This is a genomic window from [Haemophilus] ducreyi (assembly GCF_900109315.1).
Classification (GTDB): Bacteria; Pseudomonadota; Gammaproteobacteria; order Enterobacterales; family Pasteurellaceae; genus Haemophilus_B; species Haemophilus_B ducreyi.
In genome coordinates this window covers 1-54,891 of record NZ_FOJC01000008.1, presented here as the reverse complement: position 1 = coordinate 54,891, position 54,891 = coordinate 1, and the positions used below count along the sequence as shown (strand labels likewise).

At 38.3% G+C, this 54,891-nt stretch carries 70 protein-coding genes, 1 tRNA gene and 1 pseudogene (1 of these 72 only partly in view); 50 read left to right on the top strand and 22 right to left on the bottom strand.

All coding sequences use genetic code 11. The annotated features are described in order from the left end of the window. The 4 genes in view from selA to trkA are tightly spaced (at most 49 nt apart) and all read left to right on the top strand, a layout consistent with a single transcriptional unit that may run on beyond the window. Nucleotides 1-1,011 carry the 3' portion of an L-seryl-tRNA(Sec) selenium transferase gene (gene selA / locus BMX01_RS06510; protein WP_064082466.1) on the top strand. The gene continues 372 nt to the left of window position 1, outside the view, so only the last 1,011 of its 1,383 coding nucleotides appear in the window; its start codon lies beyond the left edge, outside the window; the stop codon is at nt 1,009-1,011. Next, nucleotides 1,008-2,876, top strand: a complete 1,869-nt coding sequence (gene selB / locus BMX01_RS06505) for a selenocysteine-specific translation elongation factor (RefSeq protein WP_074647990.1) — start codon at nt 1,008-1,010, stop codon at nt 2,874-2,876. The genes selA and selB overlap by 4 nt, the downstream gene beginning before the upstream one ends. Nucleotides 2,877-2,925: 49 nt before the next feature. Continuing rightward, entirely contained in the window at nt 2,926-4,233 is a 1,308-nt protein-coding gene (rsmB, locus tag BMX01_RS06500; protein ID WP_064082468.1) for a 16S rRNA (cytosine(967)-C(5))-methyltransferase RsmB, read from the top strand. Further along, on the top strand, nt 4,233-5,609 hold the full coding sequence (gene trkA, locus BMX01_RS06495; RefSeq protein WP_064082469.1) for a Trk system potassium transporter TrkA: 1,377 nt from the start codon (nt 4,233-4,235) through the stop codon (nt 5,607-5,609). The genes rsmB and trkA overlap by 1 nt, the downstream gene beginning before the upstream one ends. Before the next feature lie 56 nt (nt 5,610-5,665). Here trkA and rpsT read toward each other — a convergent pair whose 3' ends face one another. Continuing rightward, nucleotides 5,666-5,929, bottom strand: coding sequence for a 30S ribosomal protein S20 (rpsT, locus tag BMX01_RS06490; RefSeq protein ID WP_010945727.1), 264 nt, complete (start codon nt 5,927-5,929; stop codon nt 5,666-5,668). A gap of 360 nt (nt 5,930-6,289) precedes the next feature. Here rpsT and murJ point away from each other — a divergent pair, with 360 nt between their 5' ends. Continuing rightward, nucleotides 6,290-7,858 (top strand): murein biosynthesis integral membrane protein MurJ, encoded by a 1,569-nt coding sequence (gene murJ / locus BMX01_RS06485; RefSeq protein ID WP_064082470.1) that lies wholly within the window; start codon nt 6,290-6,292, stop codon nt 7,856-7,858. Nucleotides 7,859-7,971: 113 nt separating this feature from the next. Here the strand turns inward: murJ and fumC are convergent, their stop codons facing one another. From fumC to BMX01_RS07965, 3 genes are all read right to left on the bottom strand, one after another. Continuing rightward, on the bottom strand, nt 7,972-9,366 hold the full coding sequence (gene fumC, locus BMX01_RS06480; RefSeq protein ID WP_064082471.1) for a class II fumarate hydratase: 1,395 nt from the start codon (nt 9,364-9,366) through the stop codon (nt 7,972-7,974). A gap of 153 nt (nt 9,367-9,519) precedes the next feature. Continuing rightward, a complete protein-coding gene (locus tag BMX01_RS07970) occupies nt 9,520-9,762 on the bottom strand; it encodes a TfoX/Sxy family DNA transformation protein (protein WP_231087427.1) in 243 nt (80 codons plus the stop codon). Next, nucleotides 9,725-10,075 carry a TfoX/Sxy family protein gene (locus tag BMX01_RS07965; protein ID WP_232008222.1) on the bottom strand — a complete coding sequence of 117 codons (351 nt, stop codon included), beginning with the start codon at nt 10,073-10,075 and terminating at the stop codon, nt 9,725-9,727. The genes BMX01_RS07970 and BMX01_RS07965 overlap by 38 nt, the downstream gene beginning before the upstream one ends. Before the next feature lie 517 nt (nt 10,076-10,592). On the opposite strand from BMX01_RS07965, the gene rpsJ reads away from it, so the two are divergent. The 32 genes from rpsJ to rplS all read left to right on the top strand — a co-directional run bounded on the left by rpsJ (nt 10,593) and on the right by rplS (nt 26,565). Then, entirely contained in the window at nt 10,593-10,904 is a 312-nt protein-coding gene (gene rpsJ, locus BMX01_RS06470) for a 30S ribosomal protein S10 (RefSeq protein ID WP_064082472.1), read from the top strand. A gap of 25 nt (nt 10,905-10,929) precedes the next feature. Beyond that, nucleotides 10,930-11,556 (top strand): 50S ribosomal protein L3, encoded by a 627-nt coding sequence (gene rplC, locus BMX01_RS06465; RefSeq protein ID WP_010945721.1) that lies wholly within the window; start codon nt 10,930-10,932, stop codon nt 11,554-11,556. Nucleotides 11,557-11,571: 15 nt separating this feature from the next. Further along, nucleotides 11,572-12,174: a 50S ribosomal protein L4 gene (rplD, locus tag BMX01_RS06460; protein WP_010945720.1), complete on the top strand. Its 603-nt coding sequence runs from the start codon at nt 11,572-11,574 to the stop codon at nt 12,172-12,174. Continuing rightward, nucleotides 12,171-12,476, top strand: a complete 306-nt coding sequence (rplW, locus tag BMX01_RS06455) for a 50S ribosomal protein L23 (RefSeq protein WP_010945719.1) — start codon at nt 12,171-12,173, stop codon at nt 12,474-12,476. The genes rplD and rplW overlap by 4 nt, the downstream gene beginning before the upstream one ends. Before the next feature lie 20 nt (nt 12,477-12,496). Continuing rightward, a complete protein-coding gene (gene rplB / locus BMX01_RS06450) occupies nt 12,497-13,318 on the top strand; it encodes a 50S ribosomal protein L2 (protein WP_064082473.1) in 822 nt (273 codons plus the stop codon). A 29-nt stretch (nt 13,319-13,347) separates the two neighbouring features. Then, nucleotides 13,348-13,623 carry a 30S ribosomal protein S19 gene (rpsS, locus tag BMX01_RS06445; RefSeq protein WP_005539416.1) on the top strand — a complete coding sequence of 92 codons (276 nt, stop codon included), beginning with the start codon at nt 13,348-13,350 and terminating at the stop codon, nt 13,621-13,623. A 10-nt stretch (nt 13,624-13,633) separates the two neighbouring features. Next, nucleotides 13,634-13,966, top strand: coding sequence for a 50S ribosomal protein L22 (rplV, locus tag BMX01_RS06440; protein ID WP_064082474.1), 333 nt, complete (start codon nt 13,634-13,636; stop codon nt 13,964-13,966). Between the two features lie 17 nt (nt 13,967-13,983). Beyond that, on the top strand, nt 13,984-14,688 hold the full coding sequence (gene rpsC, locus BMX01_RS06435) for a 30S ribosomal protein S3 (protein ID WP_064082475.1): 705 nt from the start codon (nt 13,984-13,986) through the stop codon (nt 14,686-14,688). 13 nt (nt 14,689-14,701) lie between these two features. Continuing rightward, nucleotides 14,702-15,112, top strand: coding sequence for a 50S ribosomal protein L16 (gene rplP, locus BMX01_RS06430; protein WP_064082476.1), 411 nt, complete (start codon nt 14,702-14,704; stop codon nt 15,110-15,112). Next, nucleotides 15,112-15,303 carry a 50S ribosomal protein L29 gene (gene rpmC / locus BMX01_RS06425; protein WP_064082477.1) on the top strand — a complete coding sequence of 64 codons (192 nt, stop codon included), beginning with the start codon at nt 15,112-15,114 and terminating at the stop codon, nt 15,301-15,303. Before rplP ends, rpmC begins: the two co-directional genes overlap by 1 nt. Next, nucleotides 15,303-15,557 (top strand): 30S ribosomal protein S17, encoded by a 255-nt coding sequence (gene rpsQ, locus BMX01_RS06420; RefSeq protein WP_010945713.1) that lies wholly within the window; start codon nt 15,303-15,305, stop codon nt 15,555-15,557. Before rpmC ends, rpsQ begins: the two co-directional genes overlap by 1 nt. Before the next feature lie 225 nt (nt 15,558-15,782). Beyond that, the gene (gene rplN / locus BMX01_RS06415; RefSeq protein WP_005619403.1) at nt 15,783-16,154 is read left to right on the top strand and encodes a 50S ribosomal protein L14; all 372 of its coding nucleotides are present in this window, start codon (nt 15,783-15,785) and stop codon (nt 16,152-16,154) included. Nucleotides 16,155-16,164: 10 nt separating this feature from the next. Continuing rightward, complete coding sequence (gene rplX, locus BMX01_RS06410; RefSeq protein ID WP_010945711.1) at nt 16,165-16,476, top strand: 50S ribosomal protein L24; 312 nt, start codon at nt 16,165-16,167, stop codon at nt 16,474-16,476. Nucleotides 16,477-16,493: 17 nt separating this feature from the next. Beyond that, nucleotides 16,494-17,033, top strand: coding sequence for a 50S ribosomal protein L5 (gene rplE / locus BMX01_RS06405; protein WP_064082478.1), 540 nt, complete (start codon nt 16,494-16,496; stop codon nt 17,031-17,033). 11 nt (nt 17,034-17,044) lie between these two features. Beyond that, on the top strand, nt 17,045-17,350 hold the full coding sequence (rpsN, locus tag BMX01_RS06400; protein WP_064082479.1) for a 30S ribosomal protein S14: 306 nt from the start codon (nt 17,045-17,047) through the stop codon (nt 17,348-17,350). Nucleotides 17,351-17,381: 31 nt separating this feature from the next. Then, nucleotides 17,382-17,774, top strand: coding sequence for a 30S ribosomal protein S8 (gene rpsH / locus BMX01_RS06395; RefSeq protein ID WP_064082480.1), 393 nt, complete (start codon nt 17,382-17,384; stop codon nt 17,772-17,774). A 15-nt stretch (nt 17,775-17,789) separates the two neighbouring features. Next, nucleotides 17,790-18,323: a 50S ribosomal protein L6 gene (gene rplF, locus BMX01_RS06390; protein ID WP_064082481.1), complete on the top strand. Its 534-nt coding sequence runs from the start codon at nt 17,790-17,792 to the stop codon at nt 18,321-18,323. Between the two features lie 14 nt (nt 18,324-18,337). Then, on the top strand, nt 18,338-18,691 hold the full coding sequence (gene rplR, locus BMX01_RS06385; protein WP_010945706.1) for a 50S ribosomal protein L18: 354 nt from the start codon (nt 18,338-18,340) through the stop codon (nt 18,689-18,691). A gap of 14 nt (nt 18,692-18,705) precedes the next feature. Then, the gene (rpsE, locus tag BMX01_RS06380; protein WP_064082482.1) at nt 18,706-19,206 is read left to right on the top strand and encodes a 30S ribosomal protein S5; all 501 of its coding nucleotides are present in this window, start codon (nt 18,706-18,708) and stop codon (nt 19,204-19,206) included. A 6-nt stretch (nt 19,207-19,212) separates the two neighbouring features. Then, nucleotides 19,213-19,392: a 50S ribosomal protein L30 gene (gene rpmD, locus BMX01_RS06375; protein WP_064082483.1), complete on the top strand. Its 180-nt coding sequence runs from the start codon at nt 19,213-19,215 to the stop codon at nt 19,390-19,392. 4 nt (nt 19,393-19,396) lie between these two features. Next, nucleotides 19,397-19,831, top strand: a complete 435-nt coding sequence (gene rplO, locus BMX01_RS06370; RefSeq protein WP_010945703.1) for a 50S ribosomal protein L15 — start codon at nt 19,397-19,399, stop codon at nt 19,829-19,831. Between the two features lies 1 nt (nt 19,832). Beyond that, nucleotides 19,833-21,152 carry a preprotein translocase subunit SecY gene (gene secY, locus BMX01_RS06365; RefSeq protein ID WP_064082484.1) on the top strand — a complete coding sequence of 440 codons (1,320 nt, stop codon included), beginning with the start codon at nt 19,833-19,835 and terminating at the stop codon, nt 21,150-21,152. 31 nt (nt 21,153-21,183) lie between these two features. Beyond that, the gene (gene rpmJ, locus BMX01_RS06360; RefSeq protein WP_010945701.1) at nt 21,184-21,297 is read left to right on the top strand and encodes a 50S ribosomal protein L36; all 114 of its coding nucleotides are present in this window, start codon (nt 21,184-21,186) and stop codon (nt 21,295-21,297) included. 136 nt (nt 21,298-21,433) lie between these two features. Continuing rightward, on the top strand, nt 21,434-21,790 hold the full coding sequence (gene rpsM / locus BMX01_RS06355; RefSeq protein ID WP_074647988.1) for a 30S ribosomal protein S13: 357 nt from the start codon (nt 21,434-21,436) through the stop codon (nt 21,788-21,790). 16 nt (nt 21,791-21,806) lie between these two features. Then, nucleotides 21,807-22,196: a 30S ribosomal protein S11 gene (rpsK, locus tag BMX01_RS06350; protein WP_005599323.1), complete on the top strand. Its 390-nt coding sequence runs from the start codon at nt 21,807-21,809 to the stop codon at nt 22,194-22,196. 28 nt (nt 22,197-22,224) lie between these two features. Further along, on the top strand, nt 22,225-22,851 hold the full coding sequence (gene rpsD / locus BMX01_RS06345; protein WP_074647985.1) for a 30S ribosomal protein S4: 627 nt from the start codon (nt 22,225-22,227) through the stop codon (nt 22,849-22,851). A 65-nt stretch (nt 22,852-22,916) separates the two neighbouring features. Then, nucleotides 22,917-23,906: a DNA-directed RNA polymerase subunit alpha gene (locus tag BMX01_RS06340; protein ID WP_064082485.1), complete on the top strand. Its 990-nt coding sequence runs from the start codon at nt 22,917-22,919 to the stop codon at nt 23,904-23,906. Between the two features lie 36 nt (nt 23,907-23,942). Then, nucleotides 23,943-24,326: a 50S ribosomal protein L17 gene (gene rplQ, locus BMX01_RS06335; RefSeq protein WP_010945697.1), complete on the top strand. Its 384-nt coding sequence runs from the start codon at nt 23,943-23,945 to the stop codon at nt 24,324-24,326. Between the two features lie 242 nt (nt 24,327-24,568). Then, nucleotides 24,569-24,817 (top strand): 30S ribosomal protein S16, encoded by a 249-nt coding sequence (rpsP, locus tag BMX01_RS06330; protein ID WP_010945696.1) that lies wholly within the window; start codon nt 24,569-24,571, stop codon nt 24,815-24,817. A gap of 32 nt (nt 24,818-24,849) precedes the next feature. Then, nucleotides 24,850-25,377 carry a ribosome maturation factor RimM gene (gene rimM / locus BMX01_RS06325; RefSeq protein WP_064082486.1) on the top strand — a complete coding sequence of 176 codons (528 nt, stop codon included), beginning with the start codon at nt 24,850-24,852 and terminating at the stop codon, nt 25,375-25,377. A 57-nt stretch (nt 25,378-25,434) separates the two neighbouring features. After that, nucleotides 25,435-26,190, top strand: coding sequence for a tRNA (guanosine(37)-N1)-methyltransferase TrmD (trmD, locus tag BMX01_RS06320; protein WP_064082487.1), 756 nt, complete (start codon nt 25,435-25,437; stop codon nt 26,188-26,190). 24 nt (nt 26,191-26,214) lie between these two features. After that, nucleotides 26,215-26,565 carry a 50S ribosomal protein L19 gene (gene rplS / locus BMX01_RS06315; protein ID WP_064082488.1) on the top strand — a complete coding sequence of 117 codons (351 nt, stop codon included), beginning with the start codon at nt 26,215-26,217 and terminating at the stop codon, nt 26,563-26,565. Between the two features lie 91 nt (nt 26,566-26,656). Here rplS and BMX01_RS06310 read toward each other — a convergent pair whose 3' ends face one another. Continuing rightward, the gene (locus tag BMX01_RS06310; protein WP_064082489.1) at nt 26,657-27,850 is read right to left on the bottom strand and encodes a ribosomal protein uL16 3-hydroxylase; all 1,194 of its coding nucleotides are present in this window, start codon (nt 27,848-27,850) and stop codon (nt 26,657-26,659) included. A 197-nt stretch (nt 27,851-28,047) separates the two neighbouring features. Here BMX01_RS06310 and glyQ point away from each other — a divergent pair, with 197 nt between their 5' ends. From glyQ to xerC, 4 genes are all read left to right on the top strand, one after another. Further along, complete coding sequence (glyQ, locus tag BMX01_RS06305) at nt 28,048-28,956, top strand: glycine--tRNA ligase subunit alpha (protein ID WP_064082490.1); 909 nt, start codon at nt 28,048-28,050, stop codon at nt 28,954-28,956. A 39-nt stretch (nt 28,957-28,995) separates the two neighbouring features. After that, a complete protein-coding gene (gene glyS / locus BMX01_RS06300; protein WP_074647983.1) occupies nt 28,996-31,062 on the top strand; it encodes a glycine--tRNA ligase subunit beta in 2,067 nt (688 codons plus the stop codon). A 78-nt stretch (nt 31,063-31,140) separates the two neighbouring features. Continuing rightward, nucleotides 31,141-31,446, top strand: coding sequence for a DUF5377 family protein (locus tag BMX01_RS06295; RefSeq protein ID WP_064082492.1), 306 nt, complete (start codon nt 31,141-31,143; stop codon nt 31,444-31,446). A 17-nt stretch (nt 31,447-31,463) separates the two neighbouring features. Continuing rightward, a complete protein-coding gene (gene xerC, locus BMX01_RS06290; protein WP_064082493.1) occupies nt 31,464-32,378 on the top strand; it encodes a tyrosine recombinase XerC in 915 nt (304 codons plus the stop codon). On the opposite strand, the gene BMX01_RS06285 is transcribed toward xerC, so the two are convergent. The 10 genes from BMX01_RS06285 to rpe all read right to left on the bottom strand — a co-directional run bounded on the left by BMX01_RS06285 (nt 32,375) and on the right by rpe (nt 39,370). Next, a complete protein-coding gene (locus BMX01_RS06285; RefSeq protein ID WP_010945686.1) occupies nt 32,375-32,767 on the bottom strand; it encodes a YbaN family protein in 393 nt (130 codons plus the stop codon). The genes xerC and BMX01_RS06285 overlap by 4 nt on opposite strands. A 158-nt stretch (nt 32,768-32,925) precedes the next feature. Beyond that, nucleotides 32,926-33,630, bottom strand: a complete 705-nt coding sequence (gene lpxH / locus BMX01_RS06280; protein ID WP_172592908.1) for a UDP-2,3-diacylglucosamine diphosphatase — start codon at nt 33,628-33,630, stop codon at nt 32,926-32,928. A gap of 69 nt (nt 33,631-33,699) precedes the next feature. Continuing rightward, entirely contained in the window at nt 33,700-34,239 is a 540-nt protein-coding gene (locus BMX01_RS06275) for a DUF1523 family protein (protein WP_064082495.1), read from the bottom strand. A 55-nt stretch (nt 34,240-34,294) separates the two neighbouring features. After that, nucleotides 34,295-35,083 carry a TatD family hydrolase gene (locus tag BMX01_RS06270; protein WP_064082496.1) on the bottom strand — a complete coding sequence of 263 codons (789 nt, stop codon included), beginning with the start codon at nt 35,081-35,083 and terminating at the stop codon, nt 34,295-34,297. Nucleotides 35,084-35,121: 38 nt separating this feature from the next. Next, nucleotides 35,122-36,108: a DNA polymerase III subunit delta' gene (locus BMX01_RS06265; protein WP_074647979.1), complete on the bottom strand. Its 987-nt coding sequence runs from the start codon at nt 36,106-36,108 to the stop codon at nt 35,122-35,124. Between the two features lie 12 nt (nt 36,109-36,120). Continuing rightward, entirely contained in the window at nt 36,121-36,750 is a 630-nt protein-coding gene (gene tmk / locus BMX01_RS06260) for a dTMP kinase (RefSeq protein ID WP_064082498.1), read from the bottom strand. A gap of 1 nt (nt 36,751) precedes the next feature. Continuing rightward, complete coding sequence (gene mltG / locus BMX01_RS06255; RefSeq protein WP_064082499.1) at nt 36,752-37,786, bottom strand: endolytic transglycosylase MltG; 1,035 nt, start codon at nt 37,784-37,786, stop codon at nt 36,752-36,754. A 115-nt stretch (nt 37,787-37,901) separates the two neighbouring features. After that, nucleotides 37,902-37,977: transfer RNA gene (locus BMX01_RS06250), tRNA-Lys, on the bottom strand. Between the two features lie 204 nt (nt 37,978-38,181). Next, nucleotides 38,182-38,415, bottom strand: a complete 234-nt coding sequence (gene acpP / locus BMX01_RS06245) for an acyl carrier protein (RefSeq protein WP_010945679.1) — start codon at nt 38,413-38,415, stop codon at nt 38,182-38,184. Between the two features lie 280 nt (nt 38,416-38,695). Next, entirely contained in the window at nt 38,696-39,370 is a 675-nt protein-coding gene (gene rpe / locus BMX01_RS06240; RefSeq protein ID WP_064082501.1) for a ribulose-phosphate 3-epimerase, read from the bottom strand. A gap of 223 nt (nt 39,371-39,593) precedes the next feature. Between rpe and BMX01_RS06235 the strand changes: the two genes are divergently transcribed. Then, on the top strand, nt 39,594-39,863 hold the full coding sequence (locus BMX01_RS06235) for a type B 50S ribosomal protein L31 (protein WP_064082502.1): 270 nt from the start codon (nt 39,594-39,596) through the stop codon (nt 39,861-39,863). Nucleotides 39,864-39,874: 11 nt separating this feature from the next. Next, on the top strand, nt 39,875-40,000 hold the full coding sequence (ykgO, locus tag BMX01_RS06230; RefSeq protein ID WP_006249481.1) for a type B 50S ribosomal protein L36: 126 nt from the start codon (nt 39,875-39,877) through the stop codon (nt 39,998-40,000). Nucleotides 40,001-40,169: 169 nt separating this feature from the next. Here ykgO and menB read toward each other — a convergent pair whose 3' ends face one another. The 4 genes from menB to recG all read right to left on the bottom strand — a co-directional run bounded on the left by menB (nt 40,170) and on the right by recG (nt 45,485). After that, nucleotides 40,170-41,027, bottom strand: a complete 858-nt coding sequence (gene menB / locus BMX01_RS06225) for a 1,4-dihydroxy-2-naphthoyl-CoA synthase (protein ID WP_064082503.1) — start codon at nt 41,025-41,027, stop codon at nt 40,170-40,172. A gap of 118 nt (nt 41,028-41,145) precedes the next feature. Beyond that, the gene (locus tag BMX01_RS06220) at nt 41,146-42,852 is read right to left on the bottom strand and encodes a RelA/SpoT family protein (protein WP_064082504.1); all 1,707 of its coding nucleotides are present in this window, start codon (nt 42,850-42,852) and stop codon (nt 41,146-41,148) included. A gap of 139 nt (nt 42,853-42,991) precedes the next feature. After that, complete coding sequence (gene rpoZ, locus BMX01_RS06215; RefSeq protein WP_064082505.1) at nt 42,992-43,273, bottom strand: DNA-directed RNA polymerase subunit omega; 282 nt, start codon at nt 43,271-43,273, stop codon at nt 42,992-42,994. Nucleotides 43,274-43,391: 118 nt separating this feature from the next. After that, nucleotides 43,392-45,485, bottom strand: a complete 2,094-nt coding sequence (gene recG / locus BMX01_RS06210) for an ATP-dependent DNA helicase RecG (protein ID WP_064082506.1) — start codon at nt 45,483-45,485, stop codon at nt 43,392-43,394. A gap of 291 nt (nt 45,486-45,776) precedes the next feature. Here recG and BMX01_RS06205 point away from each other — a divergent pair, with 291 nt between their 5' ends. Together BMX01_RS06205 and proS are read left to right on the top strand one after the other, a co-directional pair. Continuing rightward, nucleotides 45,777-46,487: a hypothetical protein gene (locus BMX01_RS06205; RefSeq protein WP_064082507.1), complete on the top strand. Its 711-nt coding sequence runs from the start codon at nt 45,777-45,779 to the stop codon at nt 46,485-46,487. Nucleotides 46,488-46,620: 133 nt separating this feature from the next. Then, a complete protein-coding gene (gene proS / locus BMX01_RS06200; RefSeq protein ID WP_064082508.1) occupies nt 46,621-48,336 on the top strand; it encodes a proline--tRNA ligase in 1,716 nt (571 codons plus the stop codon). A gap of 102 nt (nt 48,337-48,438) precedes the next feature. Here the strand turns inward: proS and BMX01_RS06195 are convergent, their stop codons facing one another. Then, a complete protein-coding gene (locus BMX01_RS06195; protein WP_064082509.1) occupies nt 48,439-48,633 on the bottom strand; it encodes a hypothetical protein in 195 nt (64 codons plus the stop codon). Continuing rightward, nucleotides 48,633-49,217 (bottom strand): sigma-70 family RNA polymerase sigma factor, encoded by a 585-nt coding sequence (locus tag BMX01_RS06190; RefSeq protein ID WP_064082510.1) that lies wholly within the window; start codon nt 49,215-49,217, stop codon nt 48,633-48,635. Before BMX01_RS06190 ends, BMX01_RS06195 begins: the two co-directional genes overlap by 1 nt. 88 nt (nt 49,218-49,305) lie before the next feature. Here BMX01_RS06190 and msrP point away from each other — a divergent pair, with 88 nt between their 5' ends. After that, complete coding sequence (gene msrP, locus BMX01_RS06185; protein ID WP_064082511.1) at nt 49,306-50,262, top strand: protein-methionine-sulfoxide reductase catalytic subunit MsrP; 957 nt, start codon at nt 49,306-49,308, stop codon at nt 50,260-50,262. Next, nucleotides 50,262-50,855: a protein-methionine-sulfoxide reductase heme-binding subunit MsrQ gene (locus BMX01_RS06180; RefSeq protein WP_010945666.1), complete on the top strand. Its 594-nt coding sequence runs from the start codon at nt 50,262-50,264 to the stop codon at nt 50,853-50,855. The genes msrP and BMX01_RS06180 overlap by 1 nt, the downstream gene beginning before the upstream one ends. 103 nt (nt 50,856-50,958) lie before the next feature. Here the strand turns inward: BMX01_RS06180 and asnA are convergent, their stop codons facing one another. Then, on the bottom strand, nt 50,959-51,951 hold the full coding sequence (asnA, locus tag BMX01_RS06175; protein ID WP_064082512.1) for an aspartate--ammonia ligase: 993 nt from the start codon (nt 51,949-51,951) through the stop codon (nt 50,959-50,961). 187 nt (nt 51,952-52,138) lie between these two features. On the opposite strand from asnA, the pseudogene asnC reads away from it, so the two are divergent. The 3 genes and pseudogenes from asnC (at nt 52,139) to murI (ending at nt 54,469) form a co-directional block, all read left to right on the top strand. Continuing rightward, nucleotides 52,139-52,605, top strand: a pseudogene (gene asnC, locus BMX01_RS06170) (transcriptional regulator AsnC). 131 nt (nt 52,606-52,736) lie between these two features. Beyond that, entirely contained in the window at nt 52,737-53,501 is a 765-nt protein-coding gene (gene udp / locus BMX01_RS06165; protein ID WP_074647977.1) for a uridine phosphorylase, read from the top strand. Nucleotides 53,502-53,671: 170 nt separating this feature from the next. Then, nucleotides 53,672-54,469, top strand: coding sequence for a glutamate racemase (murI, locus tag BMX01_RS06160; RefSeq protein WP_064082515.1), 798 nt, complete (start codon nt 53,672-53,674; stop codon nt 54,467-54,469). Nucleotides 54,470-54,891: the final 422 nt, after the last annotated feature.

The window sequence follows — 54,891 nt, the reverse complement described above, 5'->3', positions numbered from 1 at the left end:
CGTGCTCATCGTGATAATACGATTTCTCAATTACTCTGTGAGATCACGGGCGCTGAAGCGGCTTGTGTTGTGAATAATAATGCAGCGGCTGTTTTATTAATGTTAGCGACCTTTGCAAAAGGTAAAGAAGTGATTGTTTCACGAGGTGAGTTAGTTGAAATTGGCGGGGCTTTTCGTATTCCGGACATTATGCAACAAGCGGGCTGTAAGCTAGTTGAAGTGGGCACCACTAATCGAACCCATTTAAAAGATTATCGAGCCGCTATTAATGAAAACACGGCGTTGTTAATGAAAGTACATACGAGTAATTACCAAATTCAAGGTTTTACCCATTCAGTATCAGAACAACAATTAGTTGAATTAGGTCAAGAAGTTGGTTTACCCGTGATGAGTGATCTGGGGAGCGGTTCATTAATTGATATGGCGACCTTTGGTTTACCCGCGGATCCATTAGTACAACAGAAAGTAGCCAGCGGTGTAGCGTTAGTTACTTTTTCTGCAGATAAACTGTTGGGCGGGCCACAAGCGGGTATTATTGTTGGCAAAAAAGCTGATATTGAGGCATTGCAAGCACATCCACTGAAGCGAGTATTACGTTGTGATAAAGTCATTTTAGCTGGGTTAGAAGCAACGTTAAGGCATTATTTATTGCCTGATCAACTCACTACACATTTACCAACGTTATCTTTATTAACGCAATCAATTGATCATTTACGTGTTAAAGCAACACGTTTACAAAATAGCTTAAGTAAGCGGTTAGATGCGCGTTATTATTTACAGATTGAACAAAGCCTGGCTCAGATTGGTAGTGGAGCATTGCCCACGGAAAGGTTGGCTTCATTAGCGGTTACTATTACGGCCCCCACGCAACGGGATTTATTACAACTTGAACAACAATTTAAAATGCTGAAATATCCGATTATTGGTCGTTTTGCTGAACAAAAATTATGGCTTGACCTTCGTTCAGTGGCACAATTTGATCAGCTGATTGAGATGTTGGAGGAAAAATGATTTTTGTTACTGCCGGCCACGTTAATCACGGTAAAACCTCATTATTACAAGCGTTAACTGGTATGAATACAGCCCATTTACCGGAAGAGAAAAAACGTGGATTGACCATTGATTTAGGTTATGCATATTTAGCGATTGAAGATGAAATGGCAAAAGTTGAACGGCTAGGTTTTATTGATGTGCCGGGTCACCAAAAGTTTATGTCAAATATGTTAGCGGGCTTAGGTGGCATTCAGCATGCATTGTTAGTTGTCTCTGCAGAAGAAGGGATTAAACCTCAAACAGAAGAGCATATAGAAATTTTGCGGTTACTTAAGTTTGAGCAGATTGCTGTGATTGTGACTAAATCTGATCGGGCAAATATGTCGCAAATGTTAGCATTAATTGAACAATTACGAACGCGTTACCCTTTTCTACACACATCACCTTGTTTTTATACCTCAACCGTGACGGGTGCTGGCATTGATGAATTAAAACAGTATTTAATCAATTGTGCTACACAAAATAGCCAAACAGCTAAACCTTTCCGCTATGCAATTGATCGCATTTTTAACATTAAAGGCGCAGGACTAGTGGTTACAGGCACTGCTATTGCAGGCCAAGTAAAAGTGGGAGATGAACTTTATCTTTCTAATGGCGAATCGGTGCGTGTAAAAGCCATTCACGCTCAAAATTGTATTGCTGAGAGGGGATCTGCGGGGCAACGTTTAGCTTTAAATTTAGCTAATGTCGAAAAAGAACAATTGCAACGCGGTAATTGGTTGAGTGCTTTAGATCCTAAATTTGCCACTGATCGTATTAGTATTCAGTTAACGGCTAGTACGGATTTGAAAGAGAATCAAGTGGTGCATTTCTATCATTTTGCTTCGTATACTATGGGTAAATTAAACTTACTTGATGCTAAAAAAGCGGTTAGAAATGAGCAGAGATTAGCAGAAATTATTTTGGGTCAGCCATTGCATATCGCATTCAATGATAAATTAATGATACGTAGTGGTGATGATCGCCAGACGCTAGCCGGGGCGAGGGTATTGGAGATTAATGCGCCTAAGAGATATAAACGGACTACCGAGCGGTTAATTTATTTAAATCAATTAGCCAATACTTATGAATGTGCGGAACGAATTGCACTTTATTCACAGTTTAAAGCAGTTGCTGTAGATCGTTTATTATGGCTAGAGCAGTTATGTTTGTCTGATCTAGCTGAAATGGGCTTTGACACAGATAAAAAATGGATCGTGAGCGACGCGTATAAGACCAAGATTCAACAGGCAATTGTCACTAAGTTAACCGATTATCATCAACAGCATAATGATCAATTAGGAGTTGCTAAAGCTCGGCTTTATCGAATGGCAGCATTAGCTGAACCTGAGCAATTAGTGCTAGCATTAATTGATGAATTAATTGAAACAAAACAATTGGCACAAACACGTGGTTGGGTACATTTGCCGGATCATCGTATTGAATTTAGTGCGCAAGAATTACACGTTTGGCAGCAAATTAAACCGCTTTTTGAAGCTAAAAGAGAAGCATTATGGGTCAGAGATGTAGCGAATACATTATTGATAGATGAAACCGTTATGCGTGATTTGTTGTATAAAGCGGGTAAATTAGGCTATTTAATGCCAATTGTAAAAGATCGATTTTTTTTACATGAGCACATAGTAGAATTTGCACAGATTATCAAACAATTTATCGCGAATCACGGCGCGATTTCGGTTAATCAATTACGAGATCAGTTGGGATTTGGGCGTAAAATGACAGTACAACTAATAGAATATTTTGATCGTTGTGGTTTTTTACGCCGTAAAAGTAACCTACACTTATTACGTGATGAAGATATTTTCTCGTCATCAACCCATTAATAATGCGCTAAATGGCAGTATATTCATCCAACTAGCATAGAATTAAATAATGAAACATAAAAAAATATCTTCACGAGCGATAGCAGCACAAATTATGTTACAGGTGTTGGATCATGGCAAATCATTATCAACCTTAATTCCCGCCGCTCAACAACAACTTGATGCAAAAGATATACCTCTGGTACAGGAAATAACGTTTGGTGTTTGTCGAGTTTTATCTCGCTTAGAGGCAATTATTAAACAGTTAGTCACTAAACCATTAAAAGGCAAAAGCCGTTTAGTGCATTGTTTATTGTTGGTTGGGTTATATCAATTGTTATATATGCGAATACCGGTACACGCCGCAGTTGATGAAGTTGTGAATGCAACAAAGTTGGTTAAATTAGATAGTTTTAGAGTATTAACTAATGGCGTATTGCGTCGTTTTTTACGTGAGCAACAAACGATTTTGGCTAAAGTCGATAAGCATTGGCAAACGTTACATCCTGAATGGTTGGTTAATATGCTTAAACAAGTTTATCCAAATTGGCGGGAAATTATGGATGCAAATAATCAGCGCCCCCCCATGTGGATTCGTGTCAATACCCAACATTGCACGCCTCAAGATTATGCGGCGTTATTAGGTGATTTAGCAGTAAAAACAACAAATTCGTCCGCTTGCTTGCCATCTTCAGCCATTCAGTTAGTAAATCCTCTTTCTGTAGATAAATTACCTTATTTTTCGCAAGGTTGGGCGACAGTGCAAGATTGTCACGCGCAATGGTCTGCAACACTCTTAGCCGCTAAAAATGGTGAAATGATCTTAGATGCTTGTGCAGCACCAGGTGGTAAAACTACACATATTCTAGAACAAGCACCAAAAGCAAAGGTGATCGCTTTAGATATTGAAGAAAGCCGTTTAGTGCGAGTGCGAGAAAATTTAGCCCGTTTGGGTTTGATGGCAGATGTTCGTTGTGGTGATGCGACAACCCCAACTAAATGGTTGGCAGATGATGTGATGTTTGACCGCATTTTGCTTGATGCTCCTTGTTCAGCAACTGGTGTTATTCGTCGGCATCCAGATATAAAATGGCTACGACAAGCGGGCGATATTAGTGAATTAGTTGAATTACAAGCCAAGATTTTGAGTGCTTTATGGCATAGACTAAAACCCAATGGTACGCTGGTTTATGCGACATGTTCTATTTTACCGGCAGAAAATAGTGAACAAATCACCCAATTTATTACCGCTAATCCAGATGCAGAATTGATTGAAATGGATTTCAATGGTGAAAAAGCAATAATGAAACAGTTTTTACCCCAACAAAATGGCGGTGATGGATTCTTTTATGCAAAACTTCGGAAATTAGATAAATAATGAAAATTCTTATTTTAGGTGCAGGGCAAGTCGGCTCAACATTAGCAGAGAATTTAGTCAGTGAAGATAATGATATTACCTTAATCGATGCTGATCAAAGCTGTTTAAATTTATTGCAAGATAAGCACGACTTACAAGTTGTAAATGGTAATGGTGCTTCACCACAAATATTACGCGATGCAGGTGCAAGTGATGCAGACTTGATTGTTGCCGTGACGGAAAGTGATGAAACTAATATGATTGCTTGTCAAATTGCACATACACTGTTTCATATACCAACTAAAATCGCACGTATTCGTAATAGTGATTATGTCCGTGAAAAAGAACAACTATTTAATGACAATGCTTTGCCCATTGATCATATCATTGTGCCTGAAGTGTTAGTGAAAGAGGAGATTTTACGCTTAATAAATTACCCCGGTGCGTTACAAGTCGCACATTTTACTCATGAACTAGTCAGCCTAATCAGTGTAAGAGCTTATTATGGTGGCCCATTAGTAGGTTATCCTATTTCAGCGCTACGTGATCACTTACCTTACATTGAAGTTCGAGTAGTCTCTATTTTCAGACAAGAGCGCGCAATTATTCCTCAAGGATCAACCATTATTGAAGCCGGTGATGAAGTCTTCTTTATTTGTGAAACACATAATATCAAAGCCGTTATGAGTGAATTACAACGTTTAGAACGCCCTCATAAACGCGTAATGATTATGGGCGGGGGAAGTATTGGGCTAGGATTGGCGAAAGATCTCGAACATCAATGCAGTGTAAAAATGATTGAACGTGATCAAAATAAAGCAGAGAAATTGGCAGAAAAGTTAGAAAAAACATTAGTATTATGCGGAGATGCTTCTGATCAAGAACTATTGTTTGAAGAGCATATTGAAAATATTGATTTATTTTTAGCATTAAGCGGTGACGATGAAGCCAATATTATGTTAGCATTACTCGCAAAACGTTTAGGGGCTAAGAAAGCCATTGTTTTAGTACAGCGAATGGCATATTTACATTTAATACAAGGTGGAACCATTGATATCGCACTCTCACCAAAACAAGCCACCATTTCTGCTTTATCAAGCCATGTCCGCAAAGGTGATATTGTACAAGTGGCTTCATTAAAACAAGGGCAAGCAGAGTGTTTGGAAGTTATTGTACATGGCGATGAAAGCTCATCAAAAGTCGTGGGGAAAACCGTACGTGATCTGAAGTTACCTCAAGGAGTAATTATTGGGGCAATTGTTCGTGAACAACAAGTTATTATCGCGCATAAATCAACGATTATTTTGGAAAATGATCGCATAATTGTGTTTGTGAATGATAAAAAACAAGTTAGTGAGCTTGAGAAATTATTCCAAATCACCACATTTTTTCTATAGAATCCAAGTTATAAAAAAACCGACCTTTATAGGTCGGTTTTTTATGCAAAAAGGGATTATGCTAATTTTTTAATTTGAGCTACTAATTTTGCTTTGTGGTTAGCTGCTTTATTGGCATGGATTAACCCTTTAGATGCCATACGATCCACTACTTTTTGCATTTCAACGAAAGCTGTTTGTGATGCTGCTTTATCACCAGTTGCTATTGCTGCATATACTTTTTTAATGAAAGTACGCATCATTGAGCGTTGGCTTGCGTTGTGTTGGCGGCGTTTTTCAGATTGAACCGCACGTTTTTTTGCTGACTTGATATTAGCCAAGGTCAAACTCCTAAAATATCTGTGTAAAAATTAAAAAACATAAACGTAAGTTTATGTTGAGCTATCGATAGTTTAAATTCATTTTCAACGAGACACGTGCTTGAAAAGAACACCGTTTTTCTAATAGAAAACGATAAGGTGGCATTTTATCAGTTTTTTTCTTATTTTCCTATAACAAACGTATAAATTAGCTTTGATTTTCTATTGCGATCTTGGGAAAGCGGTAAGATCTTGTGCAAATTGGCTAGATGATCGCGGTTATTGATTATTATATTAATTATAAATCGCGCTATAACTTATTCCCTGTTACAGGCAAATATTTGTTACACTTTGCCTCTATTTTTCTGTTAGTCATAAATTATGAGTAAGAAACTTTTAAAATCCAGCATAGTTGTCAGCACTATGACGCTTATCTCACGTATATTAGGGTTAGTACGTGATGTTGTTATTGCGAGCTTATTAGGTGCGGGGGCAATGTCTGATGTTTTTCTATTTGCTAATCGGATTCCTAATTTCCTGCGGCGATTATTTGCTGAAGGTGCTTTTTCAAAAGCATTTGTGCCAGTGTTAGCAGAATATAATGCTGATAATGATTTAGATAAGACTCGAGAATTTATTGCGAAAGTTTCAGGAACCTTAGGGCTTTTAGTAACGGTGGTTACTTTAGTTGCCATGTTGATTTCACCAATAATTGCTGCGTTATTTGGGACCGGTTGGTTTATTGATTGGTTTAATGATGGCCCAGATGCACAAAAATTTACGCAAGCGTCATTGCTACTTAAGATTACTTTTCCTTATTTGTGGTTTATCACTTTCGTTGCCCTTTCAGGAGCCGTGTTAAATACAATAGGGAAGTTTGGTGTAATGGCATTTTCACCAGTATTACTCAATGTGGCTATGATCAGCATGGCATTATTTGGCGCAGATTATTTTGAACAGCCAGATATTGCATTAGCTTGGGGAATTTTTCTAGGCGGTTTATTGCAATTTTTATTTCAAATTCCGTTTATGATAAAAGAAAGGTTATTGGTTAAACCCAAGTGGGCTTGGAAAGATGAAGGTGTGACAAAAGTACGCCGTTTGATGATTCCCGCATTGTTTGGTGTATCCGTCACTCAGATTAACTTACTATTAAACCAAGTGATCGCCAGTTTCTTAGTGACCGGATCAATTACTTGGCTTTATTATTCTGATCGTCTAATTGAATTTCCATTAGGATTATTTGGGATTGCCATTTCGACTGTCGTATTGCCTAATCTTTCACGTATTACGAAGAAAAAAGCGTTAAATGAAGAACAACGTGCAATAGCATTTAAGCAAACATTAGATTGGGGCGTCCGTATGGTTGTGGCGTTAGGTATTCCAGCGATGGTAGGAATGGCCATTTTAGCACAACCATTAATTATGACGATTTTTATGCGGGGCAAATTTGTTTTAGCAGACGTGATTGCTACCTCACACGCACTTTGGATTATGTGCTTAGGCTTAAATAGTTATATGTTAATTAGCGTTTTAGCAAATGGCTTCTATGCAAGACAAAATACTAAAACACCGGTTAAAATTGGTATTATTGCAACAATTGCTAATATCTGTTTTGGTGTATTAGCCATCCCATTTGGCTATTTAGGGTTAGCGATGGCATCAGCCCTCTCTGCTGCCGTAAATGGAAGCTTGCTGTATTATAATTTAGTGAAAGAGCAAGCGTATTGTTTAAGCAAAAAAACCGTAATTTTTATATTGAAAGTCGCTATTTCAGCTTGTGCGATGGGCGTATTAGTTTCTTATTTTTCACCTACATTAACGGATTGGTATGCAATGACAATGTGGCTTAAAGTACATTGGTTAGTGTGGTTAATCAGCTTAGCGGCAATCAGTTACTTCGCCGTATTAATGGTTTTAGGTATTCGTAAACAAGATTTCAGAGCTTAATTTTTAGTATAGCGGTGCTTTTTTACTGAATTTTTGCAAATTTTTTAAAAATTCAACCGCTTAAAATAAAAGGGCTATAGTAATAGCCCTTTCTTATTTGAGTGCAGTGTTATTTATTTTAAACTACCGACCATATTTTGAGGGCGTACCCATTGATCAAACTGTTCAGCAGTGACTAGACCTAAGTTAATTGCTTCTTCTTTGAGTGTTGTTCCATTTTTGTGCGCAGTTTTAGCAATTTTAGCCGCATTTTCATAACCAATATGGGTATTTAAAGCGGTCACTAACATTAAAGAGTTTTCTAATTGTTGTTGAATTCTTGGATAATTAGGCTCAATACCGCTTGCACAATGCTCATCAAATGAAATACATACATCAGCCAGTAATTGTGCCGATTGTAAGAAATTTGCTGCCATAACAGGTTTGAAAACATTTAACTGAAAATGGCCTTGGCTACCCGCAAATGAAATCGTAGTATCATTTCCCAACACTTGCGCTGCAACCATAGTCATTGCCTCACATTGAGTAGGATTGACTTTACCGGGCATAATTGACGAGCCGGGTTCATTTTCAGGAATTAGAATTTCGCCAATACCAGAGCGAGGACCTGATGCTAATAAACGAATATCATTGGCAATTTTGAATAATGACATAGCAATTTGTTTGAGCGCACCGTGTGTTTCAATAATTGCATCGTGAGTGGCTAATGCTTCAAATTTATTTTCCGCAGTAATAAAAGGAAGTTGAGTAAATTGTGCGATATATTCTGCTACTTTAACATCATAACCTTTAGGCGTATTTAAGCCTGTGCCAACAGCTGTGCCACCTAATGCTAACTGCGCCAAATGGGGCAAGGTATTTTTAAGGGCTAACAAACCAAATTGTAATTGTGCCGCATAGGCAGAGAATTCTTGGCCTAATGTAAGCGGGGTGGCATCCATTAAATGAGTTCGGCCAATTTTAACCACATCTTTAAATGCTTCAGATTTTATGGCAAATGTTTTTTGTAAGCGTTCTATTGCTGGAATGGTTACTTCAACGACTTTTTTATAGGCAGCAATATGCATAGCCGTTGGATAGGTATCGTTTGAAGATTGCGATTTATTGACATCATCATTTGGATGAATAATCGATTTTTCACCTAATGCCCCCCCTTGTAATACGTGGGCACGGTTGGCAATCACTTCATTAAGATTCATATTTGATTGTGTACCAGAACCTGTTTGCCAAATCACTAACGGAAATTCGTCCGCTAATTTATTTGCTAAGATTTCATCACAAACCATCGCAATTAAGTCACGTTTTTCAGTGGTGAGTGCACCTAGTTCAGCATTAGCAAATGCAGCGGCTTTTTTTAAATAAGCAAATGCTTCAATAATTTCGACCGGCATAGAAGCTTCAGGACCAATCTTGAAATTATTACGCGAACGTTCTGTTTGTGCTGCCCAATAGCGATCAGCCGGTACTTTCACTTCGCCCATAGTATCTTTTTCGATACGGTATTCCATGTCTATTCTCCTATAGGATGATATAATTTTTTAGATAATTTATAGGTATAAATGGTAGCACCGCCAATACAAGAAAGGAATCATTATGAAAAGTTGCCTTCAGTTTTCTTTGTGTTTTGTGACTTGGAGCATAATGCACTTGCGATTTACTTCTTAGACCGTAAATCTTTTTCTAAGCCCCGCGTCATAGAGTGCAGAGTCTGCTTGCTCCAGTAACCTTTTTTTCTCTTCTAATGAAAGCATATAAATATATTTATGCTGTAATGCACCATATAATTTAAATAAAAGTAATTGATTGACTTCAAATCCTTGTTGGATAAGCCTAACAAACGCCTTTGTTTCCCCAACCTGTTTAAATTCATCGACGGTAGACGGTATTAATATTAACTCGAGCAAGTAACCTTTCAATATTAATATTCATATTCAGTAAAATTCGGATTTTAGTTTGATGTTCAGTGCGGATTTTTGAGAGTAAACGTTGGTATTCAGAGATTGAGGACGTAATCCAGTGGGAATAGGAAGAAATGTTTTCAATAATGTGTTGAGGAACTAGATAAAATATTTTTGATTGGCGGCTAATTTTATGATCAGATAAAAAATGAATGGGGATAGTATCTTTTATTTCCTGCAAATATTGATCTGACTTACGTAAATATAAACATTTTTCCTTATATAGCCCGAACATAGTATCATCTTTAAATAAGCCCATATAGGAAAAATAAGGTTTAAACTTAATAAGTCCTATAGAACGGAAAATCGTTCGTAAGTTTTATAATTCTTTTAATTCTTTTTCTATATTTTTCATTATGATATCTCCTCAGTAAGTGATTGAATGTTACTAACTTAATATGTAAGAAGAAAGCTATTTTAGCTCACCATATAATGTAAAAAAGGTCAAGGTATGTCAACTTAAATTTTTAAAGCCATATTTCCCAGCAGTTAACATGATAAAGTAGATACAGTAAAAATTCACATTACGCTTGCTTTCAGTACGAATCTATAGTAGATTATAAGGGCTTTTGATTATTCGTATTTTATTACAACTTTGATAAAGTCGCTTGATGTAATCATTTATCAAGTGGTGTTACAAATCTTGTTCTTGTAGCACATAGTAAATGTTTTCGATTTGAAAACTATAACAGGTGTAACTGTGCTCCCTTAATTTATTTGAATTAAGTGGTAGCTCGGTTTTTTATTAGCTAAATTTTAATTGGAGCTCTGGTCTAATGCAAAACCAAAGAATCCGTATCCGCTTAAAAGCATTTGATCATCGTTTAATTGATCAATCTACAGTGGAGATCGTAGAAACAGCTAAACGTACTGGTGCACAAGTTCGTGGACCAATTCCTTTACCAACTCGTAAAGAACGTTTCACTGTATTGATTTCTCCACACGTAAATAAAGATGCGCGTGATCAATATGAAATCCGTACTCATAAACGTTTAGTTGATATTGTTGAACCAACAGAAAAAACTGTTGATGCATTAATGCGTTTAGATCTAGCTGCTGGCGTTGATGTTCAGATTAGTCTAGGTTAATTGGGAATTTTAAGAGGTTATTACAATGATTGGTTTAATCGGTCGTAAAGTTGGTATGACTCGCGTTTTCAATGAAGATGGCGTGTCAATTCCAGTTACCGTTATCGAAATTGAAGCCAACCGTGTTACTCAAGTTAAGACCCTTGAAAACGATGGCTATTCTGCAATTCAAGTTACTACTGGTACTAAAAAAGCTAGTCGTGTAACTAAGCCAGAAGCAGGCCATTTCGTGAAAGCAGGTGTTGAAGCTGGTCGCGGTTTATGGGAATTTCGTACTGAAGGTGAAGAATTCACTTTAGGTCAAGAAATCAATGTTGACATTTTTGCAGATGTTAAAAAAGTAGATGTTACAGGTACTTCTAAAGGTAAAGGTTTTGCTGGCGGTGTTAAACGCTGGAACTTCCGTACTCAAGATGCTACACATGGTAACTCTTTATCACATCGTGTACTTGGTTCTATTGGTCAAAACCAAACGCCAGGTCGTGTGTTTAAAGGTAAAAAAATGGCAGGACATTTAGGTGCTGAGCGTGTAACCGTTCAATCACTTGAAGTTGTTCGTGTAGATGCTGAACGTAAATTGTTATTAGTTAAAGGGGCAGTTCCTGGTGCAACTAATAGTAATGTTATTGTTAAACCAGCAGTTAAAGCATAAGTCTAGGGGATAGAGATGGAATTACAAGTTGTAGGTGCAAATGCACTAACTGTTTCTGAAACTACCTTCGGACGTGAGTTTAATGAAGCGTTAATCCATCAAGTAGTTGTTGCATATGCAGCAGGTGCTCGTCAAGGTTCTCGTGCTCAAAAAACTCGTGCTGAAGTGTCTGGTTCAGGTAAAAAACCTTGGCGTCAAAAAGGTACTGGTCGCGCTCGTTCAGGTGATATTAAATCTCCAATTTGGCGTTCAGGTGGTACAACTTTTGCTGCGAAACCTCAAGATCACAGTCAAAAAGTAAATAAAAAAATGTACCGTGGTGCAATCAAAAGTATTCTTTCAGAACTAGTTCGTCAAGAACGTTTAGTTGTTGTTGAGAAATTTGAAGTTGAAGCACCAAAAACTAAATTCTTAGTTCAAAAATTAAAAGATTTAGCGCTGAATGATGCTTTAATCATTACTGCAAGTTTAGATGAAAACCTATTCTTAGCAGCACGTAATTTATACAAAGTAGATGTGCGTGATGTTCAAGGTATTGATCCAGTAAGTTTAATTGCTTTCGATAAAGTAGTTATTACTACTGATGCAGTAAAACAAATTGAGGAGATGTTGGCATGATTCAACAAGAACGTTTGCTAAAAGTGCTTAAAGCACCGCATATCTCTGAAAAAGCGACGAAAAATGCTGAAAAAGGCAACACTATCGTTTTCAAAGTAGCATTAGATGCTAATAAAGTTGAAGTTGCTAATGCAGTTCAAGAATTATTTGAAGTGAAAGTGGATTCTGTTCGTACTGTTGTTGTTAAAGGTAAAACTAAACGTCATGGTGCTAGAATGGGTCGTCGTAGTGACTGGAAAAAAGCGTATGTTACTCTTCAAGAAGGTCAATCGCTTGACTTTGTTGAAGGTGCAGCAGAGTAATTACGGAGGAAAATTTATAAATGGCTATCGTTAAATGTAAGCCGACCTCCGCTGGTCGTCGTCACGTAGTTAAAGTTGTAAATGCAGAATTACATAAAGGTAAACCTTACGCACCTTTATTAGATACTAAATCTAAAACGGGTGGACGTAATAATTTAGGTCGTATTACAACTCGCCATATTGGTGGTGGTCATAAACAACACTATCGTTTAATTGATTTCAAACGTAATAAGTTTGATATTCCAGCGGTAGTTGAGCGTTTAGAATATGATCCAAATCGTTCTGCAAATATTGCATTAGTACTTTATAAAGATGGTGAGCGTCGCTATATCTTAGCACCAAAAGGGTTATCTGTTGGTGATATGATTCAAGCGGGTGCATCAGCACATATTAAAGTAGGTAATGCGCTACCAATGCGTAATATTCCTGTAGGTACTACAGTTCATAACGTTGAATTAAAACCTGGTAAAGGTGGTCAAATTGCACGTTCTGCTGGTGCTTATGTACAAATTATCGCTCGTGAAGGTAATTATGTAACTTTGCGTCTTCGTTCAGGCGAAATGCGTAAAGTATTAGCTGAGTGTATCGCCACTATCGGTGAAGTCGGTAACTCAGAACATATGCTTCGCGTACTTGGTAAAGCAGGTGCTAATCGTTGGAGAGGTATTCGTCCAACAGTTCGTGGTACTGCAATGAACCCAGTAGACCACCCACATGGTGGTGGTGAAGGTCGTAACTTTGGTAAACATCCAGTTACTCCTTGGGGCGTTCAAACCAAAGGTAAGAAAACTCGTCACAACAAACGTACAGATAAATATATTGTACGTCGTCGTGGAAAATAATTATATTTACTAAATAATAGGATAATCCAATGCCACGTTCCCTCAAGAAAGGTCCTTTCCTTGACCTACACTTGTTGAAGAAGGTAGAGAAGGCGGTGGAAAGCGGGGATAAAAAACCAATTAAAACTTGGTCTCGTCGTTCAATGATCATTCCATCAATGATTGGTTTGACCATCGCAGTCCATAATGGTCGTCAGCATGTACCTGTTTATGTATCAGATGAAATGATTGGTCATAAATTAGGTGAATTTGCACCGACTCGTACATACCGCGGTCATGCCGCAGATAAGAAAGCTAAAAAATAAGAGGTAAAAGATGGAAACTATTGCTAAACATCGTTACGCTCGTACCTCTGCACAAAAAGCTCGCTTAGTTGCTGATTTAATTCGCGGTAAAAAAGTTGCGCAAGCATTAGAAATTTTAACCTTTACTAACAAAAAAGCCTCTGCTTTAGTTAAAAAAGTATTAGAATCTGCTATTGCTAACGCAGAGCATAATGATGGTGCAGATGTAGATGATCTTAAAGTTGCTAAAATCTTCGTTAATGAAGGTCCAAGCATGAAACGTGTTATGCCACGTGCAAAAGGTCGAGCAGATCGTATCTTAAAACGTACAAGCCACATCACTGTGGTTGTGTCAGATCATTAATCGTAGAGGAATAACAAATGGGTCAGAAAGTACATCCTAATGGTATTCGCCTTGGTATTGTTAAACCTTGGAACTCTACTTGGTTCGCGAATACACAAGATTTCGCCGATAATTTAGATAGCGATTTCAAAGTACGTAAATTTTTAAATAAAGAGTTAGCGAATGCTTCAGTGTCGCGTATCATTATTGAACGTCCTGCAAAAAGTATTCGTGTCACTATTCACACAGCGCGCCCAGGTATCGTTATTGGTAAAAAAGGCGAAGATGTTGAAAAACTACGTAACGCAGTATCACAAATTGCTGGCGTTCCTGCGCAAATCAACATTGCTGAAGTGAAAAAACCAGAATTAGATGCTAAATTAGTAGCTGATAGTATTGCTTCTCAACTTGAACGTCGTGTAATGTTCCGTCGTGCAATGAAACGTGCTGTACAAAATGCAATGCGTTTAGGTGCTAAAGGCATTAAAGTTGAAGTTAGTGGTCGTTTAGGTGGTGCAGAAATTGCTCGCTCAGAGTGGTATCGTGAAGGTCGAGTACCATTGCATACGCTTAGAGCAGATATCGATTATAATACTGCAGAAGCTCATACAACTTATGGCGTAATAGGCGTAAAAGTTTGGATCTTCAAAGGTGAAATTCTCGGTGGTATGGCTGCAGTGACTGAGTCAGAACAACAACCAGCGGCACAGCCTAAAAAGCAAGCTCGCAAAGGTCGTAAATAAGGAGAATCACTGAATGTTACAACCAAAACGCACAAAATTCCGTAAAGTACACAAAGGTCGCAACCGTGGTATTGCGGTTGGTACAGAAGTGAGCTTCGGTACATTTGGTTTAAAGGCAATTGGTCGTGGACGTTTGACTGCTCGTCAAATTGAAGCTGCTCGTCGAGCAATGACTCGTGCGGTGAAACGTCAAGGTAAAATCTGGATTCGTGTATTCCCAGATAAACCAATTACTGAAAAACCATTAGAAGTCCGTATGGGTAAAGGTAAAGGTAACGTTGAGTACTGGGTAGCTTTAATCCAACCGGGTAAAGTTTTATATGAAATGGATGGTGTTTCTGAGGAGATTGCTCGTCACGCATTTGCGTTAGCCGCTGCTAAATTACCAATGAAAACCACTTTTATAACCAAGACGGTGATGTAATGAAAGCTCAAGAACTACGTACAAAAAATGTTGAAGAGCTGAAAGCTGAATTAATTAATCTTTTAGGTGAACAATTCAAATTGCGTATGCAAGCAGCCACCGGTCAGCTTCAACAAACCCACCAGTTAAAACAAGTGCGTTGTAGCATTGCACAAGTTAAAACTGTATTAAATCAAAAGGCGGGTGAGTAATGACTGATAAAATTCGTACAGTACAAGGTAAAGTAGTAAGCGACAAAATGGATAAATCATTTGTAGTTGCTATCGAACGTACGGTGAAACATCCTTTATATGGAAAATTCATCCGTCGTACTACCAAATTACACGTACACGATGAAAACAACGAAGCTAAATTAGGTGATGTAGTAGAAATTCAGGAGTGTCGTCCTGTTTCAAAAACTAAATCACATAAATTGGTTCGTGTAGTAGAAAAAGCTGTAGCTTAATTCTACAAATAGATAAAAAAGCCTTGAAAAGTTCAAGGCTTTTTTATTTATGATTATTCAGTTGTTAAGCTATTCCATTTTGTTTGTATGGTAAGCCAGTGATTGTGGGTTTATATAGGAAAATAGTTGCTTTTTGCTTCTGTTTTTTGTACAATCCGGGAGCTATTTGCATAGGGCAAATAGGTTCGTCCCGAAAGGGTGTTTTTTAATTTAACGGAGCACTATATGATCCAAGAACAGACTATGCTGGACGTTGCTGATAACTCAGGGGCTCGTAGCGTAATGTGTATCAAGGTTCTAGGTGGATCGCACCGTCGTTACGCTGCAATTGGTGACATTATCAAAGTTACTGTGAAAGAAGCAATTCCTCGCGGTAAAGTAAAAAAAGGTGATGTATTAAAAGCAGTTGTTGTGCGCACCAAGAAGGGTGTTCGTCGCCCAGATGGCTCAGTTATTCGTTTCGATGGTAATGCTTGTGTCATTTTAAATAATAACACTGAGCAACCAATTGGTACGCGTATTTTTGGACCTGTGACTCGTGAACTTCGTTCTGAGAAATTCATGAAGATCATTTCTTTGGCTCCAGAAGTACTGTAAGGGGAATGTAATGGCTGCTAAAATCCGTCAAAATGATGAAGTAATTGTTCTTGCTGGTAAAGACAAGAACAAACGTGGCAAGGTAACTAAAGTGTTACCAAATGGTAAAGTAATTGTTGAAGGTATTAATCTTATTACTAAACATGAAAAACCTGTTCCAGCTTTAGGTAAAGCGGGTGGTTTAGTTAAAAAAGAAGCTGCAATTGATGTTTCAAATGTTGCTATTTTTAATCCAACAACGAATAAAGCCGACCGTGTAGGTTTTAGATTTGAAGATAATAAGAAAGTACGTTTCTTTAAATCTAATAATGAAATTATTTAATTAACTGGAGTAATACGATGGCGAAACTGCATGATTACTACAGAGATCAGGTAGTTAATGAATTGAAAACTAAATTCAACTACTCATCTGTCATGCAAGTCCCACGAATCGAAAAGATTACCCTCAATATGGGCGTGGGTGAAGCATTGACCGATAAGAAACTTTTAGATAACGCAGTTGCGGATCTAACAGCGATTAGCGGTCAAAAACCTTTAATTACAAAAGCTCGTAAATCGGTTGCAGGCTTTAAAATCCGTCAAGGATATCCGATAGGATGTAAAGTGACATTGCGTGGCGAACGTATGTGGGAATTTTTCGAAAGATTAATTACTATCGCTGTTCCACGTATTCGTGACTTCCGCGGTTTAAGTGCAAAATCATTTGATGGTCGTGGTAACTATAGTATGGGTGTTCGTGAACAAATCATTTTCCCAGAAATCGACTATGATAAAGTAGATCGTGTTCGTGGTTTAGATATTACTATTACCACAACTGCGAAAAGTGATGAAGAAGGTCAAGCTTTATTAGCGGCTTTCAATTTCCCATTCCGTAAATAAGGTAGGTTATCATGGCAAAACAATCAATGATTGCACGTGATGTTAAACGTGCTAAATTAGCTGATAAATTCTACGCGAAACGTGAGGAATTAAAGAAAATTATTTCTGATATTAATTCTTCAGATGAAGATCGTTGGGCAGCAGTATTAAAGTTACAAATGCTACCTCGTGATTCAAGTCCTAGTCGTCAGCGTAGTCGTTGCCGCCAAACTGGTCGTCCACACGGTGTGTTGAGCAAGTTTGGTTTAAGCCGTATTAAGGTTCGTGAAGCTGCAATGCGCGGTGAAATTCCGGGCCTTAAGAAGGCAAGTTGGTAATCTTTTAATTTGGGATCATGGGAGTAAATACATGAGTATGCAAGATCCAATCGCAGATATGCTGACCCGTATTCGTAACGGTCAAGCTGCGAATAAAGTTGCAATCAGTATGCCTTCATCTAAGTTAAAAGTTGCGATTGCCAATGTTTTAGCTAAAGAAGGTTATGTTGAGAGCTTTAGAATTATTGAAGATTCAAAACCTGAATTGGAAATTACTTTAAAGTATTTCCAAAATAAACCTGTTGTAGAAAGTATTCAACGCATAAGCCGTCCTGGTCTTCGTATTTACAAACGTAAAGACGAATTACCAAAAGTTATGGGAGGTTTAGGTATTGCTATTGTTTCTACATCGAAAGGTGTAATGACTGACCGAGCTGCTCGTGAAGAAGGGCTTGGCGGTGAAATTATCTGTTACGTAGCATAATAAGAGGTAGGAAAAATGTCTCGTGTTGCAAAGGCACCTGTTAATATTCCTGCCGGTGTTGAAGTTAAAATCAACGGTCAGCTATTAACAGTTAAAGGTAAAAATGGCGAGTTATCTCGTGAAATCCATAATGCAATTGAAGTAAATCAAGATGCTAACGCATTAACTTTCGTGCCTAGAGAAGGCGTTGCTAATGCAGATGCTCAAGCAGGTACTGCTCGTGCGCTTGTTAATGCGATGGTTATTGGTGTTACTGAAGGCTTTACTAAGAAATTACAATTAGTGGGTGTTGGTTATAGAGCTCAAATGAAAGGTAACGTTGTTGCATTAAGTTTAGGCTATTCACATCCAATTGAACATACGTTGCCACTTGGTGTAACTGGTGAATGTCCATCTCAAACAGAAATTATTCTTAAGAGCGCAGACAAACAGTTAATTGGTCAAGTTGCAGCAGATATTCGTGCATATCGTTGTCCAGAGCCTTATAAAGGTAAAGGGGTACGTTACTCAGATGAAGTAGTGCGTACAAAAGAAGCGAAGAAAAAGTAAAGTAAGGTAACACTATGGATAAGAAAGTAGCTCGTATCCGTCGTGCAAGCCGTGCACGTCATTTAATGAGAGAGCAAGGTGCAACCCGTTTGGTTGTGCATCGTACGCCGCGCCATATTTATGCGCAGGTTATTGCACCTAATGGCTCAGAAGTACTAGCAGCAGCTTCAACTGTTGAAAAAGTAATTAAAGAGCAAGTTCAATATACCGGTAATAAAGATGCCGCTGCAATTGTTGGTAAATTAGTTGCAGAGCGCGCTTTAGCTAAAGGTATTCAGGTAGTTGCATTTGATCGTTCTGGTTTTAAATACCATGGTCGAGTGCAGGTATTAGCAGACGCTGCTCGTGAAGCTGGTCTACAGTTCTAATAGAGGAATTTGAGATGTCAAACATCGAAAAACAAGCTGGTGAACTGCAGGAAAAGCTAATCGTGGTTAACCGTGTGTCTAAAACCGTAAAAGGCGGTCGTATCATGAGCTTTACTGCTTTAACAGTAGTAGGCGATGGTAATGGTCGAGTTGGTTTTGGTTATGGTAAAGCACGTGAAGTTCCAGCAGCGATCCAAAAAGCGATGGAGAAAGCCCGTCGTAATATGATTAACGTAGCTTTAAAAGAAGGTACATTACAGCATCCTGTTAAAGGTTCACATACTGGTTCTCGTGTGTTTATGCAACCAGCTAGTGAAGGTACAGGTATTATTGCTGGAGGTGCGATGCGTGCTGTTTTAGAAGTGGCAGGCGTACATAACGTTCTTTCTAAAGCATATGGTTCGACTAACCCAATTAATGTTGTTCGTGCAACAATTGATGCATTAGCAAATATGAAATCACCAGAAATGGTCGCTGCTAAACGTGGTAAGACTGTTGAAGAAATTTTGGGGTAATTGAATATGGCAAAAACAATTAAAGTAACTCAAACTCGTAGCTCTATTGCTCGTTTACCGAAACATAAAGCAACGTTGAAAGGTTTAGGTCTTCGTCATATTCGTCATACTGTTGAATTAATTGATACCCCTGCAATTCGTGGGATGATTAATCAAGTATCTTATATGGTTAAGGTGGAGGAATAATATAATGCGTTTAAATTCACTTTCTCCAGCTGAAGGCGCTAAACATAGCGCTAAGCGTTTAGGTCGTGGTATTGGTTCTGGTTTAGGTAAGACTGGTGGTCGTGGTCATAAAGGTCAAAAATCTCGTACAGGCGGCGGTGTTCGCCGTGGTTTCGAAGGTGGTCAAATGCCTTTATACCGTCGTTTACCAAAATTTGGTTTTACTTCATTAAAATCACTTCACGTTGCTGAAATACGTTTAAATGATTTAGCTAAAGTAGATGGCAATGAGGTTACTCTAGAAGCACTTAAAGCGGCTAATATTATTACTAAAAATATTCTATCTGTTAAAGTAATTTTAGCGGGTAAAATTGAAAGAGCATTAGTAATTAAAGGCTTACGTGTAACTAAAGGAGCTAAAGCAGCTATTGAAGCTGTTGGCGGTTCTATCGAGGAATAAGATGGCAAAGCAACCAGGGTACCAAGGTAGTACACAAAAAGGGACTGGCGAGCTTAAATCAAGATTATTATTTGTTTTAGGTGCGTTAATCATTTTCCGTATCGGTTCTTTTATACCTGTTCCTGGCATTGATGCTTCTGTATTATCCGAACTAATTCGACAACAACAAGGCACCATTATTGATATGTTTAACATGTTCTCTGGTGGTGCTTTAAGTCGAGCTTCTATATTTGCATTAGGTATTATGCCTTATATTTCTGCTTCAATAATTATTCAATTATTGACCGCTATTCATCCTCCTTTGGCAGAATTAAAGAAGGAAGGCGAAGCTGGAAGGCGTAAAATTAGCAAATATACGCGTTATGCAACTTTGTTATTGGCATTTATTCAATCTATTGGTATTTCAATTGCCTTACCGAATATGTTGCAAGGGTTAGTACCTAATCCAAGCATATTATTCTATATCACTTCTGTAATTAGTTTGGTTACTGGAACTATATTTTTGATGTGGCTGGGTGAGCAAATCACTGAACGCGGCATCGGAAATGGTATCTCTCTGATTATTTTTGCAGGTATTGTTGCTGATTTACCAGCAACTATAGGGCAGACAATTGAACAGGCTCGCCAAGGTGAAATTTCGTTGCTTGTGTTGTTATTAGTAGCGTTAATTGCATTTGCTGTAACATATTTTGTTGTATTTATTGAGCGTGGACAAAGAAGAATTGTGGTAAATTATGCGAGTCGTCAGCAAGGTAGAATAATGACGCCTGCAAGAGCCTCTCATTTACCATTAAAAGTTAATATGGCCGGTGTAATTCCAGCTATTTTTGCTTCAAGTATCATTTTATTTCCTGCCAGTATTACTCAATGGTTTGGTCAAAGTGAAGGGCTTGAATGGTTATTTGATTTATCACAATTGTTACAGCCAGGACAACCATTGTATGTTGTGTTATTCTCAATGGCAGTAATTTTCTTTGCATTCTTTTATACAGGAATGCAATATAATCCTCGTGATACAGCGGATAATTTGAAGAAATCAGGTGCGTTTGTACCAGGTTATCGGCCAGGCGAACAAACATCACGTTATATTGATAAAGTGATGACGCGCTTAACTCTAATTGGTGCGTTATATATTACTTTTGTTTGTTTGGTTCCTTATATCATTACGTCGTTGTGGAAAGTACCATTTCAATTAGGCGGTACTTCGTTACTTATCGTAGTGGTAGTTATTATGGATTTCATCGCACAGGTTCAGAGTCATTTAATGTCATTACAATATGATTCTGTGTTGAAGAAAGCTAATTTAAAAGGCTTAGGGTAATAATAGTTCCCTAGATCAAAAAGGATAAGCAATGAAAGTTCGTGCTTCAGTTAAGAAATTATGCCGTAACTGTAAAGTTGTTAAACGTGAAGGTGTTGTTCGTGTAATTTGCACCGATCCTAAACATAAGCAACGTCAAGGTTAATTAAGTATTCTTTCTTGCAAAGAACAAGCTGAGCAGGTATACTGCTCAGCTAATTTGTCCTGATATACTGTTTGAGTATCCTGAAACGGGCTTTTCAAGATCAGTATATCATAAACTTAAATAATAGGAGTGCATAGTGGCCCGTATTGCAGGCATTAACATTCCTGATCAAAAACATACTGTAATCGCGTTAACTGCAATTTATGGTATCGGTAAAACTCGTGCTAAAGCAATTTGTGTTGCAACGGGTATTGCTGAAGATGTAAAGATCAGAGAATTGTCTGAAGAGCAGATTGAAAAACTGCGTGAAGAAGTTAGTAAATTTACTGTCGAGGGTGATTTACGTCGTGAAGTAACATTAAGCATCAAACGTCTTTTAGATTTAGGTTGCTATCGTGGTTTACGTCATCGTCGTGGCTTGCCAGTACGTGGACAACGTACTAAGACTAATGCACGTACTCGTAAGGGTCCACGCAAACCGGTCAAGAAATAATCGGAGTAAATAAGAAATGGCTAAAACACCAGTTCGCGCACGTAAGCGCGTTAAAAAACAGATTGCAGATGGCGTAGCACATATCCACGCATCTTTCAATAATACAATCGTGACTATTACTGACCGTCAAGGAAATGCTCTTGCATGGGCAACCGCAGGTGGTTCAGGTTTCCGTGGTTCCCGTAAATCAACGCCTTTTGCTGCTCAAGTGGCTGCAGAACGTTGTGCTGAAGCTGTTAAAGAATTCGGCTTAAAGAACTTGGAAGTTATGGTTAAAGGACCGGGTCCAGGTCGTGAATCAACAATCCGTGCATTGAATGCAGCGGGTTTCCGTATCACGAATATTACTGATGTGACTCCGATTCCTCATAATGGTTGTCGTCCACCGAAAAAACGTCGTGTTTAATTGACGTTAGAATAATTGGAGAAAGAAAATGGCAAGATATTTGGGTCCTAAGCTCAAGCTAAGCCGTCGTGAAGGTACTGATTTATTTTTAAAATCAGGCGTTCGTGCGATTGAATCAAAATGTAGAAATCGTCTTGATGTAGCACCGGGTCAACATGGTGCACGCAAGCCACGTTTATCTGACTATGGTAGTCAATTACGTGAAAAACAAAAAGTTCGCCGTATTTATGGTATCTTAGAGCGTCAATTCCGTAATTATTATACTGAAGCGAACCGTTTGAAAGGTAATACAGGTGAGAACTTATTAGTATTATTAGAAGGTCGTTTAGATAACGTCGTTTACCGTATGGGATTTGCGGCAACACGTGCTGAAGCACGTCAACTTGTAAGCCATAAATCTATTGTGGTAAATGGTCGTGTGGTAAATATTCCTTCTTATCAGGTTTCTGTTGATGATGTGGTTACTGTTCGTGAGAAATCTAAAAAACAAGCACGTATTAAAGCATCATTAGAATTAGCCTCTCAGCGTGAAAAACCGACATGGTTAGAAGTTGATGCGGTTAAAATGGAAGGTGTATTTAAACGTACACCTGAACGCGCTGACTTATCAGCAGATATTAACGAACATCTGATCGTTGAGCTTTATTCTAAATAATAGTTAATTTTTGAATTATATTTTATTAGGTTAGAAATAGAGCTTAAAAACAAAGAGAGGATAAAATGCAGGGTTCTGTGATAGAATTTTTAAAGCCGCACTTAGTGAATATTGAGCAAATTAGTTCAACTCACGCAAAAGTGACCTTAGAGCCGTTAGAACGTGGTTTTGGTCATACATTAGGTAACGCACTTCGTCGCATTTTACTTTCGTCTATGCCTGGTTGTGCAGTTGCAGAAGTTGAAATTGATGGTGTATTACATGAATACAGCAGCAAAGAAGGCGTACAAGAAGATATTCTTGAAGTATTGTTAAACCTTAAAGGTCTAGCGGTAAAAGTATCAGGTAAAAATGATGTTACTCTGACACTTAATAAGTCTGGAATTGGCCCTGTACTTGCAGCCGACATTACGCACGATGGTGATGTGGAAATTATAAATCCGAATCATGTTATTTGTCATTTGACAGATAAAGATGCATCAATCAATATGCGTATCTACGTTCAACGTGGTCGTGGTTATGTACCAGCATCGGCTCGAGTACATTCACAGGATGAAGACCGTCCAATTGGTCGCTTATTAGTTGATGCTCGTTTCAGTCCAGTAGATCGTATAGCTTATAATGTAGAAGCTGCACGTGTTGAACAACGAACAGACTTAGATAAGCTGATTATTGATATGGAAACAAATGGCACAATCGATCCAGAAGAAGCCATTCGTCGTGCTGCAACGATTTTAGTAGAACAATTAGATGCATTCGTTGATTTACGTGATATTCGTCAACCCGAAATCAAAGAAGAAAAACCGGAATTTGATCCAATTTTACTTCGACCTGTAGATGATTTAGAGTTGACAGTTCGTTCTGCTAACTGTTTGAAAGCAGAGACAATTCATTATATCGGTGATTTAGTACAACGTACTGAAGTTGAGTTATTAAAAACGCCTAATCTTGGTAAGAAATCACTTACTGAGATTAAGGATGTCCTTGCTTCACGTGGTTTATCACTGGGTATGCGCCTTGAAAATTGGCCTCCAGCAAGTATTGCTGAAGATTAGTTTTTAGGTATTAGATTTTCTAAGAAGGAATAGGTTATGCGTCATCGTAAGAGTGGACGTCAATTAAACCGTAACAGCAGTCATCGCCAAGCGATGTTCCGTAATATGGCAAGTGCTTTAATTGGTCATGAGATTATTAAAACAACTTTACCTAAAGCTAAAGAGTTACGTCGTGTAGTTGAACCATTAATTACTTTAGCAAAAGAAGATAGCGTTGCAAATCGTCGTTTAGCTTTTGCTCGTACTCGCAACATAGAAACAGTTGCAAAATTATTCAATGAATTAGGTCCACGTTTTGCACAGCGTGCGGGTGGTTATACTCGTATTTTAAAATGTGGTTTCCGTGCTGGTGATAATGCACCTATGGCTTACATTGAATTAGTTGATCGTCCAGAAGTTGCTGAAGTAACTGCGGAATAAACATAATAGCTTTTCGCTATTTAGAAAGCCCGAATATTCTCGGGCTTTGTTTTTTAGTTTAATGATGATTGAACTATGTTTAGTTTTTTAAGTAAGTCGCATTGATCAACTTTTCTTGTAATTTTGCATAAAATAAGTATAATCTATCCGATTTTTTGTCTTTTTAGATAGAAAAGTATCTTAGTACCCTCACCTCGAACGAGGGTTTTATTTTTACTACAATAATATTTTAGAGGAAGGTTATGGTAACCATTCGTTTAACTCGTGGCGGAGCTAAAAAACGCCCATTCTATCAAATCGTGGTAGCGGACAGCCGTTCACCTCGGGACGGTCGTTTTATTGAGCGTATCGGTTTTTTCAACCCATTAGCAGCAGGTCAGGCTGAACGTTTACGTTTAGATGTGGCTAAAGTTGATGCTTGGGTTGCTAAAGGTGCTGCACTTTCAGAACGTGTTGCTACTTTAGTAAAAGAAGCTCGTAAAGCGGCTTAATTTATTAAAAATTTTGCACATGTAGGTGAGTTATGAGCGAACAAAAAATTGAGGTTGTCGGTAGATTAGGTTCGACCTATGGCATCCGTGGTTGGTTACGACTCTATTCATCAACAGAAAAAGCGGAAAGTATTTTTGATTATCAGCCTTGGTTTTTAAAAATTAAGGGGCAATGGCAACTAATCGAACTAGAAAGTTGGCGATACCATAGCAATGATCTCATTGTTAAATTGAAAGGCACCGAAGACCGCGAGGCGGCACAGTTATTGACCAATGCTGAAATTGGTGTTGATTTATCTGTGTTTCCTAAGTTGGGTGAGGAAGATTATTACTGGCATGATTTAATTGGTTGTCAAGTAGTGAACCTTGAAAATTATACGATGGGTGTTGTAACCGAGTTAATGGAAACGGGCTCAAATGATGTGTTGGTAGTTCGCGCTAATAGTAAAGATGCTTTCGGTAAACAAGAGCGATTAATTCCGTTCTTATATAAACAAGTAGTTAAAAGAGTAGATCTCTCCACTAAAACCATTACGGTGGATTGGGACGCTGGTTTCTAACCTCAGGTATGCGGTGACCTTTAGCTTTTAAGTAAGCAGATGTTTGAGGAATAAATAATGTGGATTGGTATCATTTCACTTTTCCCTGAGATATTTAAAGCAATTACCGATTTTGGGGTGACAGGACGCGCAATTAAACAAAATCTTCTGCAGATTGAATGTTGGAATCCTCGTGATTTCACTTTTGATAAGCATCATACGGTTGATGATCGTCCTTATGGCGGTGGTCCGGGTATGTTAATGATGGTGCAACCATTACGTGATGCGATTCAGGCTGCTAAACAAGTTGCTCGATCAGAAGATGAGGTGGAAGCTAAAGTCATTTATCTTTCGCCACAAGGACGTAAACTTGATCAACAAGGCGTGCGTGAACTTTCTGCTAACCGTAAGTTAATTTTGATTTGTGGTAGATATGAGGGGGTTGATGAGCGTTTGATTCAATCTGAAGTTGATGAAGAATGGTCAATCGGTGATTACGTGCTAACAGGCGGGGAATTACCTGCAATGACATTAATTGATGCCATTGCGAGATTTGTGCCAGGTGTATTAGGTAAGCAAGCTTCAGCGTTGGAAGATTCTTTTGCTGAAGGTTTATTAGATTGCCCTCATTATACCCGTCCAGAAGTGTTGGATAATATGCCTGTTCCTCAAGTGCTGATGTCGGGAAATCATGAGCAGATTCGTAAATGGCGCTTAGCGCAGTCATTAGAACGCACGTGGTTACGACGCCCTGAGCTATTAGATAGCCTAGCTCTGACTGACGAACAACGCGTGTTGTTGGCTAAAATTAAGCAGCAATACAAAATCAGTTAATTCTAGGATTATAAGGTTTTTAAAATGAGTAATATCATCAAACAGATTGAACAAGAACAGTTAAAACAAAACGTACCTAGCTTCCGTCCAGGTGACACATTAGAAGTTAAGGTATGGGTAGTAGAAGGTAGTAAAAGACGTTTGCAAGCGTTCGAAGGCGTGGTTATTGCAATTCGTAACCGTGGCTTGCACTCAGCATTCACTCTGCGTAAAGTATCAAACGGCGTAGGTGTTGAGCGTGTATTCCAAACTCACTCACCAATTATCGATAGCATTTTTGTTAAGCGTAAAGGTGCAGTACGTAAAGCTAAACTTTACTACTTACGTGAGCGTTCAGGTAAATCTGCTCGTATTAAAGAGCGTCTTGGCAATTAATTTTTGCCCGCTTAAAGAGAAAAAGGCTTGGTTTTCCAAGCTTTTTTTTATGTGTTTAAAGCGGGGGGATTAATGGCTAAAATGACCGCATTTATTCAGCTTCTGCTAATAAGATCCAACCATTTTCTAACCAATCACAGATTACATCGAGTAATAGTTCTAAGTCTGCTTGCACTTTAACTTTTGATGCAAGTTTATTCCAAGAAATTGTGTCGCCGTTTGCAATACGGATCAATAATTCTCTTTCTGTTGGATTTAATTCATCAATCCATTCGCCATTGATATAAATACGCTGTGGGTTTTCGGTATAGATGATTTTTACATTGCTATCTTGCTCAAGCCAACCGCCATTTTCTAATATTTCTTGAACTTCATCAGGGTAAAATTCATTTTCTGTTTGTAGTAGATCATAACGTCGAGTGCTGACGGCGCTAGCGATGCTATGGGTGAACAATGTATCAAATTCATTTGAATTTTGTAGTAAATTAATAAGCTGTTGTTTCAATGTGGTTATTGTTTTGCTATCGAGTAAGGCGTTTGGTTGAATGTTGGGTGATAGGCGGAAAGGGATATTAAAGTCAACATTGGGCATTATTTCATGTTGATAGGTTAGCGTATTAGCCAATTTTTCCAGTATGTCTGTAGCATTGGGGTAACGCAAACCAAATGAAAAAGTTAAACTTTCACTTTCAGAAACACCATAATGCGCCATTCGCGATGGAACATATAATACATCACCAGCTTGCATTACTTCATCTAATACTAATTCACCCATATCATCAAAAATACGGATAGGTTGGTTTGGTTTAAATTCGGTGCTTCGATCACACCATTTCCCTAGTTGCCAGCGACGTGTACCAAAACCTTGTACAAGGAAAACATCATATTCGTCATAATGCTTATCAACAGTACCGCTTTTAGGAGAGCAAGATACCATGATATCGTCACGTTGCCATTGTGGTATGAAATTAAACGCTTGCCATAATGCGCTTAACTCTAAGGACCACTGTTCTAAATTTTGTATCATTAACGACCATTTAGTCGGTAATTTTGTTAGATCGTGCGAAGTGAAAGGGCTATTTTTAACGCTCCATTGTTCGTCCTCACATTTGATTAAGCGTGCGGTGATTTCTTCTTCTAATGCTAATTCCATCATATCTTTAGGTTCAAATAAACCTACGATTTGTGGTAATCCGTTACGAATTAAAAGCGGTTTTTTTTGCCAATAATCACGTAAGAAAATTTCTGGTGTGATGTTTTCAGGTAAGCAGAATGGGATATTCATAAGTACACCTCGCATTTGTTGTGATGAGTTGCCATTTTAACCGATAAATGAGGTAAATTCTTGTTTTCTGTCAGTAAACTGTTTAGCTAAGCGGTTGTATTTGCAAAAAAAGTGGTAAATTTTTCGCAAAAATAGACCGCTTGTCAGCTATAATGACCAACATTTTAAACATTTTTTAGAGCATAGAGAAATTATCAATGAGCACAAAATTTAATGTTAAAACTTTCCAAGGCATGATCTTAGCCCTGCAAGAATATTGGGCAAATGTAGGCTGTACTATCGTACAGCCTTTTGATATGGAAGTTGGAGCAGGGACTTCTCATCCAATGACTGCATTACGAGCACTTGGTCCAGAGCCAATGGCATTTGCTTATGTACAGCCTTCACGCCGTCCAACAGATGGTCGTTATGGTGAAAATCCTAACCGCTTGCAACATTATTATCAATTTCAAGTCGTTATCAAACCTTCGCCGAATAATATTCAAGAGCTTTATTTAGGTTCTCTTAAAATGCTTGGTTTTGATCCAACTCAGCACGATATTCGCTTTGTAGAAGATAACTGGGAAAATCCAACCTTAGGTGCTTGGGGGCTTGGTTGGGAAGTTTGGTTAAATGGAATGGAAGTGACTCAGTTCACTTATTTTCAACAAGTGGGCGGTTTAGAATGTAAACCTGTGACAGGTGAAGTGACTTATGGTTTAGAACGTTTGGCCATGTACATTCAAGGCGTGGATTCTGTTTATGATTTAGTGTATTCAGACGGCCCATTAGGCAAAACGACTTATGGTGATGTTTTCCATCAAAACGAAGTGGAACAATCAACCTATAACTTTGAATATGCGGATGTAGATTTCTTATTTAAAGCCTTTGAACAATACGAAAAAGAAGCACAAGAACTGTTAGCGCTTGAAAAACCATTACCCTTGCCAGCTTACGAACGTATTTTAAAAGCTGCACATAGTTTCAATATGTTAGATGCGCGTAAAGCCATTTCAGTGACTGAGCGTCAACGTTATATTTTACGTATCCGAGCACTAACCAAAGGTGTTGCTGAAGCTTATTATGCAAGCCGTGAAGCGTTAGGCTTCCCTGGTTGTAATAAATAATATCATTGGTCAGATTTAGCAAATAAGAGAAGAAATAAAATGACAACAGAAAACTTTTTAGTCGAAATCGGTACCGAAGAGCTACCTCCGAAAGCGCTGAAAAAATTGGCTACGGCGTTTGCAGATAATATACAAGCTGAGTTAGAACAGGCAGGGCTTGCATTTGAGAAAATAGAATGGTTTGCTACGCCACGGCGTTTAGCGATGAAAGTGTTAAGCCTTGCAACAGCACAGCCGAGTAAAGAAATTGAAAAGCGTGGTCCTGCAGTGGGCGCGGCGTTTGATGCAGAAGGCAAACCAACGAAAGCAGCAGAAGGCTGGGCACGTGGTTGTGGTATTAGTGTTGCACAAGCTGATCGTATTGTAACCGATAAAGGTGAATGGTTAGTACACCGTACTGTGGTTGAGGGGAAGCCAACAAAAGCGTTATTAGTGGATATAGTGGCAAGCGCATTAGCGAAATTACCGATTCCAAAACCAATGCGTTGGGCTGACAAAACCGTGCAATTTATTCGCCCTGTGCATACTGTCACCTTATTATTAGGTGATCAGCTTATCGAAGGTGAAATTTTAGGTGTGCAATCTGCGAAAACGATTCGTGGTCATCGCTTCTTAGGCGAAAGCGAATTCCAAATTTCACACGCAGACGAATACCCACAAATTTTACGTGATAAAGGTGCGATAATTGCGGATTTCGCAGAACGTAAAGCGATTATTTCACGTGATGCACAAGCTAAAGCGGCACAACTTGGCGGTGTGGCGGGTATTGAACAAGATTTATTAGAAGAAGTGACTTCGTTAGTGGAATATCCAAATGTGTTAGTGGCAAAATTTGAAGAACGTTTCTTAGCGGTGCCTGCCGAAGCGTTGGTTTACACCATGAAAGGCGATCAAAAATATTTCCCGATTTACGATAAAGAAGGCAACTTGCTACCGCACTTTATTTTTGTTTCAAACATTAATCCACAAGATCCAAGCGCAATTATGGAAGGGAATGAAAAGGTGGTTCGTCCACGTTTATCGGATGCAGAATTCTTCTTTAAAACGGATTTAAAACAGCGTTTAGCAGATCAACTACCGCGTTTAGAAACGGTATTATTCCAACAGCAATTAGGCACATTACGTGATAAAACCGACCGCATTGAGCAATTAAGCGGTGTAATCGCAGAGCAAATCGGTGCAGATGTGCAAAAAGCAAAACGTGCAGGATTGCTGTCTAAATGTGACTTAATGACCAATATGGTGTTTGAGTTTACTGATACGCAAGGTGTGATGGGAATGCATTACGCGCGTCACGATGGTGAAGCGGAAGAAGTGGCAGTGGCATTAAATGAGCAATATATGCCACGTTTTGCCGGTGATGCGTTGCCCACTTCTTTAGTGGCTTGTTCTGTGGCATTGGCGGATAAAATTGATACTTTAACGGGGATCTTTGGTATCGGTCAGCACCCGAAAGGCGATAAAGACCCATTTGCTTTACGTCGTGCGGCATTAGGTGTGTTGCGGATTATCGTGGAGAAAAAATTGCCATTAGATTTAGTCCATTTAGTAGAAAAATCGACCGGATTATTTGGTGATAAATTAACGAATAAAACCGTTGTTGCTGATGTGGTAGATTTTATGCTTGGTCGCTTCCGTGCGTGGTATCAAGATGAAGGTATTGCAGTAGATGTGATTCAGGCGGTATTGGCTCGTCGTCCAACTAAACCTGCGGATTTTGATGCACGTGTGCGTGCTGTTTCGCATTTCCGCACTTTTGAATCAGCAGAAGCATTAGCAGCAGCTAATAAACGTGTAACGAATATTTTAGCGAAAGCAGATATTGCAATTGGTGAAATCAATTTAAGCGCTTGTGTAGAGCCTACTGAGCGAGCTTTAGCGGAAGCCGTGCTTGCTTTAAAAGATGAAGTTAGACCATTAATTGCTAAAGCGGACTATACGGTGGTATTAACGCAATTAGCCAATTTACGTACGCCAGTGGATAACTTCTTTGATCATGTAATGGTTAATGCAGAAGATCCTAGTTTACGCCAAAACCGGTTAGCTATTTTAAGCACGTTGCAAAGTTTGTTCTTAGAAGTCGCGGATATTTCATTGCTACAATAATGTTACAAGCAAGTAAGGGAATGAGTGTTAACTCGCCCTTACTTGTTATGGCTAGTTAGCATGATGAGGGAGAAGAGTATGGCATTAAAAACAGAAGTTTCATTTAGTCATCAGTGGAATGTACGGGTAAGTGATCCGGGGGAAGAAGGAAGTGTAAATCATTTTTTTGAAAGTGTGTTTATTACTTTAGTGGCTCAAGTTGATGGATCGAAAATAACTTATGAATTTACGCGTAAAGTAGAACACACGATTAAAGTACAACAGTATTTTACGGATTTAAATAAACTCTTTGAATTTTTAGGCGATTATCTTAGCCCTGTGGCACTGGGTTATGTTGGGATTCGTATAGGGCAACTTAACCTTGCCACTGATGCTATTCAGTAAGTGGTTACTTTTTAAATATGTTAAACAAGCAAAATAAGCTTTATCTACAAGCACAAGCCTATTGGGATTTTTTACGTATTGAGAAGCAGGTTAGCCCTCATACTTTAACCAATTATCAACGACAACTTCTAGCCATCAGTGAAATGCTGATTACTGTGCAGATTGACGATTGGCAAGCCGTTGATGCCAGTGTAGTGCGTTGGATCTTAACGCAAAGTCACAAGCAAGGGTTGGGAGCCAAGAGTATTGGTTTGCGTTTAGTCGTCTTACGGCAATGGTTTGCTTATTTAGTCCAGCGACACTATGTAAAAGTCAATCCAGCTGTTGGCATTAAAGCACCTAAAGTAGCACGCCATTTACCTAAAAATATCGATGCAGAAAGAATGGGCCAACTGCTTGATGTAGAGGTTGATGAGCCTGCCGATATACGTGATTTAGCTATGATGGAATTAATGTATAGTTCAGGGTTACGCTTGGCGGAATTACATCGGTTGGATTTAGGTGATATGGATCTAATCGATGCAGAAGTCAGGCTTTTAGGGAAAGGGAATAAAGAGCGGATAGTGCCTATTGGAAGCAGGGCGTTAACGGCATTACAGGTGTGGTTGACGGTAAGGCCATCATTTAATCCACAGGATAATGCCTTATTTTTAAATAAACGAGGTGGACGTTTATCTCATCGTTCCATTCAATTAGCAATGCAAAAATGGGGAGAACGGCAGGGATTAGCAACGCGTTTACATCCGCATAAGTTACGTCATTCATTCGCAACGCATTTATTGGAAGCGAGTACAGATTTACGTGCTGTACAAGAGTTATTAGGACACAGTAGTTTATCGACTACTCAAATTTATACGCATTTAGATTTTCAGCATCTAGCTAAAATTTATGACGCGTCTCACCCAAGGGCAAGACGCAAGCGGGAAGATTAAGCGTTTGAACGCGCAACACTTCTTGTTTCAGGCGGAAGCGTTTCCATTTTGCAGAGGAAATACCAATATTGGCAAACCACTAATGCTAATAAAGCGGATTTACCCCAAATGTTTGGTAATGTGAAAAAAGAAAGTATGGAAAACGGTGTTGAAATTAACAAAATACAGACTTTTTGTTTCATAGTCATAGCACGTTTTTCATCATAGTCTTTTAGATATTTTTGATAAAGCTTACCGCGCATAAACCATTGTTGTAAACGAGGTGAGCTTTTACTGAAGCAAAATAAAGCTAATAATAAAAAAGGTGTGGTTGGTAAACCAGGGACAACAACGCCAATAATCCCTAGGCCAATCGCTAAAAATCCGAGTGTAATATAAAGTAGTTTCATAGTTGTTACGTTTGATAATTAATCTCAAATGCGAATACTAGACCTATTTTGATAAATTTTCAACTAATTCCATTCAATATTTATGAGCAGAATGTCAGTATTATGCTTTTTATACTTATTGTGCTTGCGTTATTTTACCGCTCACGCTTAGGTGAGGATTATAGAAATTCAAAGCCCTTTTCATCGACTTTTAGGATAGAAGACCTGTCTGGCCGCCAATCGCCTAATACAATTCTAGTGAAATTTTGCTCAAAATGGACCGCTTGGCGATGGGTATGGCCGTGAATTAAACGTGTCGCACCATATTGTTGTACTTTTTGTGCTGTAAATGCTTGATTGACGTCCATAATGTCAGCCGATTTATTTTTTTTATCTTGTTTACTTTTACGCCGAATTTTTTGGGCGATTTTTATGCGTAAAGTTAATGGTAGCCAGAGAAACAGTTTTTGTAACCATTTTTGGTGTACTCTGCGACGGAACTGCTGGTATTTGATATCGTCAATGCAAAGCGTATCGCCGTGACAAAGTAAGGTTCGCTCACCAAATAGATCAAGTAAATGATAGTCAGCTAAAAGTTGTATGCCGGTTTGTTGCGCAAAGGGTTGCCCTAATAGAAAATCACGATTACCGCAAATAAAATAGCATTTTACCCCGCCAGCGGTCAGCTTTTTTAAGGCGAGCTTTACTTGGCTGATCAGCACAGATTGCTCATCATCGCCTATCCAAAAATCAAAAAAATCACCTAAAATATAGACCGCTTGAGCAAGCGGTGCTTTTTGTTGCATAAATTGTAAAAATTGGTGAGTGATTTGGGGTTGAGATTCATTTAAGTGTAGATCAGCGATAAAGTAATAAGTCATCATTTCATTAAATAAAAAAACACAGAAACTATTCTACAACAGTTTCTGTGTATCGGATATTGGTTCAAATTATTATTTTGAGTTATCAAACCAGCCACGGATCATTTGTATAGATAAGAAAAATAAAAGCAATAAAACGGCATATAAAACGTAGCTAAAAAAGGGCATGGATTTAGTTTCATTTTCGGCTAATGGCTTAATTGAAACGATATTGGGAAATTCATTCAACCATTTGATTCGCCAGCCGTAATATTTGATTTGTACGCGTTGCCGTTCATTGGCATAGGCTTGAGCTTTAGCCTGTAAATCCGCTGAGCTAAATTTAAAATAAGGCGGTAAGCCCCAGCCGGTATCTTCATTACGATAGACCATCACTTCTTTTGCGCCTTGCGCGTCGGTTGAGTTTTCAGTAAATAGGAAATAAACATCGCGGATTTGTCCATCAGCAGGGTTTGATTTGCTAATAATGCCATCTTTATCCATACGGCGTACTTCCATACCTGTCACAATCGTATCATCGTAACTTGGCATTGCATAGTTAACGGTGAGGGCTAAGATGCTAAAGAATGAAAGTGAGATGAAGATTAAAAAATATTTAATGCTAAGTTTCATTACATACTCCTGTTGGCGAGGGTGGGTATTGCATATTTTACAACACTGCTGTTATTTATAAGCTGATTTTGAACAAGTCTTGCACATTTTGTGTGGTAATACGAGCTAATTCTGCGCAGGAAAGCCCTTTTAGGGTGGCAATATATTCACAAGTTTCTCGCACATAAGCGGGCTGATTGGGTTTGCCTCGATAAGGAATAGGGGCTAAATAGGGTGAATCGGTTTCAACTAATAAACGTTCGACTGGAATTTTTCGCACTACCTCACGTAATTCTTCAGCATTACGGAAAGTAATTATGCCTGAAATAGAAATATAAAAACCTAGATCTAATGCTTTGCTAGCCATTTCCCAATCTTCGTTAAAACAGTGTAACACACCACGGCATTGGTCTGCGTGTTCACTGATTAATAGATTAATGGTGTCTTGGCGGGCAGCGCGGGTGTGGATAATGAGCGGTTTCTGTAGCTGATTAGCAATGGCGATATGTTGAGCAAAAATAGTTTGTTGTAATATTTTGCTTTCAGGTGTGTAGTGGTAATCTAAGCCTGTTTCGCCAATCGCGACTACTCTTTCATCTTGGGCAAATGCCACTAGTTGATCATAGTCAAAGCTTTCCTCATCAATATTCAGTGGGTGCAGACCGCAGGATAACGATACATCCGGGCGATGTGTTGTCAGCGCTTGCATGGCTTTGAAACGCCCTAACGTGGTGCAAACGGAAATAAAATGTCCTACGCCACGCGCTTTAGCATTTTCAATCACTTCATCTACACTTTTATGGTGGGTTTGATAGTCTAAAGCATCTAAATGACAGTGTGAGTCAATAATAAATAAATCTTTCAAATGTTATCCTTATTGTGAGCAAGAGGAATAAGCGGTTTTTATTCAAATACATTTAACGTTAATTTAGTCAGACAAGCTAATAATATTAACTCCTGATTAATTGCATTCACCGCTAGTAAATCCCATTTTGTTTGTTGAATTAATTGATGGCCTATTAATAATCGTTTTATATCAAGTTGTTGGCTGAATTGCAGAATGCCATTATGTAAATCGTAGTTTATCCAACCGTTAGTAATGGCTAACTTTGCTTTGATGCTATCACTGAAGAAGCTTTCTAACCATTCCAGTTGTTCTAAAATAAGCGCTTTTTCTTTATCAAATTGGCTAAACAGTAGAAAAACATCACGATTGTTAAAAAAACGCCAAAAAGTACGTAAAAAGGTTTTACGTGCGGTTAAGCGGTCTTTTTCAAGAAAAGTTTTGCAAATGAGTGGACGTTGGTGGCATAAACGCATTGCAATCTCACAGGCTTCACGAGTGGCAGTGGGTGCCTGTGCTTGTAGCCAAGTTAATGTAAGTGCCATTTCTGGTGAATGTATTAACCACGTTTGGCAACGGCTTGCAATGGTTGGCAAGATAGCTGTTTGTTGTGGTGCTGCTAATAGGAAGTAAACTTTATCATTTGGTTCTTCTAATGTTTTCAATAAGGCGTTGCCGCTTGCTGCGGTTAAGCATTCTGCGGTTTTAATATAGACAACCGTATTTCCGCCTTGTTGGGCGAAATTTTGCAATTTAGTATTTGTTTCGCGGATTTGCTCAATGCCGATGTCTTTGCCATCTATTGATTCCAGAATGTGTAAGTCGGGATGATTGCCATTTTTAAGCAATAAACAGCTTTTGCATTGATCACAAGCGAGATCTTGCTTTGGTGTTTGGCAAAGTAGCCAAGCAGCAAATTGTGCTATTAATTTCTCTGTGCCTAAGCCAACATCACTTTTAAATAATAAGGCGTGATACCCCCGTCCATTTGAAAAGGTTGCGGTCAGTTGTTGATAATGTTGTTCAAGCCAAGGATATAATGCCATTTTATTTGTTTTTTATTGTGCAAAAGTTAGAAATTTTTGGACCGCTTGTTGAATATCGTTCGTCACTTTTTCAAGTGGTTGCTCAGCGTTGATAATCACGGCTTTTTCATTATGTTGAGTGAGTGCTAAATAACGTTCGCGTGTACGGTAGAAGAAATTTAAACTTTGCTGTTCAATCCGATCTAATTCACCACGCCCACTCGCACGCGCCAAGCCAATTGCTGGATCAATATCAAGATAAATCGTTAAATCTGGTTCAAACTGACCTAATACACTTTCTTTTAGGCTATTTAATAAAGCAACATCTAGTTGACGCCCCCCGCCTTGATAGGCTTGTGAAGACATATCGTGGCGATCGCCTAATACCCATTTACCCGTGCTGAGAGCAGGTTTAATAACATTTTCAACTAATTGAGCACGTGCCGCATATAGCATTAATAGCTCAGCTTGAGGGCTAATCGGTTCTTCAAACTCATGTTTGATTAAATAGCGTAATTTCTCTGCCAACGGTGTTCCGCCAGGCTCACGTGTTTGTACAATTTGCTGAATGCCCGCTTGTTTCAGTTGTGTTAAAATAATTTGATGAGCAGTTGTTTTTCCTGCGCCTTCTAAACCTTCTAAAACGATAAATTTACCACGCATATTATTTGTTCTCATTTTTCTTGTTACGTTCAATTTTAATCCATTGCTGGACAGCTTTATTGTGTTCATTCAAACTTTTACTGAATTTATGTCCGCCTGAACCATCTGCTACAAAGTAAAGATAAACGGTATTTTCTGGTTGGGCAACGGCTTTCAATGATGCTGCACTCGGCATCGCAATCGGTGTGGGCGGTAATCCTTCAATCATATAGGTATTATAAGGCGTTAGGGTCGTTAAGTCTTTACGGCGAATATTGCCATCGTAAGTATCCCCCATGCCATAAATAACGGTCGGATCGGTTTGTAATTTCATCTTTAATTTCAAGCGGTTAATAAATACTGAAGCAATTTGTGGGCGTTCACTCGCAATAGCGGTCTCTTTTTCTACAATAGATGCTAAAATTAACATTTCATAAGGTGTCGCTAATGGCAAGTCTTGCGTCCGAGTTTGCCAAGCATATTCAAGTGCTTTTTGTTGTTGTTGATAAGCACGTTTTAGCAAGTCTATATCGGTAGAATAAGGCACATAATGATAAGTATTTGGTGCAATCCAGCCTTCTAATTTTGCGTGAGGTATATTGAGTAACTTAGCTATTTCTGCTTCTGAGTGATGTTGTAAAGTTTGTTGTAAATAGTCCGCTTGTTTAAGTTGTTCACGCCATTGTTTAAATGTTTGACCTTCAATCAATTTTACGGTTAATTGAACTTCTTTGCCTATGCATAAATGTTTAAGTAATTCTTCTAGCGTGGTTAAGCCCTTAAGTGAGTAAGTGCCTGCTTTAAATTCGGCAAGTTCGGGTGTTAGTTTGATCAAATAAGGTAATAGATCAAGATCGTTATGCTGAATAATGCCTTGTTTTGAGAGTTGTGTCGCTAATTGTTGACTAGATGTGCCTTTTTCAAGCGTAAAAAGCTGATTGGCTTGGTGCGTTAAGGGTTGTTGTGCTAAGTGGCTAATTTTTTGATAACCATAGTAGATAACGCCTGTAGTAATAAAAATAAGTAAGATGAATGCAAAGAAGATTTTTTTAATCATTGAGTGAATGCGATAAATATAAAGTAGTTTTAAATTAAGATATAGCAAATTCTACACTATAACTATCCGCTAAGTGGTTTTTTTAATGAAAATTTTTAGGAAAGTATGAAATAAGTGGTGGGTCGTGAAGGATTCGAACCTTCGACCAACGGATTAAAAGTCCGCTGCTCTACCGACTGAGCTAACGACCCTTAATATTGCATAACAGGCGTGTATAATACGGATTTTAGTAAGAGCGTCAAGTGCTTTTTATCTATTTTCTGTTGTTTGTTTGGTTTGTAAGCGGTTTTAAGTGTTTTTGAGCAAATTTTTATTGATTGAACTAGAGATGCGTGAATTTAGATAAATAATAGTTAAAAAATAAGGCAGTCATTTGACCACCTCATATTACTGAATTATGCGTTAGCTTTTGCCACGTAATCAATTGCAGATTGAACTGTAGTGATTTTTTCAGCTTCTTCGTCTGGAATTTCGATATCGAATTCTTCTTCTAAAGCCATCACTAATTCAACCGTGTCTAAAGAGTCTGCACCTAAGTCTTCAATGAATGAAGCTTCTGGTTTTACATCTTCAGCTTTAACACCTAATTGATCAACGATGATTTTTTTTACGCGTTCTTCAATGCTCATTTTATTTTTCCTATGTGAAATTCGCCTAAATGCGAGAGTTGAACAGTGTAAAGAAAAAAAAGCCAAATTCAACATTTTACAAAAAAGGTCGAACCAGCGCGCTTTTTCTAACACGAGAATAATGTAGTTTACTCAACATAAAAATAGAGTAAAAAAGTCGCATCCATTCTAACATTATGCAAGTACTTTATCTATAGTAGATTATGCCTAGATCGGTAATTTATCTTGTATAAATAGCCAATTTTTGCAAATTTTTTGCAGAAATAGACCGATTATTTATTTAAATCTTGGATAATTCTGCCCGCATTTGATCGATAACGCTTTTATAATTTTGTTGATCAAAAATCGCTGAACCTGCCACGAATGTATCTGCGCCTGCTGCGGCAATTTTTGCAATATTGTCAATTTTTACTCCGCCATCAATTTCTAAGCGGATATTTTTTCCACAGGCATCAATCCGTTGGCGGACTTCTCGTAATTTGGTTAATGTACTTGGAATAAATGTTTGTCCGCCAAAGCCTGGATTAACGCCCATTAATAAAATCATATCGACTTTATCTATTACATAATCAAGGTAATGCAGTGGTGTGGCGGGATTGAACACTAAGCCTGCTTTACAACCATATTGATGGATTAATTGCAAGGTGCGGTCAATATGATCAGTCGCTTCAGGGTGGAAAGTAATATAATTCGCTCCTGCTTTGGCAAAGTCAGGAATTATCCGTTCCACCGGTTTGACCATCAGATGTACATCAATTTCTGCCGTAATGCCGTAATCACGTAATGCTTGGCAGATCATTGGGCCAAAGGTTAGGTTTGGCACGAAATGGTTATCCATTACATCAAAATGGATAATGTCTGCCCCTGCTGTTAATACTTGGTTGACATCATAACCTAAGCGGGCAAGATCAGCAGATAGAATAGATGGTGCAATAAGAAAAGGTTGTTGTGCCATTGGTCGTCCTCAGCAATTTATGCAATCAATATAAGTAATAGCCTACCATAAAATCAAGAATGAAAAGTTAATTTAGATCTTAATTTTTTCTTCAATGGGTTAAGCATTTATTCGTAAAGCCATAAAAAATTATAGAAATATATGGAAATAAGAAGAATTCTCAGGTAGGATATAACCACTTTTTATTTAGGGAAATGACTGTGTTAGTCGGAGGATTTTTAATATGAAAAAAGGAATTCATCCTGAAAATTATCGTGAAGTATTATTTTATGATGCTTCTGCCCAAATGGGTTGGGTTATTCGTTCTTGTGTCGCAACTAATAAATCAATGATGTGGGAAGATGGTAAAGAATATCCATTTTACCCATTAGATACTTCATCTGCGTCACACCCTGTTTATACAGGTAGACGCCGTGAAGCAAATACGGAAGGTCGCGCAAGTAAATTTAATGAACGCTTTAAAGGTATGGCAAGTTTAGCGGCTAAAAAATAAGAGGAATGTGCATGAAAATTTTAAATTCATTAAAAACAGCTAAATCACGTCATCCAGATTGCCAAATCGTTCGTCGTAAAGGCAAGTTGTACGTTATTTGTAAAACGAATCCTCGTTTTAAGGCACGCCAGCGTTAGGTGTAAAGATAAAAGCGTATTTAAATAATACGCTTTTTTTATGTGATAAAAGACGGTTTAGGCAAATAATACACCGTTAGCGCAGGGTTACGTGTAGCTAAAGATAATTTATCTTGTGTGCTTGTTACTGCCTCTCTGAGTAAGAGAGGCAAGTATTACCAATATTTGTTTATGGATTACGCTTGAATTTACTAAAGTCTGGTTCACGTTTTTCATTGAAAGCATTTCGGCCTTCTTGGCCTTCTTCTGTCATATAGAACAGCATGGTTGCGTTGCCCGCTAATTCTTGTAAACCAGCTTGGCCATCACAATCAGCATTGAGCGCTGCTTTCAAACAGCGTAAGGCGATTGGGCTATTTTGTAACATTTCACGGCACCAACGCACGGTTTCTTTTTCAAGATCGGCATAAGGCACAACGGTGTTAACTAAGCCCATGTTTAATGCTTCTTGAGCATCATACATACGGCATAAGAACCAAATTTCACGCGCTTTTTTCTGACCAACTATGCGCGCCATATAGCTTGCTCCCCAGCCACCATCAAAGGAACCGACTTTCGGACCAGTTTGCCCAAATTTAGCATTTTCAGCGGCAATAGTTAGATCGCACATCATATGTAATACATGGCCACCACCAACGGCGTAGCCTGCTACCATTGCTACTACGGGTTTTGGACAGGTTCTAATATCACGCTGAAATTCAAGTATATTGAGGTGATGAACACCTTGGTCATCTTGATAACCGCCGTAATCGCCACGAATTTTTTGGTCGCCGCCGGCGCAAAACGCATATTCTCCTTCACCGGTTAACACAATTACGCCTATTTTTTCATCAAAGCGAGCATCAGTAAAAGCGTTGATCATCTCTTTTACGGTTTGAGGCCGAAAAGCATTGCGGACTTCTGGGCGATTAATCGTAATTTTGGCGATACCGTCAGTTGATTTATGATAACGAATATCAGTGTAGCCTTTGCTATGATCGACCCACTCAATCGGAGCATAAAGAAATTCTTCGCTTGGATATAACATTGTTAGTTTCCTTTAAAATATAGAAAAAATTCGGCTAATTATAGCCGAATGATAAGAGATAAACGAGTAGAGAGGTTGGAAAAGCGGAAAGATTTGCGAATGAGACCGCTTGTAACGACTAGGCGCTGACTTTTGCCACACGTATCACACCGCGGACTCTAATCAATTTTTGAATAACGACGTATAGATGCGTTTTATCTGTTACGCTAATTCGCATTTTCACTTGGTAGTTGCCTTTATCATTTGGGCGACTTTCAATCATACCAATGTTGCTGTTCATAGACGCGATAGTGTTTGTAATATTAGCAAGCACGCCAGTTTGATCTTTAATTTCTAGTTCGATATCTAATTGTTCAACTTTCTCTGTTTCTTCTGGTTTTTCAGCAATCAGTTCAAACTGTTTAAGGGCCGCTTTAATTTTTGATCGCGCTTTGGCTGTGACCACAAAATTTAGCCACGCACGTTTTGGATGTTTACCGGCTTTGGTAATAATTTCAACGGTCTGACCCGATTCTAGCGGTTGTGAAATCGGATATGGCTTACGATCAACGGTTGCACCAATACAACAATCGCCAATATCTGAATGTACTGCATAGGCAAAGTCAATAGCGGTCGCTTTAGCAGGTAATTCGACAATTCGACCTTTTGGCGTGAACACATAAATATCATCTGAAAAAAGATCCGATTTAACGTTTTCAATAAACTCGTCGGAATTACCCGCGCTTTGTTGTAATTCGACAATACTGCGTAGCCATTGTTGTGCTTTTTGCTGTACGCTCGTGGTTTGTGTTTGATCTTCACTATAACGCCAATGGGCAGCAACACCTAATTCTGCCATTAAGTCCATATCTTCAGTCCGGATTTGTACTTCAATCGGCATACCTTTATGGCCAATCATTGACGTATGTAATGATTGATAGCCATTGCTTTTTGGCACGGCAATATAGTCACGGATTTGGTATGGTCTAGGTTTATATAGCGCGTGCATTTGTCCAAGTACGCGATAACAATTATCGATCGAATTGACTACAATACGAAAAGCATAGATATCCAAAATAGAATGAAAATGTTGATCACGCTGACGCATTTTTTCATACAAGGCGTAAAGATGTTTTTCACGCCCGTAAACACGGCCTTTAATCCCCATTTCATCTAAACGCATTTGTATTTCGTGCGAGATAGTTGAAAGCAGATCTTGACGAGTGCCTCTAGCCATATCAATGGCTAAACGTAAAATGCGATAACGATAAGGATGCATGGCTTGAAAGCATAAATTTTCCAATTCATTTTTCAGATGCTCAATTCCCAAACGATGGGCAAGAGGGCTATAGATTTCTAGTGTTTCTTTAGCAATACGACGGCGTTTATCTGGACGAAGTGAACCCAGCGTCCGCATATTATGTGTGCGGTCGGCTAATTTAATTAGTACTACACGAATATCTTTGGTCATTGCCAAGATCATTTTACGGAAGTTTTCAACTTGAGCTTCTTGGCGGGTACGGAATTTTAATTTATCTAGTTTTGAAACGCCTTGTACGATTTTTGCAACATTACTACCAAATTCAGCCGCTAATTCTTCTTCAGTATAGGGCGTATCTTCAATAACATCATGTAATAAAGCAGCCATAATTGCTTCATGATCTAGTTTCATTTCAGCAATAATGGTGGCAACCGCGACCGGATGAGTAATATAAGGCTCACCACTAGAGCGAGTTTGACCTTCGTGAGCATCACGAGCCACGACAAAAGCGCGTTGTATCCATTCGATTTTATCGGTAGGTAAATAAGTTTGAATAATGCTATGAAGCGGCTCAAAAAGATGCAAATTTCACCTCACAATATGGCAAGTTAAAAAAATAATGGATAATTGTTAATGTTTAGCCAGATTTTAGCGCTTATTCAAGCAATAAAACCTTGTTCATTATCAATTATCCATCATTAAATGAATAAAAATAAGCGTTGTATTAAGCGTTGGTTTGAATATCGGTTAAGAAAGAAATCGCTTCTTGTTCAGCCACCTCTTGGCGGACTGCATCGCTATTTTCTAATTGATCCATAATTGACCCGTTAATCAGGCCTTTTTCAATTTCGCGTAAGGCGATCACGGTAGGTTTATCATTTTCTTCAGGGACAAGCGGCTCACGAACGTGAAGTTGTAATTGTCTTGCACGGCGTGCGGCTGTCAAAATTAAGTCGAAACGGTTACCGATTTTATCGGCAGCTTCTTGGACGGTTACACGAGCCATTGAGTTACTCCAAAGTTTTATATTTTCATTTATAAAAAAGATCAGGGATTATATAGGTATTCTGTGTTAATGACAATTGAAAATCAGCCTATGGTATTGATTAGTGATCCATTAGCAATTAAGCATTGCAGTAATCGGCTTTTTGATTCAGCCACCGTGCGATTAAGGCTTCAGCAAGCGCTGGAGTTTCACTAATAATTTGTTTGGCAGAGTGTTGTACTAAAGGGATCAGTTTACGGTCGCGCATTAGATCGGCGACTTTAAATTCAGCCATACCTGTTTGTTTAGTGCCAAGAATTTCACCCGTACCACGAATCTCTAAATCTTTCTCGGCGATATAAAAACCATCTTGGCTATCACGCATAACTTGTAAACGTTTGCTAGAAATTTTACCTAGCGGTGGTTTATACATTAACACACAATGTGAGGCAGTCGCTCCACGACCTACACGCCCACGTAGCTGATGTAATTGTGCTAGCCCTAAACGTTCGGAATTTTCAATAATCATAAGGCTAGCATTTGGCACATCAACGCCCACTTCAATCACAGTAGTTGCAACCAGTAAATCTAATGTTCCCGCTTTAAACGCGACCATAATGGTTTGTTTTTCTTGCGGTTTCATTCGTCCATGTACTAAACCAATACGTAAATCGGGTAGCGCACGTTGTAAATCTTCAGCAATTGCCGCTGCTGCTTGTGCTTCTAGCACCTCGGATTCATCAATTAATGTGCATACCCAATAAGCTTGGCGACCTTCATTCTTACAGGCGTGATACACCCTCTGTACCACTTCTGCGCGACGTTCTTCAGCAATAACAATCGTTTTGATCGGCGTTCTACCTGGCGGTAATTGATCAATAATTGAGGTATCTAAATCAGCATAAACGGTCATTGCTAACGTGCGTGGAATAGGCGTAGCGGTCATAATTAATTGATGGGGATAAATTTCTTGTCCATTGGTTGTTTTAGCACCTTTTTCCCGTAATGTTAAACGTTGATGTACGCCAAAGCGGTGCTGTTCATCAATAATCACCAGTGCCAAATCGTGAAATGCGACACTTTCTTGAAATAACGCATGCGTGCCAATAATCATCTGCACTTCGCCTTGCTCAATTGCGGTTAATTGTGCACTTCTTGCTTTGCCTTTTATTTTGCCCGCTAGCCAGCCAACGTTAATGCCAAAAGGTTTGAGCCACTGTGTAAAATTAGTTGCATGCTGTTCTGCCAAAATTTCAGTTGGCGCCATTAATGCCACCTGTTTGCCGTTATCAATCGCTAATAATGCGGCTAAGGCAGCCACTAATGTTTTACCTGAACCTACATCACCTTGCACTAATCGCATCATCGGTACCGCTTGTGCTAAATCGTTTTCGAGCTCGGCGGTGACCCGCGTTTGTGCCGGTGTAGGTTGGAACGCTAAATTGGCTAAAAAGCGTGTTTTTAACTCGGTTTGGTAATGTAATGGCGTGGCGTATAGCTGTTTGACCCCAAGGCGTAATTGTTGCATAGCTAAATTATGTGCCAATAATTCTTCAAAAATCAGCCGCTTTTGTGCCGGATGTTCGCCTTGCGCTAAGGTTTCGGCAGAAATGTTGGGCGGTGGGCAATGTAATAATTGTAAGGCCTCAGTTAAGTTGTATTGATATGGATTGTATTGCGCGGGAAGTAATTCAGCAATTTGTGTCTTATTTAATAGCGCTAATGCTTGTTCGGTCAGTTTACGCAGTGCGTTTTGTTTTAAGCCTTCTGTTGTGGAATAAATTGGCGTTAAACTTTCGGCTAATGTTAGCGGTTGATTATGCCAAATAATTTGATATTCAGGATGGTGAATTTCAGCCATAAAACGGCCACGTTTAATTTCACCAAAGGCTTTTACGCGTACACCCACTGCAAAACTATTTTTCATCCCAGCATTAAAATTAAAGAATTTCAGCATAATTTTACTTGTGCCATCGGAAAGTACTACCGTCAAAATCGCGCGCCGACTGTATTCAACCTCTGTCAGCTGAACGTGCCCTTCAACCGTCACAAAATGCGCAGGCCGAGCATCAGCAATGGAGGTGATTCGCGTGCGATCTTCATAGCGAATCGGCAAATGAAACAGCAAATCTTGCACATTATAAATCGCTAAGCGGTGTAATTTTTCAGCGATAGCAGCCCCTACGCCCGTTAGGTGAGTGAGAGGAATATCATTTAAAAGTTGTTTTTCCATTGTAATTTTAGGTGTTTGTTTTGTAAGCTAATTGTATGCAATGATTAAGCAAGTGTAATTTATCAGGAATTGAACTATTTTAAGCCAATTTCTGCTTATTTAATGTAAATTTATCAGCTAAATTTTTTCCAAAGTTAATTTTGTCTGTGTTATGATAAAATGTAGCTTATTTAGTGTATAAAAGCGATTGCGATAATTTTTTATGCTCTAAAAAGTAATATTGAAAATAGTAAGCACTACTGAGTAAGGTAGTAGGCTTTTTTTTTGTGTGTATCAAGTTAAAGGTGATTTATGAAAAAGATTATAACAATATTATGTTTAGCGTGTGGATTTTCTAATTTTGGGCATGCAATAGTGACACCTGGTGGTATTCCTCCAAAATGTTATGAATTTTTATATCCAAAAGGGACTAATGTTTTATCTAAATTGCAAACAACGCCAAATGATAATCAATTGGAACAAATTAATTTAAGTGATTGTAAGTTGGATTTCCCATGGAGTCCTCTTAATACTTTTGCAGATTACCCAGAGAACCGTAGGATAGAAACCTTGTTAGATTTGTGGAGAGTTGTTCGATGGAATCGAGGATATTTACAAGAGCATAATGCAAATCTTTATGATTTATATCAGAGAATGAATGCATTAGAATCTTTGAGTGGCTTAGGAAACAGTGAAAGTATCGCTGAATTCACAAAAACAATATACCCTTTAATTGGTGGCGAAATATTGAAGCAAGTAAATCAAAAAGTGCATGAATTACGTAAAGAAACATATATGAATACCGCTAATACAGCCGCAATGTCTTCATTAAATTTTGGCAATAGCCAAGGGATTTCGTTTGGTGCAGCTATCGGTGGCCATAAAGGTCAACATTCCTTAGCATTAGGTACAGCGTACACAGATTATCAAACACAGGTGAATGTAAAAATAGCTTTACCTGTAAGGCAACCTAAGCCAAGTAATATTACTTATGGTATAGGTTTTGTATATAATTTCCAATAATTTATTCTACCTATTCAAGCGGTCAAATAGGCAGATTTTTTGCAAATTGCAAAATTTTTGCCATATTTGACCGCTTTTTGTTTTAGAATAAGGCATAGATTTTTAACTGAATGTAATTAAATAGGAACAAACGATGCGTACAAGTCAGTATTTATTTTCCACGCTAAAAGAAACTCCAAATGATGCTCAAGTGATCAGTCATCAGTTAATGTTACGGGCAGGTATGATTCGCCCGATGGCTGCAGGGTTATATAATTGGTTACCAACAGGCGTTAAGGTATTAAAAAAAGTAGAAAAAATTATTCGTGAAGAGATGAATAAAGGCGGTGCGATTGAGGTATTGATGCCGGTCGTGCAACCGGCGGAATTATGGCAAGAATCAAATCGTTGGGAGCAATATGGACCTGAATTACTGCGTTTTGCCAACCGTGGTAAACGTGATTTTGTGTTGGGCCCAACTCATGAGGAAGTGATCACTGATTTAGTGCGTCGCGAGCTTTCTTCCTATAAACAGTTACCCTTAAATCTATACCAAATTCAAACTAAATTCCGTGATGAAGTTCGCCCTCGTTTTGGGGTAATGCGTTCACGTGAGTTTGTTATGAAAGATGCTTATTCTTTCCACACTACACCAGAAAGTTTACAACAAACTTATGAGGTGATGTATCAGGTTTATCATCGAATTTTTACCCGCTTAGGCTTAGATTTCCGCGCTGTGCAAGCGGATACGGGATCGATTGGTGGTTCAGCCTCACACGAATTCCAAGTGTTGGCATCAAGCGGTGAAGATGATATCGTTTTTTCCACTGAATCTGATTTTGCCGCTAATATTGAATTAGCCGAAGCGGTGGCAATAGGTGAACCTAAACCAGCAACTGAAGCGATGGTGTTGATCGATACGCCAAATGCTAAAACAATTGCAGAATTGGTTGCACAATTTGATTTAGCCATTGAAAAAACGGTTAAAACATTAATTGTGAAAGGCGCAAGCGAAACAGCACCGCTTGTGGCATTAATTTTGCGCGGTGATCATGAGTTAAATGAGGTTAAGGCGCAAAAACATCCATTAGTGGCAGAACCGCTAACATTTGCAGATGAAGATGAAATTAACGCTAAAATTGGTGCGAGCGTTGGTTCTCTTGGTCCGGTTAATTTAACCATACCGGCGATTGTCGATCGCTCCGTTGCGTTAATGTCGGATTTTGCAGCGGGAGCGAATATTGATGGTAAACATTATCTGAATGTTAATTGGCAACGTGATGTGGCATTGCCTGAGGTGTTTGATTTACGTAACGTAGTTGCTGGCGATCCAAGTCCTGATGGCAAGGGCACTTTGTTGATTAAACGCGGTATTGAAGTTGGGCATATTTTCCAATTAGGTCAGAAATATTCTGACGCTATGAATGCAACCGTACAAGGTGAGGACGGCAAACCATTAGTGATGACAATGGGCTGTTATGGTATTGGTGTAACACGTGTAGTGGCGGCGGCGATTGAACAACATCATGATGAGCGAGGAATTATTTGGCCAACGGATGAAATTGCGCCTTTTACTGTGGCGATTGTGCCGATGAATATGTTTAAGTCAGCGAGCGTGCAAGCATTTGCTGAGCAACTTTATACGGATTTAATGGCACAAGGCGTAGATGTGATTTTGGATGATCGTAAAGAGCGACCGGGTGTGATGTTCGTAGATATGGAGTTAATCGGTGTACCACATATGATCGTGATCGGGGAGAAAAACCTAGAAAATGGTGAGGTGGAATATAAAAACCGCCGTACTGGTGAGAAGACGATGATCGCCAAAGATCAGTTGTTAGCCTATTTAGCGCAAAACGTGCAGGCGTAATGATGACAAAACGGCAAGAGAATGGATCTTGCCGTTTGTGCTATATGGTAATAAATAAGCGAAAAATAACCGCTTAATTAAAATAACCGTATGTTTTTTTATTTAAGCTTCTTTTTCGCAGTTGTTTTCAGGATCGCAATAATTTTGTAATAGTTTCCGCATTTCATTATTGTTTTTCTTAAAATGGCGACATTTAGGGCATAACCATAAGTGAATTTGTAATTGAATACTGTCTTTTACTTTTAACTTTTGCTCACAATTAAGTGAAATTAATTCTGAAGCATGTTCACAATTCATTAATCTTTTTCTCCATCGAACCAATTTTTTGTTAGGCAGGCTTGTAGTTGTAATCTTGCGCGATGCAAAATAACGTGTAAATTTGCAGTACTAATCTCACATTCTTGGCAAATTTGTTCGCTTGTCAGTTCTAAGTGTTCTCGCATCATGAAAATACGTGCCTGTTGTGCAGGTAGCTTATTTAAACAAATGTCGAAGATCGCCCAAAATCCTTTCTTATAATTTAACTGATTTACATCTTGCCATTCTTTTGGTTGATAATTATCCGCTGCCCAGTAGCCTGTTTGGTCAAAAAATTGATTTGGACTTTCTTCTTCGACTAATTCTGAAATATTGACTAGCCGTTTTCTTTGTTTGATTAAATCAATAATTTTGTTTTTCAAAATGGCAAAAATCCAAGTTTTTAATGCCGCTTGTCCGCGAAAAGAATGTGCATTTTTATAAGCGCTTACTAATGCTTCTTGTACGACATCTTCTGCTAAATCAGCGTCTTTTAGCTTTAAGATCGCAAATTTCATCATTTGTAAGCGTATTTCTTCAATTCTTTTCGGGGTAATCGAATTTAATTGTTCAACTTCTGACATTTTTCCCTCGTTATAAATTATTTTATCTTTTGTGTAATTATTTCTAACTTTTTAAAGACAAAACAATTATATATAAAAGGAGCTAATAATGAAGCAATTAATGATGAGTGATGTCACACCAGAAGAAATTTTTAATCAACGCCGTCAAATTATTAAGTCGATGGGGTTAGGTATTGCCACTTTAGGATTACCGAATATAGCGTTTGCTGAGGAAAACGTCAGCGAGCTTAAAGCATTAACGTTTAAGGCGGCGAGTAAAAGTGATCTGGCCTTAACACCAGAAAATAAAATTATCGGCTATAACAATTTCTACGAATTTGGTACGGATAAAGCAGCACCAGCTAAATTTGCTAAGGATTTTAAAACGGATCCTTGGCAGTTAGAAATTACCGGTGAAGTGGAAAATCCATTTGTACTTAATCATCAACAATTATTTAATACCTTTCCATTAGAAGAACGTATTTATCGTTTTCGTTGTGTTGAAGCGTGGTCAATGGTTGTGCCGTGGATTGGTTTTGAGCTAGCACGGTTAGTGGAAATGGTAAAACCAACCAGTAAAGCGAAATATGTTGTTTTCCATACCTTATATGATCCAGAACAAATGCCAGGCCAAAAAAATCCTTTATTTGGTGGCAGTATTGATTATCCATACGTTGAAGCATTAACTATTGAAGAAGCCATGAATTCCTTAACGCTATTATCAGTCGGTTTATACGGCAAAATGTTACCGCCACAAAATGGTGCGCCAATTCGATTAGTGGTGCCTTGGAAATATGGTTTTAAAAGCATTAAGTCGATTGTGAAAATTTCTTTTTCAGAAACACGTCCAAAAACAACTTGGGAAAGTTTAGCGCCAACTGAATATGGTTTTTATGCGAATGTTAATCCAAATGTTGATCATCCACGTTGGTCACAAGGCTCTGAACGTGTTATTGGTGCTGGCGGTTTATTATCAGTTAAACGTCAGCCAACGTTAATGTTTAATGGCTATGAAGATCAAGTCGCTCATTTATATAAAGATTTAGATTTGAAGGTAAATTTCTAATGTTAAATGTATTACGTGTGATTATTCATTTAGGTTGTGGGATTCCTTTGGTGTGGTTGGCATTTGTTTTGAATAGTGAGAGTGAAGTGTTCGGTGCAGATCCAACTAAAGATTTGGAACATTTTTTAGGTTATACTGCCATTATCATTTTCTGTATTATGTTTTTATTGGGAATTGTGTTGCAATTACTGAATAAAAACCAATATCAAGTATTACGTCGCCCATTAGGTCTATGGGCATTTGCTTGGGCATTATTGCATGTAGCGAGCTATTTAGTCCTTGAGCTTAGCTTAGATGTTTCGCTGTTTTTCAGTGAGTTAGTACAACGGCCTTATTTAATTTTAGGTGGGATAGCGTTTACCATTTTAATGGTGATGGCGATCACTTCTATTCCGAAAGTGAAAACAGCACTGGGTAAAAAATGGTTCAGCGTACATCAATTTGCTTATCCGGCTATTGTGTTGGCAGCCATTCATTATTATTGGTCAGTAAAAGGTGTCACGCTTGGCCCGATCGTGATTGGTATAATGGTAACCGTCATTGTCTTATGGAAGTTTACTGGACATCATATCATGCATAAACTCAAAGCATAAAATTGCCGAGTATTCACTCGGCATTATGAAGAAGCTAATCTATTTATCCATTTAAGCGGTAGTATTTGCGCAATTTTTGCCAAATATTACCGCTTTTTGTATGTTAAAGAATGTTTTCAAATTGGGTAAGCATTTCCGTTGGCCATACACTTGATTGTACTTCACCAATGTGTTTTTTATGTAGTAGAAACATCACTAAACGTGACTGCCCAATACCACCGCCGATAGAAAGCGGTAAACGACCCGCTAATAAATCTTGATGCCAATCCATCGTTAATCGATCTTCATCACCAGTTAAGCTGACTTGTAAACGTAATGCTTGTTGATCAACACGAATGCCCATTGAGGATAATTCAAAGGCAGAGCCTAATTCTTCATTCCAAACTAAAATATCGCCGTTTAAACCTTTATAGCCATTTTCAGATTCAGTTGTCCAATCGTCATAATCAGGTGCACGACCATCATGCGCTTTACCGTCAGATAATTTACCTCCAATGCCGATTAAAAAGATCGCACCGTGTTCTTTACAAATCGCATTTTCACGTTCTTTACTGGACATATTTGGATAACGCTGTGCTAATTCTTCGCTATGTATGAACGTAATTTGTTTTGGCAAACTTGATGGGATATCAAAGCGCGCTTCAACCGCTAATTCAGTTAAACGAATGGCTTTATAAATTTGATTAACAGTCTGTTTTAAATAAGCAAAGTTACGTTGGCCTTCAGGAATTACTTTTTCCCAATCCCATTGATCAACATAAATAGAATGTGTTGGGTCTAAAGAATCTTCATCGGGACGCAATGCTTTCATATGTACAAATAAACCTTCGCCTTGTTTAAAACTAAAACGAGCTAAAGTGTGGCGTTTCCATTTGGCTAATGAATGTACAACTTCAAACACTGCGCCAGGAATGCATTTTACATTTACCTGTACCGCTTTTTCGATGCCGGATAAGTTATCTTGCATACCATTGCCCACTTGGCTCAAAATCGGCCCTTGTACTTCAATAATATCTAATTGATCGATCAGGTATTGCGTAAAAGTGTTTTTAACAAAACTAATTTCTTGTTGTTGTAAAATAAAGCTCTTTTTCATTGTTTTTTCCTAAAAATTGGTTATTCATCTAGATATAGATTTTTACGAGATGGATATAATTTAATATAATTAAAGAAAAATACAACAGTTACTAAATAAAATAGTTTTTTATTAAAAATTTTTTAATTTTTTTGCTTAAATGTTGTTTAATATTTAATAAAAATAAAAAGGAGCGTGAATTTTGAACATAAATTGTCAAACAAAACAGCAAATTGACCCGCTTGATAAGCAAATTTTAGATGCTTTAGTAAAGGATGCGCGCACGCCTTACGTAGAAATGGCAAAAAATTTTAGTGTCAGTGTTAGTACTATTCACGTTCGAGTGGAAAAATTACGTCAGGCAGGTATTATTGAAGGCGCAAAAATTCGCCTCAATGCACGCAAATTAGGTTATGATGTTTGCTGTTTTATCGGTATTATTCTTAAATCAGCTAAAGATTATGAACGGGTAATAACAAATTAAGGGATTTTGAAGAAGTGGTAGAAGCCTATTATAAAACCGGTAATTACTCTATTTTTATTAAAGTAATGACGCATACCATAGAAGAGTTGCATCACGTATTAGCCACTAAAATTCAATTAATTGATGAAATACAATCAACTGAAACGTTAATCTCAATGCAAAACCCAATCTTGCGGGATATTCAACCTTAGAAGCAAACGTTTTTAGTTGATCAAGCTCACAGATTTGCCCATTTTTTATTGAAAACAATCGCTTATCTTTTAGGTCCGTGGTTAGAATAGTAAAATTGTAGATGATTTATTGTTAAAGTAAGGAGATAGTTATGTCTGACGTATTCCATTTAGGTTTAACTAAAGCAATGTTAAAAGGGGCAAAAGTAGCTATTGCCCCAGGTGATCCAGCACGTAGTGAACGGATTGCCAAAAAAATGGAGAATCCAGAGTTTTTAGTTTCAACCCGTGAATTTACCTCATGGTTAGGTTATTTAGACGGCGAAGCTGTTATCGTTTGTTCCACCGGAATTGGTGGACCATCAGTGTCAATTTGTGTCGAGGAGTTGGCTCAGCTTGGTGTGCGAACTTTCTTACGTGTCGGCACAACCGGCGCTATTCAACCGCATATTAACGTAGGTGATATTTTAGTGACCACCGGTGCGGTTCGTTTAGATGGCGCTAGCCAGCATTTTGCGCCGCTTGAATATCCTGCGGTCGCTAACTTCGAGTGTACTAATGCAGCCTACGCTGCGGCGATAGCATCTGGTGCAACTACTTACGTTGGTATTACCGCCTCTTCAGATACCTTCTATCCTGGCCAAGAACGCTACGACACCTTTAGCGGTAAAGGTTACCCGAAATTTCAAGGCTCATTAAAACAATGGCAAGACCTAAATGTAATGAACTTTGAAATGGAATCAGGCACGTTATTTACCATGTGCTCAGCATTAGGTCTACGCGCAGGTATGGTATCAGGCGTCATTGTTAATCGTACTCAACAAGAGATTCCAAACGAAGCCACCATCAAAGCAACAGAAGAAAAAGCCGTTTCTGTAGCAGTAGAAACAGCACGTAAACTAGTTAAACTAAGTTGAAAAACTAAAACTTAAATAGCAATTTAAGCGGTTAAGTTAAAGGAAATATTTCACCATTTTCCGAATAAACTTAACCGCTTATTTTTATCGTTCCATCATATCCTTGAATCAACATACAGAACAGAGTAGCATTTCAGAGAATAACCATTACATTTATTGACCATCATAAAATGAAACCAACCATTCTTTTATATGATTCAGGCATGGGCGGATTAACCGTTTATGACGAAATCCGCAAAAAGCTACCGAATGCCCATTATTTATATTATTTTGATAATGCTTGTTTTCCTTATTCAGAAAAACCAACCGAAGTACTGATAGAAAGGGCAACTAAAATGGTACAAAAAATGGCTAAAAATTACCCACTTGATCTAGTTGTTGTAGCATGCAATACGGCCAGCACAGTCGTTTTGCCCACACTACGTAAGATTTTCCCCTTCCCAATTGTTGGCACAGTCCCTGCTATCAAACCAGCGGCTGCATTATCCCAAACTAAAACAATAGGATTACTCGCAACGAAAGGTACGATAACCCGCCCTTATGTATTGAGCTTGATTGAACAATATGCCCCAAATTGCCAAATTGAAAAGATAGGTTCAACCGCATTAGTAGAACTCGTAGAACAAAAATTGCAAACAGGTGTTATCGACCTAACCCGTTTAACACCAATCATTGCCGACTGGCAAAATCATCGAACATTAGATACCGTAATTTTAGGCTGTACCCATTTTCCAATGGTCAAAACAGAACTGCAACAACTGTTACCGAATGTCAAATATTTTCTAGATTCAGGCAACGCAATAGCGAACCGAGTTACTTATTTAATTATGCACTCCCCACATAATCAACAACTTGAAAAACAAAGAGAAAATCTAGCGTTCTGTACACAACAAAATAATCAATTTAAACAGCAAGCAAAGATTATGCAAAGATGGGGATTCCCACAGTTAAATACGCTAATGATTTAGTAAAAAAATTACTTTTAAATCAAATGCTTATATTAAACCAAAATAAACCGCCTGAAAAATAAGCGGTCAATTAAAAATTTCAAAAAAAGTATTTGCAAAAAGGGAAAGATATCCTATAATGGGCGACACACAACGACGCACCGTTGTGAGCTGTTAAGCTAGATTGAGCGGTGCGTCGTTTTATTTTGCTCTTTAACAACGAATCAGACAATCTGTGTGGGCACTTGTTGATTGACTTAATTTTATATGTTTTATAAAAACTTGAAGTCTTAATAAGTGCTTAAACTAGAAATTCATATTAATTTAATTCCTTTTGTTTTACTTTCAAGTGAAATGAAAGAGAAGAGAAGTGAACTAAGCTAAGCAGTTATTGAGCGATTAAACTTTTTAAATTGAAGAGTTTGATCATGGCTCAGATTGAA

Coding starts and splice junctions, on each gene's coding strand:
- selB (WP_074647990.1), top strand. CDS start 1,008: ATGATTTTTGTTACTGCCGGCCACGTTAATCACGGTAAAACCTCATTA.
- rsmB (WP_064082468.1), top strand. CDS start 2,926: ATGAAACATAAAAAAATATCTTCACGAGCGATAGCAGCACAAATTATG.
- trkA (WP_064082469.1), top strand. CDS start 4,233: ATGAAAATTCTTATTTTAGGTGCAGGGCAAGTCGGCTCAACATTAGCA.
- murJ (WP_064082470.1), top strand. CDS start 6,290: ATGAGTAAGAAACTTTTAAAATCCAGCATAGTTGTCAGCACTATGACG.
- fumC (WP_064082471.1), bottom strand. CDS start 9,366: ATGGAATACCGTATCGAAAAAGATACTATGGGCGAAGTGAAAGTACCG.
- BMX01_RS07965 (WP_232008222.1), bottom strand. CDS start 10,075: ATGGGCTTATTTAAAGATGATACTATGTTCGGGCTATATAAGGAAAAA.
- rpsJ (WP_064082472.1), top strand. CDS start 10,593: ATGCAAAACCAAAGAATCCGTATCCGCTTAAAAGCATTTGATCATCGT.
- rplC (WP_010945721.1), top strand. CDS start 10,930: ATGATTGGTTTAATCGGTCGTAAAGTTGGTATGACTCGCGTTTTCAAT.
- rplD (WP_010945720.1), top strand. CDS start 11,572: ATGGAATTACAAGTTGTAGGTGCAAATGCACTAACTGTTTCTGAAACT.
- rplW (WP_010945719.1), top strand. CDS start 12,171: ATGATTCAACAAGAACGTTTGCTAAAAGTGCTTAAAGCACCGCATATC.
- rplB (WP_064082473.1), top strand. CDS start 12,497: ATGGCTATCGTTAAATGTAAGCCGACCTCCGCTGGTCGTCGTCACGTA.
- rpsS (WP_005539416.1), top strand. CDS start 13,348: ATGCCACGTTCCCTCAAGAAAGGTCCTTTCCTTGACCTACACTTGTTG.
- rplV (WP_064082474.1), top strand. CDS start 13,634: ATGGAAACTATTGCTAAACATCGTTACGCTCGTACCTCTGCACAAAAA.
- rpsC (WP_064082475.1), top strand. CDS start 13,984: ATGGGTCAGAAAGTACATCCTAATGGTATTCGCCTTGGTATTGTTAAA.
- rplP (WP_064082476.1), top strand. CDS start 14,702: ATGTTACAACCAAAACGCACAAAATTCCGTAAAGTACACAAAGGTCGC.
- rpmC (WP_064082477.1), top strand. CDS start 15,112: ATGAAAGCTCAAGAACTACGTACAAAAAATGTTGAAGAGCTGAAAGCT.
- rpsQ (WP_010945713.1), top strand. CDS start 15,303: ATGACTGATAAAATTCGTACAGTACAAGGTAAAGTAGTAAGCGACAAA.
- rplN (WP_005619403.1), top strand. CDS start 15,783: ATGATCCAAGAACAGACTATGCTGGACGTTGCTGATAACTCAGGGGCT.
- rplX (WP_010945711.1), top strand. CDS start 16,165: ATGGCTGCTAAAATCCGTCAAAATGATGAAGTAATTGTTCTTGCTGGT.
- rplE (WP_064082478.1), top strand. CDS start 16,494: ATGGCGAAACTGCATGATTACTACAGAGATCAGGTAGTTAATGAATTG.
- rpsN (WP_064082479.1), top strand. CDS start 17,045: ATGGCAAAACAATCAATGATTGCACGTGATGTTAAACGTGCTAAATTA.
- rpsH (WP_064082480.1), top strand. CDS start 17,382: ATGAGTATGCAAGATCCAATCGCAGATATGCTGACCCGTATTCGTAAC.
- rplF (WP_064082481.1), top strand. CDS start 17,790: ATGTCTCGTGTTGCAAAGGCACCTGTTAATATTCCTGCCGGTGTTGAA.
- rplR (WP_010945706.1), top strand. CDS start 18,338: ATGGATAAGAAAGTAGCTCGTATCCGTCGTGCAAGCCGTGCACGTCAT.
- rpsE (WP_064082482.1), top strand. CDS start 18,706: ATGTCAAACATCGAAAAACAAGCTGGTGAACTGCAGGAAAAGCTAATC.
- rpmD (WP_064082483.1), top strand. CDS start 19,213: ATGGCAAAAACAATTAAAGTAACTCAAACTCGTAGCTCTATTGCTCGT.
- rplO (WP_010945703.1), top strand. CDS start 19,397: ATGCGTTTAAATTCACTTTCTCCAGCTGAAGGCGCTAAACATAGCGCT.
- secY (WP_064082484.1), top strand. CDS start 19,833: ATGGCAAAGCAACCAGGGTACCAAGGTAGTACACAAAAAGGGACTGGC.
- rpmJ (WP_010945701.1), top strand. CDS start 21,184: ATGAAAGTTCGTGCTTCAGTTAAGAAATTATGCCGTAACTGTAAAGTT.
- rpsK (WP_005599323.1), top strand. CDS start 21,807: ATGGCTAAAACACCAGTTCGCGCACGTAAGCGCGTTAAAAAACAGATT.
- rpsD (WP_074647985.1), top strand. CDS start 22,225: ATGGCAAGATATTTGGGTCCTAAGCTCAAGCTAAGCCGTCGTGAAGGT.
- BMX01_RS06340 (WP_064082485.1), top strand. CDS start 22,917: ATGCAGGGTTCTGTGATAGAATTTTTAAAGCCGCACTTAGTGAATATT.
- rplQ (WP_010945697.1), top strand. CDS start 23,943: ATGCGTCATCGTAAGAGTGGACGTCAATTAAACCGTAACAGCAGTCAT.
- rpsP (WP_010945696.1), top strand. CDS start 24,569: ATGGTAACCATTCGTTTAACTCGTGGCGGAGCTAAAAAACGCCCATTC.
- rimM (WP_064082486.1), top strand. CDS start 24,850: ATGAGCGAACAAAAAATTGAGGTTGTCGGTAGATTAGGTTCGACCTAT.
- trmD (WP_064082487.1), top strand. CDS start 25,435: ATGTGGATTGGTATCATTTCACTTTTCCCTGAGATATTTAAAGCAATT.
- rplS (WP_064082488.1), top strand. CDS start 26,215: ATGAGTAATATCATCAAACAGATTGAACAAGAACAGTTAAAACAAAAC.
- BMX01_RS06310 (WP_064082489.1), bottom strand. CDS start 27,850: ATGAATATCCCATTCTGCTTACCTGAAAACATCACACCAGAAATTTTC.
- glyQ (WP_064082490.1), top strand. CDS start 28,048: ATGAGCACAAAATTTAATGTTAAAACTTTCCAAGGCATGATCTTAGCC.
- glyS (WP_074647983.1), top strand. CDS start 28,996: ATGACAACAGAAAACTTTTTAGTCGAAATCGGTACCGAAGAGCTACCT.
- BMX01_RS06295 (WP_064082492.1), top strand. CDS start 31,141: ATGGCATTAAAAACAGAAGTTTCATTTAGTCATCAGTGGAATGTACGG.
- xerC (WP_064082493.1), top strand. CDS start 31,464: ATGTTAAACAAGCAAAATAAGCTTTATCTACAAGCACAAGCCTATTGG.
- BMX01_RS06285 (WP_010945686.1), bottom strand. CDS start 32,767: ATGAAACTACTTTATATTACACTCGGATTTTTAGCGATTGGCCTAGGG.
- lpxH (WP_172592908.1), bottom strand. CDS start 33,630: ATGATGACTTATTACTTTATCGCTGATCTACACTTAAATGAATCTCAA.
- BMX01_RS06275 (WP_064082495.1), bottom strand. CDS start 34,239: ATGAAACTTAGCATTAAATATTTTTTAATCTTCATCTCACTTTCATTC.
- BMX01_RS06265 (WP_074647979.1), bottom strand. CDS start 36,108: ATGGCATTATATCCTTGGCTTGAACAACATTATCAACAACTGACCGCA.
- tmk (WP_064082498.1), bottom strand. CDS start 36,750: ATGCGTGGTAAATTTATCGTTTTAGAAGGTTTAGAAGGCGCAGGAAAA.
- mltG (WP_064082499.1), bottom strand. CDS start 37,786: ATGATTAAAAAAATCTTCTTTGCATTCATCTTACTTATTTTTATTACT.
- acpP (WP_010945679.1), bottom strand. CDS start 38,415: ATGAGCATTGAAGAACGCGTAAAAAAAATCATCGTTGATCAATTAGGT.
- rpe (WP_064082501.1), bottom strand. CDS start 39,370: ATGGCACAACAACCTTTTCTTATTGCACCATCTATTCTATCTGCTGAT.
- BMX01_RS06235 (WP_064082502.1), top strand. CDS start 39,594: ATGAAAAAAGGAATTCATCCTGAAAATTATCGTGAAGTATTATTTTAT.
- ykgO (WP_006249481.1), top strand. CDS start 39,875: ATGAAAATTTTAAATTCATTAAAAACAGCTAAATCACGTCATCCAGAT.
- menB (WP_064082503.1), bottom strand. CDS start 41,027: ATGTTATATCCAAGCGAAGAATTTCTTTATGCTCCGATTGAGTGGGTC.
- rpoZ (WP_064082505.1), bottom strand. CDS start 43,273: ATGGCTCGTGTAACCGTCCAAGAAGCTGCCGATAAAATCGGTAACCGT.
- recG (WP_064082506.1), bottom strand. CDS start 45,485: ATGGAAAAACAACTTTTAAATGATATTCCTCTCACTCACCTAACGGGC.
- BMX01_RS06205 (WP_064082507.1), top strand. CDS start 45,777: ATGAAAAAGATTATAACAATATTATGTTTAGCGTGTGGATTTTCTAAT.
- proS (WP_064082508.1), top strand. CDS start 46,621: ATGCGTACAAGTCAGTATTTATTTTCCACGCTAAAAGAAACTCCAAAT.
- BMX01_RS06195 (WP_064082509.1), bottom strand. CDS start 48,633: ATGAATTGTGAACATGCTTCAGAATTAATTTCACTTAATTGTGAGCAA.
- BMX01_RS06190 (WP_064082510.1), bottom strand. CDS start 49,217: ATGTCAGAAGTTGAACAATTAAATTCGATTACCCCGAAAAGAATTGAA.
- msrP (WP_064082511.1), top strand. CDS start 49,306: ATGAAGCAATTAATGATGAGTGATGTCACACCAGAAGAAATTTTTAAT.
- BMX01_RS06180 (WP_010945666.1), top strand. CDS start 50,262: ATGTTAAATGTATTACGTGTGATTATTCATTTAGGTTGTGGGATTCCT.
- asnA (WP_064082512.1), bottom strand. CDS start 51,951: ATGAAAAAGAGCTTTATTTTACAACAACAAGAAATTAGTTTTGTTAAA.
- udp (WP_074647977.1), top strand. CDS start 52,737: ATGTCTGACGTATTCCATTTAGGTTTAACTAAAGCAATGTTAAAAGGG.
- murI (WP_064082515.1), top strand. CDS start 53,672: ATGAAACCAACCATTCTTTTATATGATTCAGGCATGGGCGGATTAACC.